The 56,444-nt window shown below is 69.7% G+C and carries 52 protein-coding genes and 1 other RNA gene (1 of these 53 running past the window's edge); 22 read left to right on the forward strand and 31 right to left on the reverse strand.

Features of this window, described 5'->3' with window-relative positions; all coding sequences use genetic code 11:
• Nucleotides 1–287: 287 nt before the first annotated feature.
• The 6 genes from KIP79_RS30705 to KIP79_RS30730 all read right to left on the reverse strand — a co-directional run bounded on the left by KIP79_RS30705 (nt 288) and on the right by KIP79_RS30730 (nt 6,456).
• Entirely contained in the window at nt 288–446 is a 159-nt protein-coding gene (locus KIP79_RS30705; RefSeq protein WP_214108445.1) for a hypothetical protein, read from the reverse strand.
• Nucleotides 447–462: 16 nt separating this feature from the next.
• Complete coding sequence (locus KIP79_RS30710) at nt 463–1,023, reverse strand: cupin domain-containing protein (protein WP_214108446.1); 561 nt, start codon at nt 1,021–1,023, stop codon at nt 463–465.
• A 135-nt stretch (nt 1,024–1,158) separates the two neighbouring features.
• Complete coding sequence (locus KIP79_RS30715) at nt 1,159–2,127, reverse strand: DUF6807 domain-containing protein (protein WP_214108447.1); 969 nt, start codon at nt 2,125–2,127, stop codon at nt 1,159–1,161.
• Entirely contained in the window at nt 2,111–3,151 is a 1,041-nt protein-coding gene (locus KIP79_RS30720) for a Gfo/Idh/MocA family protein (protein ID WP_214108448.1), read from the reverse strand. Before KIP79_RS30720 ends, KIP79_RS30715 begins: the two co-directional genes overlap by 17 nt.
• Before the next feature lie 71 nt (nt 3,152–3,222).
• A complete protein-coding gene (locus KIP79_RS30725; protein WP_308169974.1) occupies nt 3,223–4,524 on the reverse strand; it encodes a glycoside hydrolase family 30 protein in 1,302 nt (433 codons plus the stop codon).
• Nucleotides 4,525–4,734: 210 nt separating this feature from the next.
• Nucleotides 4,735–6,456: an alpha/beta hydrolase gene (locus KIP79_RS30730; RefSeq protein WP_214108450.1), complete on the reverse strand. Its 1,722-nt coding sequence runs from the start codon at nt 6,454–6,456 to the stop codon at nt 4,735–4,737.
• A 300-nt stretch (nt 6,457–6,756) separates the two neighbouring features.
• Between KIP79_RS30730 and KIP79_RS30735 the strand changes: the two genes are divergently transcribed.
• Genes KIP79_RS30735 through KIP79_RS30745 form a run of 3 tightly spaced genes read left to right on the forward strand, consistent with a single transcriptional unit; the run spans nt 6,757 to nt 9,912 of the window.
• Complete coding sequence (locus KIP79_RS30735) at nt 6,757–8,031, forward strand: extracellular solute-binding protein (RefSeq protein ID WP_308169975.1); 1,275 nt, start codon at nt 6,757–6,759, stop codon at nt 8,029–8,031.
• A 34-nt stretch (nt 8,032–8,065) separates the two neighbouring features.
• Nucleotides 8,066–9,064, forward strand: coding sequence for a carbohydrate ABC transporter permease (locus tag KIP79_RS30740; protein ID WP_214108452.1), 999 nt, complete (start codon nt 8,066–8,068; stop codon nt 9,062–9,064).
• Nucleotides 9,061–9,912 (forward strand): carbohydrate ABC transporter permease, encoded by an 852-nt coding sequence (locus KIP79_RS30745; RefSeq protein WP_214108453.1) that lies wholly within the window; start codon nt 9,061–9,063, stop codon nt 9,910–9,912. Before KIP79_RS30740 ends, KIP79_RS30745 begins: the two co-directional genes overlap by 4 nt.
• Here the strand turns inward: KIP79_RS30745 and KIP79_RS30750 are convergent.
• Entirely contained in the window at nt 9,887–10,921 is a 1,035-nt protein-coding gene (locus tag KIP79_RS30750; RefSeq protein ID WP_214108454.1) for a LacI family DNA-binding transcriptional regulator, read from the reverse strand. The two genes, KIP79_RS30745 and KIP79_RS30750, sit on opposite strands and share 26 nt — an antisense overlap.
• 172 nt (nt 10,922–11,093) lie before the next feature.
• On the opposite strand from KIP79_RS30750, the gene KIP79_RS30755 reads away from it, so the two are divergent.
• From KIP79_RS30755 to KIP79_RS49725, 3 genes are all read left to right on the forward strand, one after another.
• Entirely contained in the window at nt 11,094–12,473 is a 1,380-nt protein-coding gene (locus KIP79_RS30755) for a glycoside hydrolase family 5 protein (RefSeq protein WP_214108455.1), read from the forward strand.
• A gap of 75 nt (nt 12,474–12,548) precedes the next feature.
• Complete coding sequence (locus KIP79_RS30760) at nt 12,549–15,452, forward strand: endo-1,4-beta-xylanase (protein WP_214108456.1); 2,904 nt, start codon at nt 12,549–12,551, stop codon at nt 15,450–15,452.
• 78 nt (nt 15,453–15,530) lie between these two features.
• Entirely contained in the window at nt 15,531–17,081 is a 1,551-nt protein-coding gene (locus KIP79_RS49725) for a glycoside hydrolase family 43 protein (protein ID WP_214108457.1), read from the forward strand.
• On the opposite strand, the gene KIP79_RS30770 is transcribed toward KIP79_RS49725, so the two are convergent.
• The gene (locus tag KIP79_RS30770) at nt 17,066–18,901 is read right to left on the reverse strand and encodes an alpha/beta hydrolase family protein (protein ID WP_214108458.1); all 1,836 of its coding nucleotides are present in this window, start codon (nt 18,899–18,901) and stop codon (nt 17,066–17,068) included. The genes KIP79_RS49725 and KIP79_RS30770 overlap by 16 nt on opposite strands.
• 77 nt (nt 18,902–18,978) lie before the next feature.
• Between KIP79_RS30770 and KIP79_RS30775 the strand changes: the two genes are divergently transcribed.
• From KIP79_RS30775 to KIP79_RS30785, 3 genes are all read left to right on the forward strand, one after another.
• Nucleotides 18,979–20,196 (forward strand): metal-dependent hydrolase family protein, encoded by a 1,218-nt coding sequence (locus KIP79_RS30775; protein ID WP_214108459.1) that lies wholly within the window; start codon nt 18,979–18,981, stop codon nt 20,194–20,196.
• 76 nt (nt 20,197–20,272) lie between these two features.
• Nucleotides 20,273–21,202: a DMT family transporter gene (locus KIP79_RS30780; RefSeq protein WP_214108460.1), complete on the forward strand. Its 930-nt coding sequence runs from the start codon at nt 20,273–20,275 to the stop codon at nt 21,200–21,202.
• A gap of 161 nt (nt 21,203–21,363) precedes the next feature.
• Nucleotides 21,364–22,557 carry an NAD(P)/FAD-dependent oxidoreductase gene (locus KIP79_RS30785; RefSeq protein ID WP_214108461.1) on the forward strand — a complete coding sequence of 398 codons (1,194 nt, stop codon included), beginning with the start codon at nt 21,364–21,366 and terminating at the stop codon, nt 22,555–22,557.
• On the opposite strand, the gene KIP79_RS30790 is transcribed toward KIP79_RS30785, so the two are convergent.
• The 5 genes from KIP79_RS30790 to KIP79_RS30810 are packed head-to-tail and all read right to left on the reverse strand — an operon-like array spanning nt 22,517 to nt 28,153.
• Nucleotides 22,517–23,479, reverse strand: a complete 963-nt coding sequence (locus tag KIP79_RS30790) for a hypothetical protein (protein ID WP_214108462.1) — start codon at nt 23,477–23,479, stop codon at nt 22,517–22,519. The two genes, KIP79_RS30785 and KIP79_RS30790, sit on opposite strands and share 41 nt — an antisense overlap.
• Nucleotides 23,480–23,495: 16 nt before the next feature.
• Nucleotides 23,496–24,419, reverse strand: a complete 924-nt coding sequence (locus tag KIP79_RS30795) for an SCO2521 family protein (protein ID WP_214108463.1) — start codon at nt 24,417–24,419, stop codon at nt 23,496–23,498.
• 31 nt (nt 24,420–24,450) lie between these two features.
• Nucleotides 24,451–25,395: an SCO2522 family protein gene (locus KIP79_RS30800; protein ID WP_214108464.1), complete on the reverse strand. Its 945-nt coding sequence runs from the start codon at nt 25,393–25,395 to the stop codon at nt 24,451–24,453.
• Nucleotides 25,392–26,306, reverse strand: coding sequence for an SCO2523 family variant P-loop protein (locus tag KIP79_RS30805; protein WP_214108465.1), 915 nt, complete (start codon nt 26,304–26,306; stop codon nt 25,392–25,394). The genes KIP79_RS30800 and KIP79_RS30805 overlap by 4 nt, the downstream gene beginning before the upstream one ends.
• Nucleotides 26,307–26,308: 2 nt before the next feature.
• Nucleotides 26,309–28,153: an SCO2524 family protein gene (locus KIP79_RS30810; protein ID WP_214108466.1), complete on the reverse strand. Its 1,845-nt coding sequence runs from the start codon at nt 28,151–28,153 to the stop codon at nt 26,309–26,311.
• A gap of 297 nt (nt 28,154–28,450) precedes the next feature.
• Here KIP79_RS30810 and KIP79_RS30815 point away from each other — a divergent pair, with 297 nt between their 5' ends.
• Together KIP79_RS30815 and KIP79_RS30820 are read left to right on the forward strand one after the other, a co-directional pair.
• Nucleotides 28,451–29,392, forward strand: a complete 942-nt coding sequence (locus KIP79_RS30815) for a 2-hydroxyacid dehydrogenase (protein WP_214108467.1) — start codon at nt 28,451–28,453, stop codon at nt 29,390–29,392.
• Between the two features lie 116 nt (nt 29,393–29,508).
• Complete coding sequence (locus tag KIP79_RS30820) at nt 29,509–31,083, forward strand: thiamine pyrophosphate-binding protein (RefSeq protein ID WP_308169976.1); 1,575 nt, start codon at nt 29,509–29,511, stop codon at nt 31,081–31,083.
• An 8-nt stretch (nt 31,084–31,091) separates the two neighbouring features.
• Here the strand turns inward: KIP79_RS30820 and KIP79_RS30825 are convergent, their stop codons facing one another.
• The 6 genes from KIP79_RS30825 to KIP79_RS30850 form a co-directional block, all read right to left on the reverse strand.
• A complete protein-coding gene (locus KIP79_RS30825; protein ID WP_250214110.1) occupies nt 31,092–31,673 on the reverse strand; it encodes a TetR/AcrR family transcriptional regulator in 582 nt (193 codons plus the stop codon).
• Between the two features lie 32 nt (nt 31,674–31,705).
• Nucleotides 31,706–33,061 carry a sensor histidine kinase gene (locus KIP79_RS30830; protein ID WP_250214111.1) on the reverse strand — a complete coding sequence of 452 codons (1,356 nt, stop codon included), beginning with the start codon at nt 33,059–33,061 and terminating at the stop codon, nt 31,706–31,708.
• 101 nt (nt 33,062–33,162) lie between these two features.
• Entirely contained in the window at nt 33,163–34,266 is a 1,104-nt protein-coding gene (gene menC, locus KIP79_RS30835; protein ID WP_214108470.1) for an o-succinylbenzoate synthase, read from the reverse strand.
• The gene (locus KIP79_RS30840; RefSeq protein WP_214108471.1) at nt 34,263–35,084 is read right to left on the reverse strand and encodes a GNAT family N-acetyltransferase; all 822 of its coding nucleotides are present in this window, start codon (nt 35,082–35,084) and stop codon (nt 34,263–34,265) included. Before KIP79_RS30840 ends, menC begins: the two co-directional genes overlap by 4 nt.
• Nucleotides 35,081–36,211: a M20 family metallopeptidase gene (locus KIP79_RS30845; protein WP_214108472.1), complete on the reverse strand. Its 1,131-nt coding sequence runs from the start codon at nt 36,209–36,211 to the stop codon at nt 35,081–35,083. Before KIP79_RS30845 ends, KIP79_RS30840 begins: the two co-directional genes overlap by 4 nt.
• Nucleotides 36,208–37,245, reverse strand: a complete 1,038-nt coding sequence (locus KIP79_RS30850; RefSeq protein WP_214108473.1) for a dipeptidase — start codon at nt 37,243–37,245, stop codon at nt 36,208–36,210. Before KIP79_RS30850 ends, KIP79_RS30845 begins: the two co-directional genes overlap by 4 nt.
• Before the next feature lie 113 nt (nt 37,246–37,358).
• Between KIP79_RS30850 and KIP79_RS30855 the strand changes: the two genes are divergently transcribed.
• From KIP79_RS30855 to KIP79_RS30880, 6 genes are all read left to right on the forward strand, one after another.
• Nucleotides 37,359–38,195, forward strand: a complete 837-nt coding sequence (locus KIP79_RS30855) for a Nif3-like dinuclear metal center hexameric protein (protein ID WP_308169977.1) — start codon at nt 37,359–37,361, stop codon at nt 38,193–38,195.
• Entirely contained in the window at nt 38,192–38,932 is a 741-nt protein-coding gene (locus tag KIP79_RS30860; protein WP_214108474.1) for a zinc ribbon domain-containing protein, read from the forward strand. The genes KIP79_RS30855 and KIP79_RS30860 overlap by 4 nt, the downstream gene beginning before the upstream one ends.
• A complete protein-coding gene (locus tag KIP79_RS30865; protein ID WP_214108475.1) occupies nt 38,929–40,368 on the forward strand; it encodes a bifunctional RNase H/acid phosphatase in 1,440 nt (479 codons plus the stop codon). Before KIP79_RS30860 ends, KIP79_RS30865 begins: the two co-directional genes overlap by 4 nt.
• Nucleotides 40,369–40,544: 176 nt before the next feature.
• Nucleotides 40,545–40,935, forward strand: an RNA gene (gene rnpB, locus KIP79_RS30870) — RNase P RNA component class A.
• 295 nt (nt 40,936–41,230) lie between these two features.
• Nucleotides 41,231–41,515, forward strand: coding sequence for a hypothetical protein (locus tag KIP79_RS30875; RefSeq protein WP_214108476.1), 285 nt, complete (start codon nt 41,231–41,233; stop codon nt 41,513–41,515).
• 7 nt (nt 41,516–41,522) lie between these two features.
• A complete protein-coding gene (locus tag KIP79_RS30880; protein ID WP_214108477.1) occupies nt 41,523–41,885 on the forward strand; it encodes a hypothetical protein in 363 nt (120 codons plus the stop codon).
• Between the two features lie 920 nt (nt 41,886–42,805).
• Here the strand turns inward: KIP79_RS30880 and KIP79_RS30885 are convergent.
• The 4 genes from KIP79_RS30885 to KIP79_RS30900 form a co-directional block, all read right to left on the reverse strand.
• On the reverse strand, nt 42,806–43,288 hold the full coding sequence (locus KIP79_RS30885) for a flavin reductase family protein (protein WP_214108478.1): 483 nt from the start codon (nt 43,286–43,288) through the stop codon (nt 42,806–42,808).
• Complete coding sequence (locus tag KIP79_RS30890) at nt 43,285–44,508, reverse strand: styrene monooxygenase/indole monooxygenase family protein (RefSeq protein ID WP_214108479.1); 1,224 nt, start codon at nt 44,506–44,508, stop codon at nt 43,285–43,287. Before KIP79_RS30890 ends, KIP79_RS30885 begins: the two co-directional genes overlap by 4 nt.
• A gap of 102 nt (nt 44,509–44,610) precedes the next feature.
• A complete protein-coding gene (locus KIP79_RS30895) occupies nt 44,611–45,594 on the reverse strand; it encodes an AraC family transcriptional regulator (RefSeq protein ID WP_308169978.1) in 984 nt (327 codons plus the stop codon).
• A gap of 115 nt (nt 45,595–45,709) precedes the next feature.
• Nucleotides 45,710–46,348, reverse strand: a complete 639-nt coding sequence (locus KIP79_RS30900) for a TetR/AcrR family transcriptional regulator (RefSeq protein ID WP_214108481.1) — start codon at nt 46,346–46,348, stop codon at nt 45,710–45,712.
• Between the two features lie 78 nt (nt 46,349–46,426).
• On the opposite strand from KIP79_RS30900, the gene KIP79_RS30905 reads away from it, so the two are divergent.
• The 5 genes from KIP79_RS30905 to KIP79_RS48660 all read left to right on the forward strand — a co-directional run bounded on the left by KIP79_RS30905 (nt 46,427) and on the right by KIP79_RS48660 (nt 49,504).
• Nucleotides 46,427–46,918, forward strand: coding sequence for a cupin domain-containing protein (locus KIP79_RS30905; RefSeq protein ID WP_214108482.1), 492 nt, complete (start codon nt 46,427–46,429; stop codon nt 46,916–46,918).
• Nucleotides 46,915–47,925 (forward strand): NAD-dependent epimerase/dehydratase family protein, encoded by a 1,011-nt coding sequence (locus KIP79_RS30910; RefSeq protein WP_214108483.1) that lies wholly within the window; start codon nt 46,915–46,917, stop codon nt 47,923–47,925. Before KIP79_RS30905 ends, KIP79_RS30910 begins: the two co-directional genes overlap by 4 nt.
• A gap of 486 nt (nt 47,926–48,411) precedes the next feature.
• Complete coding sequence (locus KIP79_RS30915) at nt 48,412–48,765, forward strand: type II toxin-antitoxin system RelE/ParE family toxin (protein ID WP_214108484.1); 354 nt, start codon at nt 48,412–48,414, stop codon at nt 48,763–48,765.
• A 2-nt stretch (nt 48,766–48,767) separates the two neighbouring features.
• Nucleotides 48,768–49,115 carry a helix-turn-helix domain-containing protein gene (locus tag KIP79_RS30920; RefSeq protein WP_214108485.1) on the forward strand — a complete coding sequence of 116 codons (348 nt, stop codon included), beginning with the start codon at nt 48,768–48,770 and terminating at the stop codon, nt 49,113–49,115.
• Between the two features lie 260 nt (nt 49,116–49,375).
• The gene (locus KIP79_RS48660; protein ID WP_256447534.1) at nt 49,376–49,504 is read left to right on the forward strand and encodes a hypothetical protein; all 129 of its coding nucleotides are present in this window, start codon (nt 49,376–49,378) and stop codon (nt 49,502–49,504) included.
• Nucleotides 49,505–49,715: 211 nt separating this feature from the next.
• Here KIP79_RS48660 and KIP79_RS30925 read toward each other — a convergent pair whose 3' ends face one another.
• The 8 genes in view from KIP79_RS30925 to KIP79_RS30960 are tightly spaced (at most 56 nt apart) and all read right to left on the reverse strand, a layout consistent with a single transcriptional unit that may run on beyond the window.
• Nucleotides 49,716–50,408: an enoyl-CoA hydratase/isomerase family protein gene (locus tag KIP79_RS30925; RefSeq protein WP_214108486.1), complete on the reverse strand. Its 693-nt coding sequence runs from the start codon at nt 50,406–50,408 to the stop codon at nt 49,716–49,718.
• A 56-nt stretch (nt 50,409–50,464) separates the two neighbouring features.
• Nucleotides 50,465–51,361, reverse strand: a complete 897-nt coding sequence (locus KIP79_RS30930) for an NAD(P)-dependent oxidoreductase (RefSeq protein ID WP_214108487.1) — start codon at nt 51,359–51,361, stop codon at nt 50,465–50,467.
• Entirely contained in the window at nt 51,358–52,689 is a 1,332-nt protein-coding gene (locus tag KIP79_RS30935) for a M24 family metallopeptidase (RefSeq protein WP_214108488.1), read from the reverse strand. The genes KIP79_RS30930 and KIP79_RS30935 overlap by 4 nt, the downstream gene beginning before the upstream one ends.
• 32 nt (nt 52,690–52,721) lie before the next feature.
• Complete coding sequence (locus KIP79_RS30940) at nt 52,722–53,750, reverse strand: transketolase family protein (protein WP_214108489.1); 1,029 nt, start codon at nt 53,748–53,750, stop codon at nt 52,722–52,724.
• Complete coding sequence (locus KIP79_RS30945) at nt 53,747–54,538, reverse strand: transketolase (RefSeq protein ID WP_214108490.1); 792 nt, start codon at nt 54,536–54,538, stop codon at nt 53,747–53,749. The genes KIP79_RS30940 and KIP79_RS30945 overlap by 4 nt, the downstream gene beginning before the upstream one ends.
• 26 nt (nt 54,539–54,564) lie before the next feature.
• Nucleotides 54,565–54,891: a Dabb family protein gene (locus tag KIP79_RS30950; RefSeq protein ID WP_214108491.1), complete on the reverse strand. Its 327-nt coding sequence runs from the start codon at nt 54,889–54,891 to the stop codon at nt 54,565–54,567.
• Nucleotides 54,892–54,904: 13 nt separating this feature from the next.
• Nucleotides 54,905–55,462, reverse strand: coding sequence for a flavin reductase family protein (locus KIP79_RS30955; protein WP_250214112.1), 558 nt, complete (start codon nt 55,460–55,462; stop codon nt 54,905–54,907).
• Nucleotides 55,393–56,444: the 3' portion of a PucR family transcriptional regulator gene (locus tag KIP79_RS30960; RefSeq protein WP_214108493.1), read on the reverse strand. It continues 355 nt past the right edge of the window; the window shows 1,052 of its 1,407 coding nt (coding positions 356–1,407); its start codon lies beyond the right edge, outside the window; its stop codon occupies nt 55,393–55,395. The genes KIP79_RS30955 and KIP79_RS30960 overlap by 70 nt, the downstream gene beginning before the upstream one ends.

The following is a 56,444-nucleotide window of genomic DNA, read 5'->3' on the forward strand; positions in this document are numbered from 1 at the left end:
ACACGGTAATGGAGGGGGCGGGTGGGTGGGAGGACCAGGGCGAACCGAATGCCACGCATCGACGTGGAAGTCGGCCACTGCGGCGGAGCCGGGTCAGGCTGGAGGTCAGTAATGGGCCGGGGGTGGGGGGACCACGGTGAACCGAATGCCACGCATCGACGCGGTAGGTGGCTGCTTCGGCGGAGCCGGGCTGACCGGAGGTGGCGAAGTAGGGGCTGACCGGAGGTGGGAGTGTGGCGGCCATCGTTGGGGTCGGGGCTGTTGGGAGGGTGGGTTGTGGGGGCTGCTCAAGTTGTGGGATGACCAGGTTGTTTGTGGAAGGCAGGGCTGACGGTGGATGTTTCTGCCTGGCGGTTGGGGGGTGTGCCGTCGTCGCAGCTGACCGTGATGAGGGCGGCCAGGGCGGTGATCGCCCAGAGGGCCGCTTTGGTCGCTGTCCTGGTCATGGGGATTGGCTACCCGTTAGCGGGAGGGATAGGCCTGGAGATTTCCGCACATGCCGGGTTTGGGTTCTGGGGTGAGGCGGGTGACGGCTGCCTCGCGTAGATGGGTGGGGTCGCCGGAGCGGAGGGCGGTGAGGTGGGCGCCGGTGGTTAGGGCGGACTTTAGGGGGCCTTCGCGCCAGCGGTGTTCGAAGGTGTCGAGGCGGGGGGTGATGATCCGGGTGGCGCGGGTGAGGAAGTCGTCGAAGCCGCCCTCTTTTAAGGTGATAAATCCGGAGATGGCTAGGTCGCGGCGGGCGCGGACGTCGCCGGAGGCCGCCTCGGCGTACCGGACGGGGTCGTCCAGGACGGACGGTGGGAAGGTGAAGACGGCGTCGCCGGCCTCGGGCAGGCCGCTGTTCTGCATGAGAACGATGATCCGCAGGTCACCACCGTTGATCAGCCGGTGCACGGTGCCGGGAGTGAACCACACGACCACCCCGGGTTCCAGCGGAGTCTCCTGGAAGCCCGACCAGGTCAGGGTCTGCACACTGCCGGAACCGCCGATGACGACGTACGTCTCGGCACAGAGCGTGTGCATATGAGGCGAACCCCCACAAAGCCCATCCGCCGTAGGCCAGTCATAAACCGATAAATCCGAAATGCCTACACCGAACACAGATAGTCCTTCTCCGAAGTGCCTACACCGAATACGGATGGTCCTTCTCCGAAGTGCCTACATGGGACACGGATGCTCCTTCGCGTACGCCTCCAGCCGCGCCCGATCCCAAGCCCCGCACCCCACCACCACGCGATAACGCAACGAGAGCGTCCCCCCAGCCGGCAGCACCAACTCCTCGTCGAACGCGATCGACGGATTGACCGCCGCGAACGGCGTGTTCCGGACGAACCACAGCGTGGGTTGCGCGCTCATGAACAGCAGCGTGGACGACCGGTCCACCTCGTCATGGGCTCCCACATAGGCCAGCCAGTCCGACGGCCGCCCCATCATCGACGGCCCGTCGCCGTGCGAGGCGATCACCGTCCCGTGCTCGAAGGACCGCGGCCCGCGCCAGAACAGCCCGCAGTAGCCCGCCAGCGGCCGCCCGTTGGTGGTCGGGCTGCCGAAGACCAGATCGTCCCCGCGCACGTTGGTGAGGGCGGTGGCGAACTCCAGCGCCCAGGAGTCCTCCTCGACGTCCACCACGGCGAAGGACCGTGCCTCGTCCACCCAGTGCTCCCCGGATTGGGTGTGCCAGCTCAGCGCCTCACCCACCCGCCGCCCGCCGGACGAAGTCCGCTGCCCGGAGGTGACCAGCCCACGTCGCGACTCGTCCACCCGAAGCTCGCCGGTGTCGGTCCGCCCGGCCGGCGACTCGCCCACCCCGTGGTCCCCGGCCTCGGACTCCCGGTCGTCGTCGAAACTTTCATGCCGCATCGTGCCGTTGTTGGGGAGATCCACATAGCCCCCCTCGGCCCGCACATAACTCCCCCCACCCCAGAAGTTCTCCCCAGACAAATCCGACACGGTCATCGCCAAACCCTTGTGCCAACGATGATCGTGCGGCCGATAAGCGCTGACCACATCCCCAGCAAGCGTCCGAATCGGATGAAAATACGGCTTAGGCGACTCAAAAACCGGCATATCCGGCTGATACGCGTAGCGCAGGATCTCCACCCCGCGCTCTTCAAAGATCAGTTCCATGGCCCCCGTCCAGCCGATGATAAAAGGGATGATCGACGGTCAACTCACTCCGCGCCACCGGCCGCCCACTCACCGCCGCCGCGTACAACCCGGTGATCAGCTCCAGCGCCCTGCGCCCCTCCCGCCCGCTCATCGGCGGCGCCTCCCCGCGCTCGAACGCGTCCAGCACCTCCGCCAACTGCGCCTCATGCGAGGAGGGCACATCCTCAGAAGGCGGATCCCAGAGCGGCGAGGTGGAACTCCAGTCCGTGTTGCGGTAGCCATACAGATGACGTAACTCCACCGTCCCCCCGGTGAAGTCGAATCGCAGGTAACTCTCCTCCCGAGGCGAGAGCACGCTGTTGACCACCGAGACCATCGCCCCCGACTCGAAGCGCACCACCGCCATGGACACGTCCTCGGTCTCCACCCGCCGGTCCAGCGTCCCGGTCATCGCCCGGATCTCCGCCCAGTCCCCGAGCACCGAGAGCATCAGGTCCATCTGGTGAATGCCGTGCCCCATGGTCGGCCCACCCCCCTCGGTCGCCCACCGCCCCCGCCAGGGCACCTCGTAGTAGGCGTGGTCCCGGTACCAGGCCGTCACACAGAGCCCCACCAGCGGCCGCCCCAGCGAGGGCGCGAGGTCCCGCAGATGCCGCGCCCCCGACCCGAACCGATGCTGGGACACCACCGAGGCGTAGGCGTCCAGTTCGGCGGCGGCGATCAGGTCGTACTCGGCCAGACTCAGGCAGGCCGGTTTCTCGATCCACACCCAGGCCCCCGCCCGCAGGCACTCCACGGCCTGCGCCGCGTGCAGGTGCGGGGGCGTGCACAGATGCACCAGATTGGGCCGCTCCCCATCCAGCATGGCCGCCAGCGAGGTGTACGCCGCGGGGATGCCGTGCTCGGCGCAGAACGCTTTCACGCGCGCCTCGTCCACGTCCACCGCGGCCACAACCGAAGCCCGGTGCGCCTGCGCGCGGAGCGCGGGGACGTGGCACACGCCCGCGATGCCACCCGTCCCGACGATCGCCACCCGGATCATGAGAGTTACCCCCGAAAGGTGTAACCGGGAGGACGCCCACGCTCCCAGGGGCGCCCTCCCGGGGTCAACTGTTATTTCACGAGGACGGTGGTGAGGGAACGTGGCTGAAGGGTCAGGGATCGGTGCGGCCCGAAGCCGGGCAGTGCGGACGGCGCCAGCGAGTTTCCACCATCGGTCAGGTAGAGGGTGGCCTTGCCGGGCTTGGTCTTGAGCGTCGTGTTCACCGCCGTCGTCGCGGTGTTGAGGATCTCCACGACCTCCGAGCCGTCCTTGTTCCTGAACGCCGACACCTTCAGCGCCGGGTCGCTCGCCGAGATGCCCAGGCGCGCCGCCTCCGGCCGGATGAACCGGCTGTAGGCGGCCAGCGCCCACAGGCGCTTGGACACCGAGTAGGTCTGGTTGGGCACGTCCACCTGGAGCAGCGCCCTGGTCGCCCCGCGCGAGGCGCCGAACCAGTAGACGTAGGCGTTGGCGTTGCCCAGGACCAGCGCGTCGTGCACGGCCGAGGCGATGGTGAAGCCGTCCCAGCCGCTGCCGTCGTCCCAGTTGACGTTCCAGGTGTCGCCGTTGGGGTTCCACTCCGACATCCACACCGAGCGCCTGGTGGGCTGCGGCCCGTCCACGGGGCTGGCGTAGGTGTGGCCGGCGTACACGTCCACGTACCTGCGGGCCACCGGGTCGGCCTCCACTGCCGCCGTGTACGCCTTCTGCTCGGTCCAGCCGAAGGAGTCACAGCAGACCAGGTTGAGCCCGGCCTTCCTGGCGTACGGGCCCATCACCCTGACCATCTCGGCGGCCTGCGCGGGGGTGAACCGCATGGAGGCGTAGGTGGCCGTCCAGTCGGGCTCGTTGGTGAACCCGATGTCGGTGATCTTGATGCCCTCCTGCTTGTAGAACTTGGCGTACTGCACCAGGTACCGGGCGTAGGCCGCCCGCCAGTCCTGGCCGTCCGCGCAGGTCACGCCGGTCAGGCCGCAGAGGCTGCCGCCGTTGTTCTCCGACTCGTTGTCCTTCATGTAGTAGGGCGCGCTCCAGGCGTCGGCGTAGAACCGCTGCACGCCGTACCGCTTGGCCTCCTTGGCCAGCCAGACCTGGCTGCCGTCGTCGCCGTCCCAGCGGTAGTTCGGGGGCGCGTCGGGGCCGCCCGGGTCCTGCGGCTGGATGGACCACATCAGGTCGTACGGGCTGTCTGTGGCCGAGGAGCCGATGCCCAGGCGCAGGATGCTCAGCCCCGCGCCCTTCTCCTTGCTGAGCCAGAGATCGAGGATCTCCCGCTGCTGCTGCGGGGAGAGCTGGCGGATCAGCTCGTTCCGCCGGAACGCCTGCGAGAAGCCGAATCCGTCGATCTTCTGATGAATGTTTCGGTGTTCCACCTCAATCCGGGAAGCGCTTTCCGCCTGTGCCGGAACGAGCCCGGCCAAGGGAAAGGCCAACACCGGAACGAGTAGTGCCTTGTGACGTCGCGACATGCGGAAACCCGCTTTCCGAAAGTTTCACAAGATTACCGAGACTTTTCGTGTCACGTAACGTAGATGTTGCCCCGGAACGGCGTCAACCCATGGGTCCGCTCAAAGCACCCAGGCTCAAAGCACCCAGGCGTAGAGCCAGGTGACGAAGATGATGCCCAGACCGGCGGGCACGATGGAGACGGCCGGCGCCCGCAGCCGGAACGCGGCCACCACCGACAACGCCGCCGAGGCGACGGCGAGCAGGCCGTACCAGACCAGGGCCGGCGGCAGGCCGAAGGCCAGCGGCAGCGGATTGCCCGACATGCCGGACAGGCTCAGCGCGGCCAGTCCGCCGAACGCCAGCCCGGTCAGGCCCGCCAGCGCGGTCACCCAGCCCCCGCGCCGCACCGTCAGCACCCCGCCGGCCAACTGGAGCACCGAGGCGAGCAGGAACAGCCCCAGCGGCGCCAGCAGCCAGGGCGCGGCCTGGAGCGTGTACCCGGCGGTGGTCGGGTGCAGCGCCCCCGGCGCCATGATCGGGTACGGCGCACGCCCCGGATCGCAGGGCGCGGGCGCCTGAGGATCGTCCAGGAACGCCGTCACCGTACGGCGCCCGCAGTCGCTCCCCAGGAACACGCCGTGGCTCACCCCCGCGAACTCGGTGAAACGGGCGTTGGGCAGCGTTCCGGCGGCCTCCGCGGCGCTCTCCGGCGGGGTGGTGGGGTCGTACTGGCCGCCGAGCACCAGCACCGGCGCCTCGGTGGCCGAGTTGTCCGGACCGGCCGCGGACAGCTGCCACCGGTCGCAGACGGTGGCGTCCGTCGCCACGGTCAGCAGGCTGCGGTCGGCGAAGGTGTTGCGCGGCGCCTCGTCCTGGCACTGCACCGCGTAGTACTGCCCCAGCTCGTGGCTGACCAGCGCGGCGCCCGCCTCGTCCAGCAGCGGCTGGATCAGCGAGTAGTCGCCGTCCGCGATGCCGTCCACCACCACCGGCACCACGGGCAGCAGCGCGGTCTCGCGCATCGCCTCGCCGAGCAGGGTGATCACGTCGTTGCCGTCCAGGGTGACGGTCACCCGCCGCCCGGTGACCGGGTCGTGGGTCTCCAGCACGGCGGGCCGCCTGTTCAGGCGCTCGGTCATGGCGCGGAACCGGTCGCCGATGCCGAGCTTGTCCACCGCGCCGCGCAGCGCGGGCGCGGCCTGGTCGTACCAGGCGGCCTGTTCCGGGAGGTAGGAGTCGAGCACCACGGTCCGGGTGCCCGCCGGGTCCAGGGTGGCGGCCAGCAGCATGGAGCGGCTGGAGTAGCTGACCCCGAACAGGTTCCACTGCGGGTAGCCGAGCGCCCTGCGCAGGTCGCCCACGTCGGCGGCGATCTCGCGGGTCCGGTAGCCCTTCAGGTCGGCGGTGAGCCGGGCCCGGCAGACGTCGGCCGCCGCGGTGATGCCCTCGTCGCCCGGCCGGGTCAGCCCGGCCACGATGCCGGTGGCGATCTCCGGGCAGTGCAGCCGCGGCTCTGAGTAGCGCCCGCCGCGCTGCTCGATCACCACCACGTCCCGGCCCGGCGCCAGGTCGGCCAGAGCTCCGATCAATGGCAGCGAGGCAGAGCCGGGCCCGCCGCTGCTGTAGACCACCGGATCGGCCCGGGTCCCGTCGCCCTTGTGCACGGCGAAGGCGACCTTGATGGTGGAGGTGCCGAACACGTCCCTGCGCTCGGGCACGATCAGGAAGCCACAGGTGGTGCCCGCCGGTACGAGGGCGGGGCAGTCACGGCGCTCGACGGCGGCTTCGGTGGCGTGCGCCGGCGCCGCCAGGCCGAGTGACCCGAGTACCGACAGGGTCACGGTCAAGAGCGTCATCCACCCGCGCACTGCTCCGCCTCACTGCCCAATCCGTACTGATCGGAGATCTCCGGTCGACTCGGAGAATTCCGACGATCACCAGGCAGCCACCCTAGCGTTCCCGGCCGAGTAACAGCTCCACAACGACCGTTGATCCGGTCGTAAAGCCGATGTAACCTCCGTGCCATCGCTAGAAACTATCGGCTGAATATCGAAAGTTTCAAAGACCGACCCCGTGTGGCGTGGGTAGCCCCCCGCTGTCCCGCTGTCGCGATGAGACGGAAGGGATCCACAAATATGTCGTTCTCTCGACGCGGCGTGCTGTCAGTCGCAGCCGCCGCGCTCTTCCTTGCCGGTTGTGGCTCATCTGGGAGCGAGACGCCCCAGGGTGGCGGTGGAAGCGGCGCGGCGCAAGAGAAGGTCACCATCGAGTGGTGGCACATCCAGAACATCGAGCCGATGAAGCCGGTCTGGGACCAGCTGGCCAAGGACTACATGGCCGCGCACCCGAACGTCACGATCAACATCACGGCCCTGGAGAATGAAGCTTTCAAGGCCAAGATGACCACGGTCGCCCAGTCCGGCGAGTCGCCCGACATCTACCAGACCTGGGGCGGCGGCGTGCTCAAGCAGCAGGCCGACGCGGGCATCGCCAAGGACATCACCGCCGACGTCGCCTCCTGGATCGACACCATCACCCCCGCCGCGTCCGCCGCCTACAAGCTGGACGGCAAGGTCTACGGCATTCCGTACGACATCGGCATGGTCGGCTTCTGGTACAACAAGGCGCTGTTCGCCAAGGCCGGGATCGAGGGGACGCCGGCCACCTGGGGCGAGTTCATCGACGACGTCAAGAAGCTCAAGGCGGCGGGCATCACCCCGCTGTCGCTGGCCGGCAAGGCCAAGTGGCCCGGCCACTACTACTGGGCCTACCTGGCGATGCGGATCGGCGGCCTGCCCGCGCTGAAGGAGGCCTCGGTCTCCAAGTCCTTCGAGAACCCCGACTTCATCGCGGCCGGCCAGAAGCTCAAGGAGCTCTCCGACCTCCAGCCGTTCCAGAAGGGCTTCCTCGGCGCCCCGTACGACACCCCTGAGGGCCAGGCCGCGACCATGGGCAACGCCAAGGCCGCCATGGAGCTGATGGGCCAGTGGGCGCCCAACGTGCAGCGGGACACCTCCAAGGACCTCGGTGACGACCTCGGCTTCTTCCCGTTCCCCTCGGTCGAGGGCGGTAAGGGCGCCGGCACCGACGCGTTCGGCGGCGGCGGCGGCTTCGCGGTCGGCGGCGACGCGCCGCCGGAGGCGGTGGACTTCCTGAAGTTCATCACCTCCGCGGACAGCGTCCGCAAGACGGTCGGCACCGGCGTCATCCTCCCGGTCGTCAAGGGCGTCGAGGACGCGGTCACCGACCCGCGCGGCAAGATGGTGGCCGACTCGCTGGCCCAGGCGACCGACTTCCAGCTCTACCTCGACCAGGCCTACCCGCCGGCGGTCGGGGCGCAGGTCAACGACAGCGTGGCCGAGCTCATCGCGGGGACCAAGTCTCCGGAAGAGGTCGTGAAGGCCATCACCGAAGTGGCGCAGTCGGAGTAACGGCAGAGTGGCTACGACGAGAGGACCGGAGGGGATGACCTCCCCTCCGGCTCCGCCCCGAGTGCGGTCGCGTCACGCGACCGCGTCGTCGCCACGCGACCCGGCGGCGGCGGGCGAATCGCCCGCCGCTCGCCGGCGTCGCAACTGGGTGACGATCATCCTGTTCCTGCTACCCGCTATCGTGCTGTTCGGCCTGCTGGTTCTGGCGCCCATCGCGCTGGCCATGTACTCCAGTTTCTTCAAGTGGAACGGCTTCGGTCTCGTCCCGACGAACTTCATCGGGTTCGAGAACTTCACCCGGATGCTGAATGACAAGATCGTCATCGGCGACCTGTGGCGCGGCCTGAGCCTGATCGGGTTCTCCCTGCTCATCCAGCTGCCGCTGTCGCTGGCGATCGCGCTCCTGCTCAACCAGAAGATGCGCGGCCGCGCGGTCTACCGGCTGATCTTCTTCGCGCCGTACGTGCTGTCCGAAGTCATCACGGCCGTGCTGTTCACCATGATCCTCTCGCCGGGCCGCGGCCTGGCCAACGAACTGCTCGGGCTGATCGGAATCTCGGAGTCCACCTTCCTGTCCGAGCCCGACACGGTGATGTACGCGCTGTTCATCGTGATGACCTGGAAGTACTTCGGGTTCCACATGATCTTGTACTTGGCCGGCCGACAGTCCATCCCCAACGAACTGATCGAGGCGGCCCAGATCGACGGCGCGGGCGCATGGAAGACCTTCCGCCATGTCACGCTGCCGCTGCTCGGCCCCACCATCCGGATCACCATCTTCCTGTCGGTGATCTACACCGTCCAGCTGTTCGACCTGGTCTACGTGCTCACCGGCGGCGGCCCCGTGCACGCCTCGGAAACGCTGGGCGTGACCATGTACGAGTTCGGCTTCAGACGCTTCCAGGTGGGCTACGCCAGCGCCATCAGCGTGGTGATGTTCCTGCTCAGCCTCATCTTCGCGCTCGGCTACCAGCGATTCGTCATGCGCAGGGACACCGAGGGCGCCATCACCAACATGCGAGCCGCCCGATGAGCATGCACGCGCGGGACAAGCCCGCGGTTCAGGTCGCCAAGCCGATCGCCCTGCACACCGTGACCATCGTGATCGGCGCGTTCGTCCTGATCCCGATCCTGTACGGCGTGCTGGGCGGCTTCAAGACCAACCAGCAGCTGTCCACCAACCCGATTGGTCTGCCCGACCCCTGGGTGCCGTCCAACTACACCGACGTGCTGGCCTCGGGCAGCTTCTGGCTCCAGCTCTGGAACAGCGTGTTCATCGCGGTCGCCACGACCGTCATCACGGTCGGTGTCGCGGCGCTGGCGGCGTTCGTGTTCGCCAGGTTCGCCTTCCGCGGCCGGGAGCTGGTGTTCACGATCTTCGCGTCGGGCCTGATGTTCCCGTTCGCCGTGGCGATCCTCCCGCTCTTCATCCTGCTGCGCTTCTTCGGGCTGCTGAACAACCCGCTCGGGGTGATCCTGCCGCAGGCCGCGTTCGGCCTGGCGCTGACGATCATCATCCTGCGGCAGTTCTTCCGGTCCATCCCGGGGGAGATCGAGGAGGCGGCGATCCTGGACGGCTGCACCCCGTTCGGGTTCTTCTGGCGGATCCTGCTGCCGATGGCCCGGCCGGCCCTGGCCACCGTCTCGGTGCTGGCCATGGTCAGCAGCTGGAACAACTTCATGCTCCCGCTGGTGGTGTTCAACGACCCGGGTCTGTGGACCCTGCCGGTCGGCGTGCAGCAGTTCCAGGGGCAGTTCTCCGCCGACACGGCCAGGATCCTCGCCTACGTGGTACTCGCGATGGTGCCGGCGCTCGCCTTCTACTCGATCGCCGAGCGCCAGCTCATCGGCGGTCTCACAGCGGGTGCGACGAAAGGATAGGCGAGGGCGATGCCGTGCTTTCGCGGACCACCAGGTCGGTCGCCAGCTCCACCCGCCGGGCCTCGGTGGTCTCGCCGCGGCCCATCGCCAGCACCATCCGGGTGGCCAGGTCGGCCATCTCCTGGAGCGGCTGCCGCACGGTGGTGAGCGGGGGCCAGGCCGACCGGGCCAGCGGCAGGTCGTCGAAGCCGACCACGCTCAGGTCCTCGGGCACCTTCAGGCCGCGCTGGCGCGCGGCCTCGAAGACCCCGAAGGCCTGCATGTCGCTCCCGGCGAAGATCGCGGTGGGCGGGTCGGGCAGCGAGAGCAGCGCGTGACCCTGGTCGTGGCCGGAGTCCACCAGGAAGTCGCCGTGCCGGATCAGCTCCGGCGCGACCGGCACCCCGGCGGTCTCCAGGGCCGCCCGGTAGCCGTCGATGCGGGCCCGGCTGCAGAGCATGTCGCTGGGCCCGCCGATCATCCCGATCCGGCGGTGGCCGAGCTCCAGCAGGTGACGGGTGGCCGACAGGCCGCCGTGCCAGTTGGTGGCCCCCACCGAGGCGACACCGTGCGCCGGCTCGCCCTCCGGGTCGACCACCACGAACGGCATGGATCGGGCGCTCAGCTGGCCCTGCAGCCCGGCCGACAACCGCGAGGCGACGATGACGACGCCGTCGGTGCGCCGGGCGGCGATGCGCTCCAGCCAGTCCCGCCCTGGACCGGCATGGGTGTGCAGCACCGAGATGACCACACTGGCCTCGGCCTCGCGGGCGGCGGTCTCGGCGCCGCGCACGATCTCCATGGCCCAGGGGCTCTCGATCTCCGCGAACACCAGGTCGATCAGCCCCACCGGGCCGTCTCCCGGGCTGACCCGGCGCTGATATCCGTGCTTGTGGAGGAGACGCTCCACCCTCTGGCGGGTCTCCGGGGCGACTTCGGGACGGCCGTTGATGACCTTGGAGACGGTGGGGACGGAGACCCCGGCCTCCTCGGCGATCACGGCGATCGTCACTCGCCTTTTCGATGGCATGGAACGGATCATAGCCGAAAACTTTCGGCCTCGCTTCCCCAGGTCGGATCGGGGTCTGGAACCGCTCCCATCTGCTGTTGACGTGTTACCTGCTGGCTATCTATTCTGCCATTTGCGAAATATTCGGTTAATGTCCGAAACTTTCATAGACTTTTTCACCCCAGGAGCCTCGATGCCCGCGTTGCGCGTGACCGGATCCCACCTCACCGACCCGGCTGGACAGCCGGTACGACTCCGCGGCGTCGGCCTCGGCGGTTGGCTCAACATGGAAAATTTCATTACCGGCTACTCGGCCAACGAGTCCGCGATGCGTACCGCGGTCCGGGACGTGCTGGGCGATGAGCGGTATGAGGTGTTCTTCGACCGGCTGCTCACCTCGTTCTTCGACGCGGCCGACGCCGACCTGCTGCGCGACATGGGCACCAACTGCGTCCGCGTTCCGGTGAACTACCACCACTTCGAGTCCGACGAGCGGCCCTTCGAGATCATCGAGCAGGGCTTCCGGCACCTGGACCGGGTGATCGGGCTGCTGGCCGAGCGCGGCATCTACAGCGTGATCGACCTGCACGCGCTGCCCGGCGCGCAGAACCAGCACTGGCACTCCGACAACCCCACCCACGTGGCCGACTTCTGGCAGCACCGGCACTTCCAGGACCGCGCGGTGCACCTGTGGGAGGCGATGGCCGACCGGTACAAGGACAATCCCTGGGTGGCCGGCTACAACCCCATCAACGAGCCCGGCGACGTGCGCGGCCAGGTGATCGGCCCGTTCTACGACCGGCTGGTCAAGGCGATCCGCGCGGTCGACCCCGGCCACGTGCTCTTCCTGGACGGCAACACCTACTCCACCGACTTCTCCATCTTCCGCGAGGTGTACGAGAACACCGTCTTCGTCTGCCACGACTACGCCCTGGCCGGGTTCGCGCACGGGGGCCCCTACCCCGGCTACACCAGGGGCGAGTGGGTGGACCGGAGCACCCTGGAGGAGGCCTTCGAGCGGCGCACCGCGTTCCAGCGGGAGACCGGCACCCCGATCTGGGTGGGCGAGTTCGGGCCGGTCTACACGGGCAACCCGGAGATCGACGCGCAGCGCTACCAGGTGCTCAGGGACCAGCTGGAGATCTTCGAGGCCCACGCGGCCGGGTGGTCCATCTGGACGTACAAGGACGTCGGGCTCCAGGGGCTGGTGTCGGCGGGCGGGCCGTACATGGAGCGGTTCGGGGACTTCATCGCCAAGAAGAAGCGGCTGGGCGCGGACCGGTGGGGCTCCACCATGGAGGAGTCGGCCGACGACCTGGCGCCGCTGCACCGGCTGATGGACACCGAGTTCCCGTCCTGGGACCCCTACCCGTGGGGCGCCCGCTACCAGATCGACGATCTGCTCCGGCACATCCTGATCGCCCAGGCCCTGGTCCCCGAGTACGCCGAGCTGTTCCGCGGCTGCTCGGAAGAGGAACTTGTGGCGCTGGCCGACTCCTTCGCGCTGGCCAACTGCGGGCGGCGGCAGCCCCTGATCGACCTGCTCACCGAGAGCATCGCCGCCAATCCCTGATATCCCAACCTGACCTCTGGGAGCTCCCCCATGCGCACCCCCCGACCCTGGGTGTTCACTGCCTTCTTGGGCTTGATGGCACTGTTAGCCGGGCTGCTCACGCCGCCCGCGCTGGCGGCGCCCACCACCATCGCCACTTACACCTTCGAGAGCGGCACCCAGGGCTGGGCGCCGCGCGGTGGCGGGGTCTTGGTGGTCACCACCACCGACGCCTTCCACTCCGGGGCGCAGGCCCTCCAGGTCAGCGGCCGGTCGGCCAACTGGCAGGGCACCTCGATCACCCCGCCGTTCGAGAAGGGCATCACCTACAACGTCACCGCCTGGGCCAGGGCGCTGCCCGGCCAGCCGTCCTCCACGGTGGCGCTGACCATGGAGCGCACCCCGTCCGGGGGCAGCACCACCTACGAGCGCGTCGCCGCGGCCACGGTGACCGACGCCGGCTGGGTGGAGCTCACCGGGGCGTACTCCTACTCGGTGGACTCCACGCTCAACCTGTACTTCGAGAGCTCCGGGGACACCGTCGCGTTCTACCTGGACGACGTGGTGATCACGTCCGACTCCGACCCGGCCACCTCCGGCCTGGTCACCGACTTCGAGACCGGCACCGCCCAGGGCTGGGCGGCGCGCGGCTCCGCCACCCTCGCCGCCGCCACCGACGCGGCCCACACCGGCTCGTACGGCCTGTCGGCCACCAACCGGTCGGCCTCCTGGGACGGCCCGGCCCGCAACATCCTCGGCAAGATGGCCAAGGGCAACAAGTACGCCCTGGAGGTCTGGGTGCGCTCGGCCGCCGCGCAGAACCTGGGCCTGTCCATCGAGCGGCGGATCGGCGGCACCCCCAGCTACGAGCGCGTGGTCGCCCCGGTGGCGGTCACCCCCGGCGTGTGGACCAAGCTGTCGGGGACGTACACGCTCGCCCACGACCACGACTTCCTCAGCGTGTACGTCGAGTCCGACAGCGGCACCCTGCCCTTCGAACTGGACGACTTCTCGCTCACCTACATCCAGCCCAAGCCCATCCAGACCGACATCCCGTCGCTGAAGGACACCGTGCCGTTCGCCCTCGGCGCGGCCTTCTACCGGGGCGCCACGCTGGGCGAGCACGCCAAGCTGATCAAGAAGCACTACGGCAGCGTCACCCCGGGCAACGCGCTCAAGTGGGACGCCACCGAGCCCACCGAGGGCGACTTCACCTTCGCCGAAGGCGACGCCCTGGTGGACTTCGCCACCTCCAACGGCCTGGCGTTCCGCGGCCACACCCTGGTCTGGCACAGCCAGACCCCCGACTGGGTGTTCGCCGGGGCGACCAAGGAGATCCTGCTCCAGCGCATCGAGAACCACATCCGCGCCGTGATGGGCCGCTACAAGGGCCGGATCGGCACCTGGGACGTGGTCAACGAGGTCATCGACGAGAACCAGCCGGACGGCCTGCGCCGCTCGCCCTGGTTCAACATCGCCGGCCTGGACTACATCAGGACCGCCTTCCGGGTCGCCCGTGAGGTGGACCCGGACGCGACGCTGGTCTTCAACGACTACAACACCGAGTTCCCGCGCAAGCGCGAGGCCATGTTCAAGGTGGTCAAGCAGCTGCGGGCGGAGGGCGTGCCGATCGACGCGGTCGGCCACCAGCTGCACGTCAACATCGAGCAGGCGCCGGCCTCCTGGATCGAGGAGAGCATCCAGCGCTTCGCCCAGCTGGGCGTCAAGCAGCAGGTCACCGAGCTGGACGTGAGCGTCTACACCGACTTCGTGTCCAGCTACGCCACCGTCCCGGCCGAAGTGCTGGCCGAGCAGGGACACCGGTACAAGGAGATCTTCGACGTCTTCCGTCGGCAGGCGGCCAAGCTGGACTCGGTGACGATCTGGGGCGTGGCCGACGACGCCACCTGGCTCTCCTCGTTCCCGATCACCCGGCTCAACCCGCCCCTGCCGTTCGACGACGAGCTCCAGGCCAAGCCGGCCTTCTGGGGCATCGCCGACCCGGCCAAGCTGCCGCCGCTGACCCGCCGCCTGAACGCGCCCGCCGCGAACATCGAGGTGGACGGCAAGCGCGAGGTGGAGTGGGACTACCTGCCGGACGCCCCGATCGCCCGGTCCGGCAACCTGTCGGCCGGCGTCCAGGCCCGCAGCACCTCCGGCGGCCTGTACGTGCTGGCCGAGGTGACCGACCCGACCAACAACAGCGCCGACGCGGTCACCTTCACGGCGGGCGGCAAGTCGTACAAGGTCCAGCGGAACGGCTCGCACGCCTCGGGCTTCAAGGCGGACGCCAAGAAGACCGACACCGGCTACCGGGTGGAAGCCAAGCTCCCGTCCGGCTCGGCCACCGGCCTGACCGTCGCGGTGAAGGACGCGGGCGGGCCGGAGATCACCTGGAACGGCGTGGTCGCCGTGCTGCCCGCGATCAAGTCGACCTGCGCGCCGAAGGGCGTCCCCGTGATCGACGGGGTGGTCGACTCGGCCTGGAACAAGGCCGGCGAGATCACCACGGGCACCTGGGTGCAGAGCACCTCGGGGGCCACCGCCAAGGTGAAGGCGATGTGGAACAACGGCACCCTGTACGTCCTGGCCCGGGTCACCGATCCGGTGCTCAGCGAGGAGTCGCCCAACGCGTACGAGCAGGACTCGGTGGAGATCTTCGTGGACCCGGAGAACAACAAGACCAAGGGCTACGACGATGACGACGGCCAGTACCGGATCAGCTTCACCGGACGGCAGACCATCGGCGGCACCTTCGACGCCTTCGGGATCCGGGACAACCTGACCAGCGCCGTGAAGCGCACCGCCACCGGCTACGTCGTGGAGGCCGCGATCAAGCTGCCCACGGTCACCCTGGCCAAGGACAAGCTGCTCGGCTTCGACGTCCAGGTCAACGACGCCACGGGCGCCAGCCGTACGGCGGCCGTGACCTGGAACGACCCGACCGGGCAAAGTTACTTCAACACCTCTCGCTGGGGTGTTCTCCAATTAGCCAAGTAAAAGTGTTCAAATAAATACAGTTACCGGGCTCCGCCCCTTCCGCAGCGTCGCGGAGCCCGGTAATACGGGCGGAGGGTCGTGTTCCGTAATCCAGTGTTGCCGGGGTTCCATCCGGACCCGTCGGTCTGCCGGGTGGGGGAGGACTACTACCTGGTCACCTCCTCCTTCGAGTGGTTTCCCGGCGTGCCGATCTTCCACAGCACGGACCTGGTCAACTGGCGGCAGCTGGGGCACGTCCTCGACCGTCCCGGCCAGCTCGACCTGGACGGGGTACGTCCCTCCGCCGGCATCTTCGCGCCCACCATCCGCCACCACGACGGGGTGTTCTACATGATCACCACGTTGATGGAGGAGGCGGGCAACTTCCTGGTCACCGCCACCGACCCGGCCGGGCCGTGGAGCGACCCGGTCTGGTTCCCGGAGACCCGCGGCTTCGACCCGTCGCTCTTCTTCGACGACGACGGCCGGGCCTGGATGTGCGGCACCCGGGAGAAAGACGGCAAGCGCTACGACGGCGACACCGAGATCTGGCTCCGCGAACTCGACCTGGCCACCCTCAAGCTGGTCGGCGAGGAGCACGTGATCTGGGAGCCCGTGCAGCGCATGGGCATCTGGGCGGAGGGCCCGCACATCTACCTGGTGGACGGGCGCTACTACCTGCTCGCCTCGGAGGGCGGCACGGCCGAGGACCACGCCGTCATGGTGGCCAGGGCCGACCAGATCACCGGCCCTTACCTGCCGAACCCGCGCAATCCAATCCTCACGCACCGGCACCTGGGGTTGCGTTACCCCATCACAAGCACCGGGCATCCCGACCTGGTCCAGACACAGGATGGCGAGTGGTGGTCGGTGCTACTCGCCACCCGCCCGTACGGCGGCTCCGCCCATGGCCCTGCCACCATGGCGGCGGTACGCGCCGAGAGCGGGTACAACCTGGGCCGGGAGACCTTCCTCACCAGCGTGCGCTGGGAGGACGGCTGGCCTGTCTACGACATGGTCGGATTCGAGATGCCCGGCCCAGCCCTACCCGCCGTGCCCTGGCCGGCCGACCCGTCCTGCGACCACTTCGACGCCGCCGCGCTCGGTCCCGTCTGGAACCACCTGCGGACCCCGCGTGAGCCGTACTGGAGCCTGTCCGAGCAGGGCCTGACCCTGGCCCTGCGTCCCGAGTCGCCGACGGAGTGGGCCAACCCCAGCCTGGTCGCGCGGCGGCAGCAGCACCAGGACTTCGTGGCGTACACGGTGCTCCGCTTCGACCCGGCAGGGGCGGAGCAGGCCGGTCTCGCGCTGATCCAGAACGATCAGTTCCAGATCAGGCTCTTCCGGTCGGTCCGCGGCCTGGAACTGGTCCGCCGGGCCGGCGGCGAGGACACCGTGGTGGCCACCGCCGGGGTCGCGGGGGAGCGGGTCTTCCTCGGCGTGCAGGCCACCGGGCAGGACTACGCGTTCCGCTACGCGGTCGAGCCGGGGGAGTGGCGGGAGCTGGGCGAGCCGCTGGACGGGCGCATCCTCAGCTCCACCACCGCCGGCGGGTTCATCGGCGCCATGATCGCCCTGTACGCCACCTCCAACGGCACGCCGAGCGGGAACACGGCTACCTTCGGCTGGTTCGACTACCGGGGGCTCTGACCCAGGTAGCGCCGGAACCAGTCGATCATCCGCTCGCTCCGGTCGATGCGGCGGTCCAGCCTGGCGGTGTCGGTGAGCGAGTGGCTGGAGTCCGGGTAGAGCACGTACTCGACGGTACGGCCCTGCCGGCGCAGCGCCACGAACATCTGCTCGGCGTCCGAGGGTGGGCAGCGCAGATCCTGCTCGCCCTGGAGCAGCAACAAAGGTGTCCTGATATTTCCGACGTGTCGTAGCGGGGAGATCTGCCAGAGGCGGGCCACGCCCTCCGGCGTCCAGACCTCGCCCAGCCCGGAGTCCACGTCGTAGACGGCCCCCAGGTCGCAGGCCCCGAAGTCGGAGACCTGGTTGGTGACCCCGTTCTGGCTGACCGCCGCCGCGAACCGGCCGGAGGTGCCGATCAGCCAGTTGGTCAGGAAACCGCCGTAGGAGTTGCCGTAGCAGCCGAGCCGGGCGGGGTCGGCCCAGCCCCGGGCGATCAGGTCGTCCAGCACCGCGTGGCAGTCCGCCGCGTCCGGCTCACCCCAGTTCGCGCCGAGTGCCGCGCCGAAGGCGTACCCGCGGTGGAAGGAGCCCCGGATGTTCGGGCGTACCACCAGGAACCCGGCGGCGGCCAGCAGCAGCGCGTCGGTGTCCGGCGCCACCGGCCAGGCCCAGGCGGGCCCGCCGTGCAACTGGAGTACGGCCGGGAGCGGCTCCTCCGCCCACCCCGGCGGGGCCACCAGGAAGACCTGCACGTCGCCGATCTCCAGCTCCCGCTGTACCGGAGGCTTGAAGCCCGCCAACCAGGTTCCACCGGACCGCAGCAGCAGCTCACGTTCCGGGGCGAGCCGGTACAGATCCGGCCGCGCCGCCCCGCCGAAACTCGCGATCGCGCAGACCGTGCCGCCTCCGGCGGCCAGCGCGTGCACCACCGGATCCAGCGCCGGCGGGGTCAGCTCGGTCAGCTGCTCGCCGACCCGGTAGGCGATCTCCCGGCCGTTGTCGCAGACCACCGTGAACCGTTCATCGGAGGTGGGCGCCTGACCGGCGAACCGGTCCAGGTGGCCGGTGAGCGAGATCGCGGGCTGCCCCGGCCGGGTCAGCCAGAGCTGCTCGTTCTCGAAGTCGTCCGGCCGCCGGGAGGGCGGGGCGACACAGACCACGCCGCCGTCCGGGTCGTAGGAGAACCGCGACACGGGACCGTCCACCCAACTGGCCCTGGCGACCGGACCGCCCGCCAGCGGCACCTCGTAGACCTGCGGGTGGGGATCCAGGTCCGCATTTTCCCGGGGGTCGGCGATAAATCCCACTTTCGTGCCACAAGGGGCGGCGCGGAGGCAGGAGGCCCACCAGTCGCCCTCGGTCAGCCGGACCGGGGACGAACCCGGCCGGACCAGGTGCACGTGCGTCGGGTACAGGCGCAGTCCGTGCCCGTCCTCCCGCCAGTCCAGGCGGCGGATCACGCGGGCGGTGCCGTCGCCGTCCAGCACCGGAGAGCCCTCGTCCGCGGCGAGCACGGCGAACCCGCCGTCCAGCCAGGCGAACTCGGTGACCCCGCGCGGAAACGCGGTGACCCTGGTGGCCGGGCCGCCGGTGACGGGCCGGGTGTGCACCTGGTCCCGGTACAGGTACGCCAGCGTGGCCCCGTCCGGGGAGAACCGCGGGCTGGACGCCTCGGCGGCGATCATCCGGGCCCGTCCCCCGGCCGTCGGCACGGTCAGCAGCCGGTGCCGTTCCCGCCCCCGCACCACCCGCCGCTCCACCACGGCCGCCAGCGACCCGTCGGGCGCGACGTCCAACTCGGTCAGCAGCCGGTCACCGGCCAGGTCGCGCGGGCGCATGGTGGCAGGCTATTCAATCTCTATTGTCAAGGTAAAGAGCGGTGTGTTTGAGTTGCGGCTCAGGAAAGGGAGGTGCCATGGAAGCGGTGCGCTGTGCCCGGCTGGTGGACGTGGTGGCCGGGGAGGTGCGCCAGGACCAGGTGGTCCTGATCGATGGCGAACGGGTGGCCGAGGTGCGGCCCGCCGCCGCCTACCACGGCCCCGTGCTGGACCTCGGGGACGTCACCGTGACGCCGGGTCTGATCGACCTGCACACCCACCTGGTCGGGGTGGCGGCCTGCGGCGACTACGCCCAGGAGCTCAAGTACAGCGCCGCCCAGCAGGTCCTGGCGGGGGTCCCCAACGCCAGGGACACCCTCCTGGCCGGGTTCACCACCGTACGGGACCTGGGCACCTTCCGGGCCTTCCTGGACGTGGCCCTGCGGGACGCCGTCGACGCCGGGCACATCCTCGGGCCCCGGATGGCGGTCGCGGGGGCGTACGTCACCGTCAAGGGCGGCGGCGGCATGGTCACCGGCCTGGCCCCCGACATCGAGCTGCCCCGCGAGTTCCGGTTCGGCCAGACCTCCGGCGTGGACGACATCAGGGAACGGGTCCGCGAGATCGTCTTCCACGGCGCCGACCTGATCAAGGTGATCGCCACCGGCGCCGTACTGGCCAACGGCACCGTGCCCGGCGCCCCCGAGCTCACCGAGGCCCAACTCCGCGCCGCCGTCGAGGAGGCCGCCTGGTACGGCCGGCATGTGGCCGCCCACGCGCACGGCGCCGAGGGCATCAAACGGGCCATCCTGGCCGGCGTGCGCTCCATCGAGCACGCCTGCTTCCTCGACGACGAGGGCATCCAGCTCATGCTGGACCACGGCACCTACCTCTCCGCCGACATCTGGTGGGCCGACTGGATCACCGAGGTCGGCCCCTCCCAGGGGTACGACGCCGAACAACTCCGCAAGAACGACGAGACCGCCGAAGCTCAGCGCATCGCCTTCGCCAAGGCCGTCCAGGCGGGGGTCCTCATCGGCTTCGGCACCGACGCCGGAGGCTTCCCCCACGGTCTCCAGGCCCGCCAGCTCGCCACCATGGTCGAGTACGGCATGACCCCCCTCGACGCCATCCGCGCCGCCACCCTGACCAGCGCGGAGTGCATGGGCTGGGAGGACAGAGTGGGCTCCCTCACCCCAGGCCGCTACGCCGACCTCATCGCCATCCCCGGCCCCCTAGACATCCTGAAATTTCAGGACGTGTGCTTCGTAATGAAGGGCGGAACCGTGGTCAAGCACCTCCCGGCCCGTCCGTGACCGCCTTCATAGGTGCGTCCGTGAGTGCGTTCGTGATCTCGCCCGTAACCTCTGACCCCGCCCGTGAGCTCTCCCCATGAGCCGTAGCTACCTGGCGGGCATCGCCGCCCTGGTCGGCGTCACCGCCATCTGGGGTTCCACGTTCCCGCTGACCAAGGACCTCCTGCTCCGCCTCCCGGTCGCCGACCTGTTCGCCGTACGGTTCGCGCTGGCGGCGGCCACCCTGCTCGCCCTCCGCCCCCGCGCCCTGCGCGGCCTGCCCCGGCGCACCTGGCTGACCGGGGTGGCCCTCGGCCTGGTCTACGGGGCCGCCCTGCTGGTGCAGACCTTCGCCCTGATCGAGCTGCCCTCATCGGTCTCGGGATTCGTGACCGGCTCGTACCTGGTGATGACACCGCTGCTGGCCCTGCTCTGGACCCGGGTGGCCCCCTCCCGCCGCACCTGGTCCGCGGTGGCCCTGGCCACCGCCGGAATGGCGGCTTTCACCCTGCTCAGCGGCCCAGGCGGCGCAGGCGCGATCGCGGCGGGCCCGGTGCTGCTCACGCTGTTCTCCGCACTCCTGTACGCGCTGCACATCGTGGCCCTCGGCCGCTGGTCCATCCCGGCCGAGGCGTACCCCCTGTCAGTGATCCAGATCCTCACCCTGACCGCCATCACCGGCCTGTCCGCCACCCCCGGCGGCATCGCCCTGCCCACCTCGCCCGGCGACTGGGCCGGGGTGCTCTACCTGGCCACCATCGCCGGAGCGCTCACCTTCCTGGCCCAGACCTGGGCCCAGGCCCACGTTCCCCCCACCGCCGCCGCCGTCCTCATCTCCGCCGAACCCCTCTGGGCCACCGCCTTCGCCGCGACCCTGTACGCCGAGCCCGTCACCTGGCCGGTCCTGATCGGCGGCGCCTGCGTCATCACCGCCATGATCCTGGTCGCCTGGCCGGGCCGGGAGACCCCCGGCCGACCCCCCGAGGAGCCCGCGTCGACCGGCGCCGGAACCCGCACTCGCTCTTGATCTACTCGAGACCCCGGGGAGGTGATGAAGTGGCCGCTGAGGGCGCTGTTTCGCGGTAATGTCTGGCCGCGTGGCGCGTCCATGCGGCCCTGTTTTCCGCTGTGTACCTGGAAGCGGGCTGCGCTTAGTCTGAACTCATCCGGCAATGCATGGAGTCTCCAGTGCCCGAGATTTTCGATGTCGCCGTCGTCGGCGGTGGGGTGATCGGCAGCGCGGTCGCCTACGACCTCAGCGCCGCAGGGCAGAGTGTGATCCTGTTCGACGCGGCCGAGGACCTCGGTCTTGCCGCCTCGGACGCGGCCATGGGCGGCATCCTCACCCAGACCGAGATGGCCTGCCTCGGCCCGCTGAGCACCGTCATCCGCCGCAGCCGCGACATCTACGAGCCGTGGCTCGACAGGCTCCAGCACGCCACCGGCCAGGAGGTGCACGTCCTGGAGGGCGGCGACATCCAGGTCGCCCTGGACCGCCAGGAGATGGACCGGCTGCACACCGAGATGGCGCCGAAGTGGCTGCAGGCGCCCTTCGAGGTGCGCGAGCTCACCGCCGCCGAGGCCAGGGAGCTGGAGCCGCTGCTCAGCGACCAGGTGGTGGGCGGCTTCCTGCTCCGTGAGGAACTGGCACTGGACCCGCGCGAGCTGATGGTCGCGCTCCGCGGCGCGCTGGCCCGCTCCACCGCCGAGGTCCGGGTCGCCACCCGGGTCGCCCACGTCCGGTCCGGCCCCGGACACGCCGAAGTCGAACTGAGCGACGGCTCCGTCATCGAGGCCGGGACCGTGGTGGTCGCCGCGGGACACCAGAGCGGCAGGCTGCTGCCCGCGCTGGCCGATCTGATCTTCCCCATCAAGGGCGAGGCGTTCGACCTGCGCCCGCCGGGCTACACCACCTACCCGCTCAACCACCACGTGTTCGCCGAGATCACCTATGGCGACGAGCGGGGGTATCCGTACCTGGTGCCGCGCCACGACGGCCGCGTGGCGGCCGGGGTGACCTACGAGGAGCACGTCCACGACGACGCGCCCACCCCGAAGGGCCGGGACTCGATCCGCGCCTGGACGAGCACGCTCATGCCGGCCACGGCCGACTGGCCGTTGGAGCGGCACTGGGCGGGCCTGCGTCCCGCCTCCCCCGACCACATCCCGGTCATCGGTTACCTGGACGAGCACCGGCGGCTGCTGGCCGCCACCGGCCACTCCGGCCTCGGGGTGACGCTGGCACCGGTCACCGCCGAGATGGTCGCCGGCCTGGTGCTCGGGAGCACCGGGGCGGAGAGGCTGGAGGAGCGGCTGTACATCTGCCGCCCCGGCCGCACGTTCAACTCGGCGGAGCTGACGCCAGCGCCCACAGTTCGTTGAACCGGTCGCTGCGCCGGCGTACCCGCGGCTGCTCCAGGATCAGCAGGGTACGGACGAACGTGTGGGTGATCAGCTCGCCCACCGCCTGGGTGCTGGACGGCATGATCTCGTAGCTGACCACGCCGTCGAAGACGATGAAGTCGTCCACGCCCAGGGCCGTGCTGAGCCGGTCCGCGGTGAGCACCCGGACGTGCACGCCCGCCTCGCTGTGCATCCGGATGATCTCCCGGAACGTATCCGACTTCAGCCGTTTCGGGTCATCCACGTAGAAGATACGGCGGATGGCCACCCCGGCTCTGACCCGCTCCCGCTGGATCTCCAGGTACCGCTGGCCCGCATCGGTGGTCCAGAATCCGCCGGTGAACTCGCCGGGACCCTGGTCCACCACCGCCAGGCTGAGCGCGTCGATGCTGCTCTCCGCGTTCCTGGCCAGCCCGAGCAGCCAGTCCCGGTCCTCGCCCTCGTAGGTGACGTCGCCCTCGCCCAGCTCGCGCAGGAGAATCGAGATCCGTTCGACCTCGCTCTGCGCGAACTTCTGCACCAGGGTGGGCATGTCCCCGTCCACCCTGGTGGCGTTCCGCACCAGCTGGGTCACCAGGTCGATCTGCACCGCGGACTGCTCGACCAGGGCGAACAGCTCGGATGCCTCGTCGATCCGGGCCAGCCCGTCGCGCAGCTCGCGCCGGATGGCGTCATTCTGCTTCTCCAGCGCGATCAGATGCTGCACCACGAACGCCACCGAGGCGGTGAACAGGGAGATGAGGATGCTGAACGCCTTCTGATCTTCCAGGCTGTCGCTCTGGAACAACTCCGCCAGCCCCCATGCCGCGAGGCCGAAGAAGAAGCTGATCAGGATCTTTATCAGCGAGGGGTTGAGGATGTCGACGTCGAACCTGGGCTTCTGCGGCTTCTGCTCGGGCATGAGTCATCCATCCGTCTCAAACGGGATTTGTCTCGCGCAGGAGTAAGGCCAGCGTGTTGACCGCGAACTGGTCGCGGACCCGCTCGACCAGGGACTGCCACTGCCGGGTGAAGCCGGGAGCCAGCTCCAGGCTCTCCCACAGCGGGGCAAGCGACGGGTGGATCCGCGCGCCGGGCATCCACAGGTGCAACAGTGCGTCCACGGCGGGAGCGAGCCGGGCCGACACCTCGGCCCTGGGGGCCGCGCCGATGCGCGCCCGCTCCACGATGACCAGCAGCGTGGTCAGCAGCCAGTCGTGCAGCGCCAGATCCTCACACAGGTCCAGGACGGCGGTGCTGAACTCGCCCTCATAGGTGATCCGGACCCGCCGCTCCACGCCCTCGCCGAGCACGAAGCGCACCCCCGGCTCGCCGGAGGCGGCGACCCAGCGCAGCCGGGTCTGCGTGCTGCGGAACGGCGAGGCGCGGTCCAGCGACTCGGCGGCCTGGACCGTGTCCATCAGCCGGTCGCTGATGGAACCGACGTCCAGGTGCTCTCCGGGGAGGCCGAACGCCAGGAACCCGTCGGCCAGATCCGCCGCCGCGGCCTTGCCCAGCACCTCGATCACGCCCGGTCTGGCCAGGTAGTGCGACCACGGCAGCCGGTGGCCGGTCTCGGCCTTGGTCACCCGTACGTACGAGGAGCTCTGCACCACCCGGCCGCCGGTGATCGAGCACCGGGAGACCACCGTGCCGACGCCGCGGATCTTGGCCTGGGCGGCCGACGGGAGCAGGCAGTCCACGCCGGTGAGCAGGTCGGGGGAGAGGGCATGCAGGATCGGCCGCCGGGAGATCCGCACCCGCTCGCCGGCCAGCAGCCCGAGCACCGACGACAGGTCGCTCTCCGGGACCTCGGCCGAGTTCTGCAGCAGACCCGTCCGGACTTCCCCCATGATCAGCATGTCGCCTCCGGGCGTCCGCGGCTCAGAGCAATCAGAGAAAGACGTAGGAGACGCGGTCGACGAGCTGCTCCGCCAGTCGCAACCTTTCGTCGGCGCTGCGCTCCTGGACCTGGCCGAGCACCTCCGGATCCACCGACACCTGGCTGAGAATGGTCCGCACCGCCAGCTCCACCTGGAGGAACCGGGTGGAGAGGACCGACATGGTGGTGTAGGCGCTGAACGGCGTGGCCGCCGGATTCAGCCGCACCACGGGCGGCAGCTCGTCCCAGTCCGCCGGAAAGGCGTCTCCGGCGGACACCGGCTGGACCGGCAGTTCCCCCTCGTTGCGCAGCAGCCCGAGCCGGAGCAGCTGCCACACCGACGCCAGGAACGGGCACGACCAGACCCGGCCGTCCGGCCCGTCCTTCCACAGCTCGACGTCCACGAAGATGGAGTGCCCGCGCTTGGCGTTCTGGCTCGGCGGCTCCCAGCGCAGCGGGCCGCGCATCGCCTGCCCCGATCTGGGCATGGGGGACCGGACGCCGTTGGCCAGCCACCCGGTCTCGCTGGTGGAACGCCGCCAGCCCCGGGTGTCCGGCGGCGGGTCGGGAACCAGCCGGTCCGCCACCAGCTTGGCCAGCGGAACCCCGTCGGCCGACACACAGGCCGACTCTCTGGCCAGGTAGTCGATGGTCAGGCCGTTGTCGTCGGCGGCCTTCCTGATCATCGGCACCACCTCGGCCGGGGTGCTGAACCGGCCGAAGCAGTCGTCGATCAGGAAACAGGTGCTGACCCTGGCCCGGCCGCCGGGCACCCGGGCCCGCCAGTCCCGCCTGACCGTCTCCAGCCAGGGGGTGACCAGGGCGAACTGCTCACGGAGCCGGTCCGCCCCGAGTTGGTAATCCTCCAGGTACAGGTGTCCGACCTCGACCGAGACGTGGGACAGCGGCGCTGACTTGATCTGGCGTTCCGCCGTCACCTCGCTGAAGGTCGTCACAAGCCCTCCCAGGCGGCGTCATCGACGATCTTCTTGGCCAGCTCGTCGAAGGCCACCACGGTCTCCACGTTGGCGATCATGGTGCCCTGCACGTCCTCGTCGGTGATCAGTTGCTCCCGCCACTGGAGCACCGGGTCCAGCGGAACCTTGCCCAGCATCGAGGTGCGCCCGACGCCGTGCCGGGAGGCCAGTTCGCGCAGCTCCCGGTCGAACTCGCTCAGCCAGGTCTTCTGGGTGTCCCGCAGGCCGTCCAGTTCGGCCGCGCCCGGGTCCAGCACGGCGGTGCGGACGAACCGGATGCGGTCCGCCAGCAAGGCCCGGTGGTGGCCGTGCGCCTCGCCCGCGTCCAGCAGGCCGTGGGTGCCGGTGACCAGGCCGTCGGCGGCGAGGATGTGCTGCCTGGTCCAGCGGTGGAAGACCAGCCAGCGACAGGGGATCTTGGGCAGCCGCGCGGTGGCGGCCAGCGCCAGCAGCGCCGCGTGCGAACGCCCGGCGCTCAGGTCGACCATGACCAGGTCGAACTGCTCCTGCAGCTTGGCGAACAGGCGGACGCAGCGTTCCACCATCTCGCCCTCGAAGGTGGGGAACTCAGCGCCGCCCTCGTCGCCGGGGAAGAGCACCATCTGCCCGGCTCCAGGCGGCTTGCTGCGCAGCGCGTCCCGGTCCGACTCGACCCACACGTCGATCCGGGTGGGCTCGGCGATCTCGCCTTCCAGGTAGCGGTGCAGGCCGCCCTTGAGGGTCCCGCGCGCGGCGCCGGACACCCGGAAGATGGCGCCGACCGTGGGCGAGCCGAAGTCGAAGTCCAGATAGCAGACGTCCTGGCCCTGCAGCGCCCGCCGGTAGACGATGTTGCTGCTGGTCACCGAGCGCCCGGTGCCACCCTTGTCGGAGATGGCGAACACCAGCATCGTTACATCGCCTCCGAGGCGTTCTCGCGGGCCGCCGCGAGCCGGTCGAGTTCCAGCAGCGCCTCGTTGATCAGCGCCAGCGCGCTGGCCGGGCGCTCACTCATGATCGCTCGGGCCCGGGTGAGCCCGGCCGCCACCGTGGTGATGCTGGACTGCGCCCGCTGGCCGGGCTGGCGGGGCCGGATCACCTGCTCGCGGTTGAGCAGGTGCTCGGCCTCGGCGAGCAGCTCGCCGGTCAGGTCCACCAGCTGCTGGCTGCGCAGCGGCGACTCGCGCGAGGTCAGGGCGATGGTGACCAGGAACTCCACGACGCGCTCGGTGAAGTACCAGGAGACCTCGGACTGGGACTCGCTCACCTCGGCGTAGACGTTGGAGGCGTCGTCCCAGAGGCCCTTCAGCGGCAGCCGGAAGAAACGGCGCTCCTCGATGTGGTCCCAGATCTGGTCGGCCAGGCTGTGCAGGCGCTCCCTGGTCCGGGTGCTCTGGGCGATCGAGGCCACCCAGATGGTCCGCTTCAGCAACGTGATCGCGAAGTCGGACACCTGCCAGACCAGCTGGGGCCCGAGCTCCTCGCTGCCGACCAGAGTGACCTTGACCCCGGGATGGTGCAGCGCGACCGCACTGCGGTCGGTCGCCACCGGGCGGCGGGTGATCCGGGCGCTCTTGGCCAGCTCCTCCAGCACCCCGGCCACCCGCCCGAGGTCCACGTCGCCGGCCCGGGAGCGGACCAGGTACTGCACCACCATGGCGGTGACGCCCAGGCTGTAGTAGTCGGACTCCTTGCCGTCCGTGGTCCGCCAGGGGATGTCCTCCAGCGGCCAGCGACCCTTGCCGAAGGTGGCGATGGTCCGCCAGTAGTTCTGGGTGATGTCCCAGCGGCGCTGCAGCGCGTTGGCCAGCTGCTGCTGATCGTCGTTGAGCAGACCGAGCACGCGGGTTCGTTCCGACCACAGGTCCACCAGGCCGACCAGCGCGTTCACGGTGAAGTAGAGGAAGGGATTCTCGGGGGCGACGCCCTTGGGCTGGATGCCCACCTGCAGGTCGGTCACCACCTCCGGCGCGTTCTGCACGATGCCCCAGGCCCAGCCGCACTCGAAGAGCAGGTTGGGGTTGTCCAGCTCCACCTGGGCGCCGGAGCCGATGGTCAGGTCGCGCAGGCCCGCCCGGACCTCCGAGAGGCTCTTCTGGAGTTCTTCCTGGATGCGGCGCTCATGCACCTTGGTCTGGTTGGCGGTCCTGAGCAGGGCCTTGCCCTGCGAGGAGCCCGGTTCGAACACGTTGACGGTGAAGCTGCGGAGCAGGCCGACCATGGCGGCCGACAGCCGGTTGCTGGCCCGGACCTCCAGGTCGCTGATCTTCTGGTGCAGCTCCTCCCGCCTGACGCTGGACCGGAACACCTTGAGGAAACCGAGTGTGCCGAGCATCAGCGTGATGCTCATCGAGTAGGAGTCGACCACGTCGAGGGCGCGCTGCTGTGGCGTGATCTCCTCGCCGGACTCCAGCGACAGGAAGTAGCTGCCGCCGGCGAAGATCGGGCGGCCGTCGGTGTCGGTGTAGGAGACCAGGTACTGGTCGATCAGGGCGAGCAGCCGTTTGGGGATCTCCACGCTGTCGCCCAGCTGGGTCAGCGAGTCCAGCACGTCGTCGGAGGTGGCGTCCGGGGTGTCCAGCCGGAACTCGGGGAGCTCGGAGGCCGGGTACATGAAGCAGAGCAACTGCTCGGCGTCGGAGATGGAGTTGGAGCCGTGCCGGCCGCCCCAGTGCCAGTCCTTGTTCTTGTCCCGCAGCGAGGCCCGGACGGCGGCACTCCAGATCTCCAGGAGTTGCTGGCGTGGTTGCAGTTTCACGCGGCCCCCTTGTACGAAGGCGCCGAAGCCTCCGGCGACAGTTTTCACATTTTGTCGATATGGGTGCGGCATTGCCCCGCAATCAATGCGCACCAACAACGAGCTTAGCCCTATATCGCGGATTGTGGGGGGAGCGGTAAATAGGTGATGGGACGCGCCCGGCGTAGTCCGCCGACCAGCCACAGCTCGGTACACTCGGTTCCGGGCGTATCCTTATGCCGGAGTCGGCGGCAGCCCAGCCTAAAACCGACATAGTTCTCGCGAAAGTACATTATGGGTGAAACGGGGAAGATTCTTGTGACCGGCACAGGAATCGACCAGACCCTGCTCCGTCCTCTGGTGGCGGCCGGAAACAACGTCGTCGTCCGGCCGGAACTGCTCACGCCCGCCGAACTGCAGAACGAGCTCCGCGACGCGGTGGCGTACCTGCACGGAGGCGAGGAGTACGCCGGTGGCGAGGCGCTGAGCACGGCGACCCGGCTGAAGGTGGTCGCCTTCATGGGGATCGGCTACGAGAGCTTCGTGGACGTGGACGCGGCCAAGGAGCTGGGCCTGCGGGTCACCTGGATCCCCGACCGCAGCCCCGACTCGGTCGCCGTCTTCACGCTCGGTCAGATCATCAACGCCGCCCTGCGCATCCGCTCCTGGCTGGATCTGCCCCAGCCGCCGAGGTGGTCGGAGGCCGAGCCGATGCCCAGCGAGCTGCGCGCGCGCCGGATCGGCATCGTCGGGCTCGGCTCGATCGGCACCCGGGTGGCCGAACTGCTCTACCCCGTGGGTTGTGAGATCTCCTATTTCAGCCGAAACCGCAAGGTGGCCGAGGGCAAACTCGGGCTGACCTATCGGACGTTGCCCGACCTGGCGGCCTGGTGCGACATTCTCGTCATCACGCTCCCGGAGAACCGGGACACGGTGAATATGATCGATTCCTCGGTTTTCGCGCTGATGCGAAAGGGCTCCGTTCTCGTCAATACCGCCAGGGCCGCGGTGGTCGAACCCGTCGCGCTGGAGAACGCGCTCCGGGACGGCACCATCAGCGTGGCCGTCATTGACGGTCACTACCGTGACGAATCCGTTAACGAGCGGCTCCGGTGCGGTTTCGCCGACCAGCTGCTCTGGACGCCGCACATCGCGGCGCACACCCGGCAGTCGATGGCGGCGATGGTGAATCAGGCGGTGCGCTCGGTGGTCCGGGCCCTGGAGGGCACGCCGGATGAGAATATAGCGGTCGGACAATAGCTGTAATTTCGGTTTACCAAAACTGAAATGACCCTGTCACGCCACGGTTGACAAAATATACGATGTCCGGGAGCGAGCCACATTATTTCCTGAGCGCTATCCGGATGGGGGTGGACGTGACGGCGACGGGGGCGAGTGTGCTCGTCGAGGCCCTGGCCCGCCACGGGGTGGATCTCGTCTTCGGCATACCGGGCACCCACAACGTGCCCATCTACCAGGAGCTCGCCGCCCGCGGCGTGCGGCTGATCACCCCCCGCCACGAGCAGGGCGCGGGATACGCCGCCGACGGGTACGCGCGAAGCACCGGCCGCCCCGGCGTGGTGCTGACCACCACCGGCCCCGGCGCGGTGAACGCGGCCACCGCGCTGGCCCAGGCCTACTCCAACTCCATCCCGATGCTGCTGATCTCGCCCGGCCTGCCCACCGACCATCCCCGGCAGGGGCGCGGCTACCTGCACGAGAGCAAGGACCAGTCGGCCGCGCTGCACGCGCTCTGCGCCTGGAGTCACCGGGTCGGCTCCACCCGGGAGATCCCGGCCGCCGTGGCCAGGGCGTTCGGCTCGTTCGCCGAGGGGCGGCCCAGGCCCGTGCACATCGAGATCCCCTACGACCTGCTGGACGCCCCGGCGGAGGTCCGGGTGATGGAGCCGTACCGGATCGTCTCCCGGCCGGCGGATCCGGGTGCGCTGGACGCGGCGGCGCGGTTGCTGGCCGGGGCGCGGCGGCCCGGATTCGTGCTGGGCGGCGGCGTGCAGCGCCCGCCGGGGCAGCCGGTGGGGGCGCTGGCGGTCACCCTGGCGGAGCGGCTGGGGGCGCGGATCGTGACCACCGTGAACGGCAAGGGCGCGGTGCCGGAGAGCCATCCGCTCGTGCTCGGCGCGATGCTGCACCTGGCCGGTGCCCGGGACTGGCTGGCCGGATGCGACGTGGTGCTCGCGGTGGGCACCGAACTCGGCTCCGCCGAGCTGTGGGTGGACGACTTCGCGCTCGGCGGGCGGCTGATCCGGGTGGACGTGGACCCCGGCCAGATGTACGGCGACCACGTGGCCGACGTGCCCGTGGTGGCCGACGCCGAGCTCGCGCTGCGCGGCCTGCTGGACCGAGTGACCCCCCGCGCGGCCCCTCCCGCCCCGGCCCCCGACCTGGCCGGGGAACTGAGGGACCTGACCCGGCGCTGGGAGGGCACCCTGGAGGCGCTGGGCCGGGCATTGCCCCCGGACGCCGTGGTGGTGGGCGACAACTCGATGGTGGTCTACCACGGCGCGCTGCTCGGCCTGCCGTTCGACCCGCCCGCCCGTTTCCTCTTCCCCTCCGGATTCGGCACGCTCGGATACGCGCTGCCCGCCGCCATCGGCGCCAAGCTGGCCGCGCCCGGCAGCCCCACCGTGGTGCTGACCGGTGACGGCGCCCTCCAGTTCTGCCTCCAGGATCTGGCCACGGCGGTCGAGCTGGAGCTCACCCTGCCCATCGTGGTCTCCGACAACGGCGGTTTCGGAGAGATCCGGGATGAGATGTCCCGCCGTCCGATGGCACCCGTCGCCGTCGAGCTGCCCGGCCCCGACCTGCTGGCCCTGGCCGCCGCGTACGGCGCGGGCGGCTGCCGTGCCGACACCCCGGAGGAGCTCTTCAAGGCCCTGGTCGCCGCCCTGAACAGCCCGCTGCCGACGCTGATCGTGGTCGCCGAGCGCTGACCAGGGCCTCAGAGCAGCTGGTCGGGTTCCAGGCCGAGTTCGGTGGCGGCCGCCGTGCGTACCAACTCGAACAACCGGGCCCGGGTGAGCATGCGCCGGTGCACGGTCACCTGTACGGTCAACCCGTCGATCAGGGACATCAGCCGCCAGGCCGCGCCCTCCGGATCCGGGCATTTGAACACGCCCTCCTGTGCGCCCGCGCGCAGGATCGCGCCGAGGGCGTCCTTCCAGCGCAGGTCGAGGCGGCGGGAGACCTCCTCCATGGCCTGGTTGCGCATGGATTCCGCCCAGGCGTCGATCCAGAGCGCCCAGGACTTGGACTTCCCGGCCACCGAGTACAGCTTGAGCATGGCCCGCAGCTTCTCCAGCGGGCCGCCGGCCGACTCCAGCAGGCTGGTCAGGTTGTCCAGGTCCCGCTCCGCCGCGTACGCGAAGGCCTGGGCGAACAGGTTCTCCTTGGTGTCGAAGTGGTAGAAGAGCAGCGCCTGGCTGACCCCGGCGGCCTGGGCGATGTCCACCGTGCGGGTGTGGCCGAACCCCTGTGCCGCGATCACCTCGCAGGCCACGCGGAGCAGGTCCTCCCGGCGCATGCGGCTAATTCCCCGTCCCACATCGGAAAACCCTAGCGCGCGGCCGGGATTCGCAACACGAATCGGGCGCCGGCGGCGCTCACCGCGGGGTCGCTGTCCTCGATGGTGAGGGTGCCGTCGTGGGTCTCCGCGATCTGGCGGGCGATGGCCAGGCCCAGGCCGGTGCCGCCGGAGTCGCGGTTGCGGGCCGCGTCCAGCCGGGTGAAACGCTGGAACACCAGCTCCCGTTTGTCGGGCGGGACCCCGGAGCCGTCGTCCAGCACCTCCAGCACCGCGGTGTCGCTCTCGCGGGCGACCCGGACCACGATCCGCGAGACCGCGTGCCGCTCGGCGTTGTCCACCAGGTTGGTGAGCACGCGGGCCAGCCGCAGCCGATCGCCGTGCACCACCACGCCGTTCGCCAGCTCCTGCACCACCTCCACCCGGCGGCGCCGCCGCCCCAGCTCGGTGGCGGCCAGCCGCCCCAGGTCGATCGGGTCGGTGCGGCCGGCCGCCCCCGCGTCCAGCCTGGCGATCTGCAGCAGGTCGGTGACCAGGGCCTGCAGGCGGTCCAGGCTGACCAGCAGGGCCGCCCCCGTGGTGGGCCAGTCGGCGTCCTGCGGGTGCAGCATCGCGCCCTCCACCTCGGCCCGCATCGCGGTCAGCGGGCTGCGCAGGTCGTGCGAGGCGTCGGAGGCGAACCGGCGCTGCTGCTCGACCGCCTCCTCCAGCCGGTCCAGGGTCTGGTTGGCGGTCTCGGCCATGCGCCGGATCTCGTCGTGGAACTTGGGCACCGGAACCCGGTGCCCAAGATCGGTGGCGGTGATGGCGCTCAGCTCGGCGCTGATCGCGTCGACCGGGGCGAGCGTGCGGCTCACCGTCAGGTACGTGCCGACCGCGGTGACACCCAGCACCAGGGCGGTGCCGGTGAGCAGTATGCCGACCAGGATGGAGTTGACGTACCAGGGGACATCGCCGTCGGCGGCGTAGATGATGTAGTCGCCGTCCGGCTGGTAGACCCGGAAGGCCACGATGAGCATGCAGGCGTCGAAGACGGGACTGTCGCAGACCACCTTGTCGGCGCGCACGCTGTCGCTGGCGGGCTGGAAGGTGGTCATGGGCGGGGCGCCCGCCAGGTTCGGGGTGGACGCCCCCACGGTCCTGTCGGGTTTGATCACCTGGATGCCGGCGATGGTCTGGTAGGGCAGCTTGGCCGTGAGGTCGTTCCTTTTCAGCACGTGCAGGGTTTTGAGCGCGGCCCGGACCACTTGTTCGGTGTTGTAGTGATAGGCGAGGTCGCGCACGCCGATCAGCGCGGTCACGCAGACGGCGATGCACATCAGCGCCATCACGGCGGTGGCGATCAGCGTCAGACGAGCCCGCACCGACCAGGTGTGCCAAGCGCTCAACCTCTCCCCCCGACCCAACCAGGTGATCACAATTGGTGGCAGGTCGGCCACTACGGGGAGTCAAGAATCGGCAAACGTCCCGATCTGCGGGAAGAAGCGCGCTAGCTGGGCAGCCACTCCACCGAAGTGGTGATCGCGTCCAGCACGTCGCCGATGGGCTCCACCCCGATGCCGGGGCCGGTGGGCACGTCCAGATGGCCGTCCCGCAGCTCGAACGGCGGGGTGATGTCGGTGGCGTAGTACCGCCGGGACGCCGAGGTGTCGCCCGGCAGCGTGAAGCCGGGCAGCGCCGCCAGCGCCACGTTGGCCGCCCGGCCGATGCCGGTCTCCAGCATGCCGCCGCACCAGACCGCGATGCCGTGGGCCCGGCACACGTCGTGGATGCGCCGCGCCTCCAGGTAACCGCCCACCCGGCCCGGCTTGATGTTCACGATCGAGCAGGCGCCCAGCGAGATTGCGGCGGCGGCGTGCGCGGCGGACTCGATCGACTCGTCCAGGCAGATGGGGGTCTTCAGCCGCCGGGCCAGCGTGGCGTGCTGCACCAGGTCGTCGTCGGCCAGCGGCTGCTCGATCAGCAGCAGGCCGAACGCGTCCAGCCTGGCCAGCTGCTGGGCGTCGGACAGCCGGTAGGCGGCGTTGGCGTCCACCTGGAGCAGGATGTCGCCGAAGCGCTCCCGCACCGCGCGCACCGGCTCCACGTCCCAGCCGGGCTCGATCTTGAGCTTGATCCGCTGGTAGCCCTCGGCCAGGTAGCCGTCCACCGCGCCGAGCAGCTCAGGGATGGAATCCATGATCCCCACCGAGACGCCGCACGGCACCCGGTCGGCGGCCGCCCCCAGGAACGCCGCCAGCGACTCACCGGCCGCCTTGAGCTGGGCGTCCAGCACGGCCGTCTCCAGCGCGGCCTTGGCCATCCGGTGGCCCTTGAAGGGTTCCAGGACCCGGCCCACCGCGTAGCCGTCCACGTGCGGGCGGGCGGTCAGGGCGGGCACCATGAACCTGCGCATCACGTCCGCGGCGCCGTCGGCGTACTCGGAGGAGTAGAGCGGCTCGGCCATCGCCACGCACTCGGCCCAGCCCTCCGCCTCCGGCGTCACCACCCGGACCAGCAGCACCTCCCGGGCGTGCTCGGTCCCGAACGAGGTACGGAACGGAGCCACCAGCGGCATCGCGATGCGCCGCAGCTCCACCCCCGTGATCTTCATAATCGCTCCACCACGTAGCCCCCGCGCGCGAACCCGGTCACGGTCGCGCCTTCCTCGAGCAGGCCCCCCAGCACCTCCCGTACGGCCATGCGCCAGGCCTTGGCCGTGCCGGGATCGGAGCGGCGGAGCCCTTCGATGTCCTCTGGCAATTCCACCAGAACCACCCGTCCCGTGGTGACCGCGGGCACCGGTTTGCCGGCCACCGCCGACAGGGCCCGGGCCGTGCCCGGGGGGATCGCCGGCTCCGGCCGTACCCCTGAGGCGGCCGCCGCCACCTGCGGCGCGGTCAGGCGCCAGACGGCGAGCACCCGGTCCGACTCGTCGCCGGCGTTCACCTCGTCGGCCATCGGGCCGTAGAACTCGGGCAGGTACTCCTCCGGCCGGGCGCCCAGCTTGGCCAGGTTGAAGTAGGCGTTGCGGCGGACCAGCGGGTCGAAGGTCCAGGCCACCCGGTCCAGGCCACGGTCGAGCGCCCAGGCGCGCTGGTGCAGCTTGAGGGCGAACCCCGCCCCCCTGCGGACCGCGCCGGTGACGTGCGAGTGCAGCGCCTGGCCGGCCGGGGCGGCCAGGAACGCCACCGAGGCGCCGACCAGCCGCTCCCCGTCGTACGCCCCGGCCACGTAGTTGCCGGAGTGGGACAGCGCGCACATCATCTCCACGCTGACGGGGGTGTCCGCCGGCTCGAAGTGCCAGATGTCGTCGAAGAGCTGGAGCACTCGGTGAAAGTCCGCGACCTCGGTCAGCTCGCGCAACTCGATCCCGCACGTCTGGGCCGCCCGCTCCGCCTGCTCCTGCGGTTGCGCCGTGGCCTGGCTCATGACCGCCTCCCTGGGACTCCGGACTCCGCCAGGACCGAGCTGATCAACGCGGCCAGCAGCCGCGCCCGCTCCGGCATCCAGTCCACCAGAACATGTTCGTCCGCGGCGTGCGCGCCTCCCCCCACCGCCCCCAGGCCGTCCAGGGTCGGGCAGCCCACCCCGGCGGTGAAGTTGCCGTCCGAGCCGCCTCCTACGGCCACCCCGGTCAGCGGCGTCAGGCCCAGCTCGGCGGCCAGCCGTACCGCCCGGTCGAACAGGTCGGCCGAGGCGGCGGCGTCGAACGGGGGCCGGTTGGGGCCGCCGAGCAGTTCCAGGGTCACTCCGGCCGCCCGCGGGGTCAGCGAGCGCATCAGCTCGTCCACCCGCAGCTGCGCCGCCAGGTCGGGCACCCGCACGTCCACCGCCACCCGCCCCTCCGCCGGCACCGTGTTGGTGCTGGTCCCGGCCGCGGCCAGGGTGGGCGTGACGGAGAGCAGCCCGGCCCGGGAGGAGGAGTCCACCCGGCTGGCGATCTCGGCGATGGCCAGGATCTGGTGGGCCAGCTCGACGCCCGCGTTGACGCCCTTCTCCGGTTCCAGGCCGGCATGCGCGGCCCGGCCGTGCACCAGCAGCTCGTACCGCGAAACGCCTTTCCTGGCGAGCTTGAGCGCGCCGCCCGGGGCGGCGGCCTCCATCACGAAGGTGGCGGCCAGGCCGCGCGCGGTCTGCTCGATCAGCGGCTGCGAGGTGGGCGAGCCGAGCTCCTCGTCGCCCACCACCAGCACCGTCACCCCGTCGAAGGAGGGCAGCGCGGCCAGCGCGTGGAAGGTCTGCACCAGCCCGGCCTTCATGTCGAACACGCCCGGCCCCCTGGCCACCCCGTCCCGGAGCGACCAGGGGATCTCGCGGAGCGTGCCGACCGGCCAGACCGTGTCGTGGTGGCCGAGCAGCAGCACCCGCGGCGTGCCGAAGGACCACCGCAGGTGCGGCACCCCGCCGATCTCCAGCAGCTCCGGTTCGGCCCCCAGCCGCCGCCGCCCGACCGCCGCCACCACCTTGGCGCTGCGGTCCAGCGCCTCGCGGTCGCTGGAGAAGGACTCGCAGCAGACCAGTTCCTCCAGGTCCGCCAGCATCTCGGCCAGGTTCACCGGGCCACCCCCAGTTCGGACCGCAGCAGCCGGAGCAGGTTGCCGCCCATGATCTTCTTGATCTCGTCCTCGGCGAAACCGTGCTTGAGCAGCGCCTCGGTGACCAGCGGCAGGCCGCGCGGGCCGTCCAGGCCGGGGATGGCGGCCATCGTGTCCAGGCCGCTGTAGGAGACCTCCTCGCAGCACGGCGGGGTCAGGTCCCGCATGACCTCCCGGATGAAGTCGGGGCCCAGGCCCACGTGGTCGATGCCGGCCACGCCCGCCACGTGCTCGATGTGGTCCACCAGGTGGTCGATGGTGACGTCCTGCGCGGACTCGGTGAGGAAGGCGGCCAGGAAGTTCACGCAGACCACGCCGCCGGTGGCGGCGATACCCCGGAGCTGGTCGTCGGTGAGGTTGCGGTGGTGGTCGCGGAGGGCGCGGGCCGAGGAGTGGGTGGCCAGCACCGGGCGGGTGGCCAGCTCCAGCACGTGCCCCACGCCGGCGGCGCCGAGGTGGGAGACGTCGAACAGCATGCCGAGCGACTCCATGACGCCCAGCGCCGCCACGCCGTGGCCGGTCAGCCGGGAACCGGTGGCGTCCTCGCCGCTGCCGTCGGCCAGCGCGGTCCGGCCCCAGTGCGCGATCGAGGCGATCCGCACGCCCAGCCGGAACAGGGTGGGGATCAGCTCCACGCTCGCGTCCAGGCCGGGCATGCTCTCCAGGGCCAGGACCAGGGCGATCCGGTCCTCGGCCAGGGCCTGGTCGATCGCGGGGCCGTCGGCGCAGAGCCGTACCGCGTCCTGGTTGCCCTCGGCCAGCACGTGGGCGCACTCGATCATGCGCAGCGTCTGGCGGAGCGCGCCCTCGGGGCGGTACTGATCGTCCACGAAGACCGGAAGCACCTGGAGGCGCACGCCGCCCTCGGTCAGCTGGGGCAGCCACCGTTCCCGGAAGAAGGAGGCCCAGGCTTGTGGCGGGCGCGCGGACACGGCCATCAGCAGGTCGTTGTGCGCGTCCGCGACGACCGTCTCGCGATGCAGGTCAGCGGGCATCGGAACTCCTTCACGGGGATCGTCTACCGGACGTTACTCCGCCGGACCCGCGCCCGGCGACGGCGGACGCCGTGCGGCGCCGGTAGGCCCGCATTCCCGGTACCCTCCCATCCGTGACGGAGACCACACTCGCGACGGTGATCGAGACGCTGGAGCGTGCCTACGACCCGGCCCATGCCGAACCCTGGGACGCGGTCGGCCTGGTCTGCGGGGATCCGGAGCAGCCCGTGACCCGCGTGCTGTTCGCGGTCGACCCGGTGGCGGCGGTCGTGGACGAGGCACTGGACTGGGGGGCCGACCTGATCGTCACCCACCACCCGCTCTACCTGAAGGGCACCACCACGGTCGCGGCGCACACCACCAAAGGCCGGGTGATCCACCGCCTGATCAAGGGCGACTGCGCCCTCTACACCGCGCACACCAACGCCGACGTGGCCGACCCCGGGGTCTCCGACGCGCTGGCCCGCGCCGTCGGCCTCACCTCCCCGCTCCGCCCGCTGGCGCCGCTGCCCGCCGCCCCCCGGCTCGGCCTCGGCCGCATCGGCACCCTGCCGGTCTCCATGAGCCTGGCCAAGTTCGCCGCCCTGGCCGCCCAGGGCCTGCCCCGCACGGCCGGCGGCCTGCGCGTGGCCGGCGACCTGGACCGCCTGGTCAAGACCGTCGCGGTCAGCGGCGGCGCCGGCGACTCCCTGCTCGGTACGGCCAGGGCCGCCGGCGTGGACGTCTTCCTCACCGCCGACCTGCGCCACCACCCGGCCAGCGAGTACGTGGAGAGCGGCGGCCCCGCACTGATCGACGCGGCGCACTGGGCGACCGAGTGGCCCTGGCTGGCCGAGGCGGCCGAGCGACTGACGTCCGCCCTGGCGGCGAAGGGTATAACTGTTGAAGTGCGTGTCTCGGACACGGTCACGGACGCTTGGACCACAACAGCACAGCGAGGACTGGGATGAAGGCTGCACCGGAAGCACAGAAGCGTCTCCTCGACCTGGCTGAGCAGGACGCGGCCCTCGACCGGCTGAAGCACCGCCGCCGCACCCTGCCGGAGCTGGCCGGGATCGAGGAGCAGTCCAAGAAGCTCGCCCAGGTCGCCACTCAGATCATCACCGCCGAGACCGAGGCCGCCGACCTGGGCAGGGACCAGGCCAAGGCCGAATCCGACGTGGACGCGGTGCGCCTGCGCGCCGAACGCGACCGCAAGCGCCTGGACTCCGGGCAGGTCTCCTCGCCCAAGGACCTGGCCAGCCTGCAGTCCGAGATCGCCTCCCTGCAGCGCCGCCAGGGTGACCTGGAGGAGGTCGTCCTGGAGATCATGGAGCGCCGGGAGGCGGCCGACACCAAGGTCGCCGACCTGCGGGCCGAGCGGGAGGAGTTGACCGCCGCGCTCGCGGTGGCCGAGACCCGCCGCGACGAGGCCTTCACCGAGATCGACAAGGAGAGCGCCGAGGTCGCCGACCGCCGCACCGCTCTCGCCGCCGAACTTCCCGCCGACCTGTTCGCCCTCTACGGGAAACTCCGCGAGTCCTCCGGCGTCGGGGCCGCCATGCTGCAGGGCGGGCGCTGCCTGGGCTGCCGGACCACGCTTTCCATCGCCGACCTTAACCAGATCAGGGCCGCCGCGCCCGACGAGGTCGTCCGCTGCGAGGAGTGCCGCCGCATCCTCGTCCGCACCGCCGAGTCGGGGCTGTGAGCGGCTCCTACGTCATCGAGGCCGACGGCGGCTCCCGGGGCAACCCCGGGCCCGCCGGATACGGCGCGGTGGTCAGAACGCCGTCCGGGGAGGTGCTCGCCGAGGCGGCCGAGTCGATCGGTGTGGCGACCAACAACGTCGCCGAGTACCGGGGGTTGATCGCGGGCCTGCGGGCCGTGCTCGACCTCGGGGGTGAGGGCAGCGCCGTCGAGGCGCGGATGGACTCCAAGCTGGTCATCGAGCAGATGGCCGGTCGCTGGAAGGTCAAGAACGAGGGGCTGCGGCCGCTCGCTCTGGAGGCGGGGGCGCTGGCCCGCCGCCTGCGCGTCACCTGGAAGTGGATCCCCCGCGAACGCAACACCCACGCCGACCGCCTCGCCAACGAGGCCATGGACGCCGCCGCCCGCGGCGAAACCTGGCATTCCACCAGCTTCTCCACCTCGGGTTCACACGTGACCACGGCGTTCACGACCTCCACCACCAGCAGCGCGTCATCCGCCGAATCGGCCACTCGTGAGCCGTTCACCGACTCGGGCGCGTCCGCCACTCCGAGCGGTTCGGGCGCGTCCGCCACTCCGAGCGGTTCGGGCGCGTCCGCCACTCCGAGCGGTTCGGGCGCGTCCGCCACTCCGAGCGGTTCGGCGGCGGGGGACACCACGGCCTTCGGCGACCTGGGATCAGTCGGCTCGGAGCCGGCCGGGACAGCCACGGCCGAGCGCCCGGCCGCCACTGAGCGTGCTGCCGCCACTGAGCGTCCTTCCGCCACCGAGGGCCCGGCCGTCGCCGGACGGGGTGGGCTTGGCTGGGGCCGGGCCACCCGGGTCGCCACCTCACTGCTGCTCCTCCGCCACGGGCAGACGGCCTTCTCCATCGAACGGCGTTTCTCCGGGGTGGGCGATCCGCCGCTGACCCCGGCCGGGGAGGCCCAGGCCGAGGCGGTGGCGGTACGCCTGGCGCGTGAGCCGTACCGGATCGACGCGATCGTCAGTTCACCGCTCACCCGCGCCCGCCAGACCGCGGACGCCGTAGCCGCCCGCGCCGGCCTCCCCGTCGAAATCGACAAGGAACTCCGCGAAACCGACTTCGGAGCCTGGGAAGGGCTCACCTTCGCCGAGATCCAGCAGCGCTGGCCGGACGAACTGGCCGCCTGGCTGGCCGACCCCGCCATCGCCCCACCCGGCGGCGAAAGCTTCGCCGTCACCGGCCGCCGCGTTGCGCACGCCCGCGACCGCATCCTCGCCACCCACCCAGGCCAGACCATCCTGGTCGTCTCCCACGTAACCCCCATCAAGCTCCTGATCCGGTACGTGCTGAACGCGCCCCCCGAGGCCCTCTACCGCATGCACCTGGACCTGGCCTGCCTGTCCACGATCGACTACTACGCCGACGGCCCGGCCGTCATGCGCACCTTCAACGACACCGCCCACCTACGCTGACCAGGCCTCCTCCTCGGACAGGGTCCATGGCGTCCACCCGATACGCCGCCCCTGGGGGTCTACGCTTGCCCATCACCAATTTCCCGTCAGCCACCGTCCGTGAAATTCGACCGGAACCCCCTTGGCGGCGTGCCTGGCGATCACTCAGCACCCACTACGCTGGGATACACGGCGGACGAGCCGGCCGGACGGCCGCGTCGGAGCCCCTCACCGGGCTCCGCCGAGGAAGGTCCGGGCTCCACAGGGCAGGGTGGTCGGTAACACCGACCCGGGGCGACCCGCGGGACAGTGCCACAGAAAACAAACCGCCCCCCTAACCAGGGGGTAAGGGTGAAACGGTGGTGTAAGAGACCACCAGCGCCCACGGTGACGTGGGCGGCTAGGTAAACCCCACCCGGAGCAAGGTCAAGAAGGATTGCCCCCGGGCATTCCGCGCGCGACATTCGAGGGCGGCCCGCCCGACGCCGCGCGGGTAGACCGCTTGAGACCACGAGCAATCGTGGCCCTAGATGGATGGCCGTCAGGTCCAACGACCTACAAAACCCGGCCTACAGGCCGACTCGTCCGCCCTTGATGCTTCCGAGCTGGCTGTTTGAGCTTTCATGACTTCATACGTAAGCGCCAGGCCAGCACGGCGTGGATCGCGAGGCGTCTCGCCTCGGCTTGAAGGTGCGGCGCTCACGGTGGCCCTACATCTGCTCGGCTGTCTGATCGTGGCTTTCCTTCAGTCCTGCTCCTTGGCTTGGGATTCCGTCCTGATCGCCTCTTCGGGCGTGGAATCGAGCGTAAGTTCGGTTTGTGGACCGTGCAGGCCGTTCCCTGCAGGTGAGGTACCTAGGTACTATGACCTCAGGAGGAAGCTATGACGATGCCCCACCCGGCCAAGCGGCAATCACCACTGAAAGTCGACCCGGCAACCGATGAGCTGATCTCCCAGGGAGCCCACTTCCTCGGGATGACCAAGAAAGACCTGGTCGCAACCGCTGTCCGTGTTTACCTGGATCAGCAGCGCGAACAGATTCGTCGCGGGATGCTCGAGTCGATGAAGGTCCTGGACGGCTCACTGTCCTCCAGTGTCTCCCTGCTAACCGGCCTCTCACCCGAGCGCATCAATGAACTCGGCGGCACTGGCGAATGGGAGGATTGACAACCCCGTGCACCGCGTCCGTCCTACACTGCGCGTCCTCCGCGATGATCTGAAGCTGTCCTTCCCGTCAGCACAGATCCCTTTGGACACGATGAGTCACCCTCTTCTGGACAAGGCTTCTGACCAGTTCACCGACCCTGGTGCCGCGCAGGAGCGCATTCGCGTCATCGATGATGTGGTGCTGTTCAAGGTAAAGGTGCAGCGCTGGCGGGGAGCCGTGTGGATCGATGACCCCGAGGCCGAGGTCTCTACATGGTTGGTCGCCGCAGGCACCCGCGAGGACGGCTCCAGCGATGACTTCTACGCCGCTCTGGGAACCGCCGGCGAAACGGCCCGTGCCCGTTACAACACCGAGCACAACCAAGCCTGACCACCAGCACCTACAGCGGCCACCTTCTGCCCACCCGCGACGACCATGACCGCTACCAGCTCGAAGCGGTCACCAGATTCGCTCTGCGTCTGAACTCCACCATTCGTGATCTCGCGCGTGGTTCCCTCCGCGACGGCCACGAACATGCCACTGACTTCCCCGGTTTCCGACTCGGCATCCTGATCCGCGCTGACAGCGGGAATGAAACCTACGCGGCGATCCGTATCACCGGCTCGGTTCCGGCCAACCTGACCGCAATGATCCTTGGTCGGGTTCCAGGTTGCGAGGCGGACGGCTGGTTCCCCGAGTACGCGCTACCGGAGCGCGATCTCTTGCCCGCCGAACAGGTTTGGTCCAACATCATGGATCCCAAGGGCGCCGCCGAACTCCTCGAAGAACCCTGACCGCCCAGGTACGGCGAGCCCTACAGCTCAGGCCGCACCTCCTGAGGCCGTGGACACACTGGCGAGTCAGATCAGGGCTCCGCAGGGCAGGGTGGTCGGTAATACCGACCCGGGGCGACCCGCGGGACAGTGCCACAGAAAACAAATTGAGACCGCGAGCAATCGTGGCCCTAGATGGATGGCCGTCAGGTCCAACGACCTACAAAACCCGGCCTACAGGCCGACTCGTCCGCCTTCCAAGTCTCTGAACTGCATAGATGTGCCCTCCTGGCAAGATACAACAGCCGGGAGGGCACAATCAGGGCACATCCTTAGTGACGCAGAGTGGCGGCGAACGCCGTGTCCGGTGCGTTCCGTGCTCGCTCGGTAGCGGTACGTTGCGGATCGAGGTCCTCGTCTTGGGCGTCGCCAGCGTGGGATGCCGGTCGATCGGCACGACTTGTTGGTTTATGGGTCATGCGGTCTGGATACGGGACTCGTTCACAGCGACCTGCACCGGGTCTTAAGCGCGGCTGGTTACGCGGCCCCCGCTGATGTCATCTCGGGCCAGAACTCCCGGTAGCGGCCGGAGTGGAAGACGAGCGGCTCCCCCTCGGCCCGCTGGTAGCTCTCCACCGCCCCGATGAAGATGTGGTGGTCGCCGCCGTTGTGGACGCGCTCCGTACGGCAGACGAAACTGGCCAGCGTCCCGGCGAGTATCGGCAGGGGAGTGCCGAGCAGTTCCACCCCGGCGAACTTGTCGGTCGAGGGCGTGGCGAAGCGCCTGGACAGGTGGTCCTGGTCGGCGGCCAGGACGTTGACGGCGAACCGCCCGGCCCGCAGGAAGAGCGGCGCGCTGGGCGCCCGGTTTGACAGGCACCAGAGCACCAGCGGCGGATCGAGCGAGACCGAAGTGAAGGAGTTGACGGTCACGCCGGCCCGCTCCCCGTCGTCGGTCACCGTCGTGATCACCGCCACCCCGGTCGCGAACTGCCCGAAGGCCTCACGGAGCAATCTCATGCCGCGACCCTGCCCAGGTAGGCCTCGGCTCGGCCGGCGTCCATGAACCAGTCGGCGTAGTCGGCCGGGTCGTCGAAGCCGTTGACGAATCGGGAGGCGATCTCCGGATGTTGTCCGGCGGCGCCCAGGAGCGCCAGGTGGTGGGGTTCGGCCGGCGCCAGCAGGGCGTTGGTCCAGTTCGTGACGTGCTGGGCCTGCGTCCAGAAGAGGTCGAAGGTCCGCCGCATCCAGTCCGCGTCGAACGGCTGCGCGCCCCGCTCCACGATGGCCCGCAGGTAGGTGGCGGCGCACTTGGCGGCGTTGTTGCTGCCCTGCCCGGTGATCGGGTCGTTGAGTACCACGACGTCGGCGACGCCGAGCACCGGTGCGCCGGAGGGCAGAACGGCGACAGGACGGCGAACCGTGGGGGCGAAGCGGCCGGTCAGGACCGCGTTGGCGTCGGTGAGCTCGATCCCGGCGCAGCGCTCGGCCTCCCACGGGAAGAAGGTTTCCAGGATCTGGCGGCTGCGCGCCAGATGCTCGGCGGGGCCGCGCACGTCGCCCCAGCAGTCCATGGGACCGCCTGGCACGCCCTCGAACACCATGATCTCGCAGGGGCCGGTGTGCGTGAGCGCGGGGAAGACGAAGTACTCGCCCACACCGGGGAGCAGATTGAAGCAGACCGCCGAGTGATCGGGGCGGGGGGCGAGACCGTTGACGTAGGTGACCGCCAGCGCGCGCTGCGGAGCGGCGTACGGGGAGCGTGCGGGGTCCCGCTCGAAGAGCGAGGCGATCTCGCCCTTCCCCGCGGCGACGAGGACCAGGTCGTACCGGGCGGCATAGCTCTCCAGGTCCTCCGGGGTGACGTCGTGCAGGACGAGCTTGCCGCCGAGCCGTTCGAACTCGCCCAGCCAGGCCGGCATCTTCAGCCGCTGGTCGACCGAGCGGGCCGGGACGTCCAGCCGCGCCGCCCAGTCGAGTGCTTTGCCGCCCTCCGGGCTCGGAACCGTGAGCGCGATGCCCTCGATGGGCGGGCAGAGGTCGGCCCACCAGTCCAGGCCGAGCTCACGCTCATGGGCCTGCGCGGTGCCGAACATGGCCTGGCCGGACATCACCCGGCCGTCGCGGATCGCCTCGGGGGTGCGGTTGGAGACCACGGTGACGTCGTAGCCGTGCTGGAGCAGGCCGATGGCCAGGTGGAGGCCGGCCTGGCCGGCGCCGACGATGAGGATGTCGCGCATGGTGGTGTGTTCCTTCGGTGTCAGGAGTGGAGGTTGCTTTCGGCGCCTGACAAGAAAGGTACGGCCGGCGCGTCCGCCCGAGCCATCCGCTGAGCGCGGATCTCATCCACCTGACGCCGAACCCCTGCGCAACGTCTCCGACGGCGGCAGCCCGTACCTCTCGCGGTACTGGGCGGCGAAACGTCCCTGGTGCAGGAAGCCCCATCGGGCGGCCACCGTGGTCACCGTGGCCCTGGCGGGATCGGCCATCCTGAGCTCGTCGTGCACCCGCGCCAGCCGTACCTGCCTGAGGTAGGCCATCGGGGTCAGGCCGAGATGCGCGCGGAAACCCTCCTGGAGAGAGCGGCTGCTGACCGCGACGGCGCCGGCGATGTCGGAGGTGGTGAGCGGGAGATGCGCGTGCCCTTCGGTGAACTCCATCGCCCGGCGCACGACCTTCGGCAGCGCGGCCGGCCTGGGCGCCGTCAGCCGCTCCAGGTAGTTGGAGGGCTGCATGGTCAGCAGCAGGGTGATCAGGGCGTTCTCCAGGTGCGCGATGGCCAGCGGATGGCCGGTCAGCCCGTCGTCGCGTTCGGCCTCTCTGACGAGCAGGTCGGCCATGTCCCGCCAGGACCGGGTCCAGCCCGTCGTCAGGTCCACGCCGAGGTCGAAGACGACCGGACCGTTGAGCTGTTCGCCGAGCATCTGCTCCAGTGAGCGCTCGATAGCGGTGCGCTCGAACTTGATCAACAACTGGGGGCAGCCGGCGGCCCAGCGCATGTCGAGGTGGCGGGTCGGCGAGGGCAGCGCGGCCAGCGACGGGGTGGAGACGATCTCCTTGTCGCCGGCGCGGATCAAGCTGCGGCCGGTGAGCGGGATCATGACCAGGAAGAATGTGTCGAGGTCGCCTGGTTCGATGTGCACGTCGGCCCCGTAGTCGAGGTAACTGACGCGGACCGAGCCGAGCTGGACGGAGTTGAACCGGGCTGACAGCAGATCCGCATCCCCGGCCAGGTCCAGCCGATGTGGGCAGAACACCTTGGCAACCTCGCCACGGACCTCGTCGAGGTCGGAGCTGGCGAAGACGGCACGATTGCTGAGGAGCACACCAGATGATCGCTGTTCTCGACCCCGGTGTTCCATGCAAAAGGACGCACAAGAGACCCTGCACCGCGTCAAAACGCGGCCACGATGGCCGGCGTTCGTGGCGAGGTCTTGGCCGTTAGGCCGGGTGGTCCGCGAAGAGCATGGTGGAAGCGGTCTGGCGGCACCAGTCGCGCCATTGCTGGGGTGTCCATCCGTACTCGCCGACGAGGGTCTGGTAGCTGGCAGGTCCCATGAGCATGAGCAGGATGTCGGTGGCCTGCTGTCGAGTCAGTCCAGGCTGTAGTGGTGCCTTCGCGGAGAGATGGTCGATGAACTGGGTCCAGGACTCCCGGCGTAGGTGTTCGTTGTGGGCGCGGATGCGGGCGGGTTCCGGGTCGTGGGAGGCTGCCTTGACGTAGTCGTCCAGGGGGGCGGTGCGGGCCAGCACGGCTGCGACGGCGTCGATGAGGATGCGCAGCGCTTCGTCGAGTTCCGGGGCGGCCATCATGGCCGCATACCAGGGCTGGTGCTCCGGTGGTGCGTCGGCGTCGCCGATGACCGCTCGTTCGTAGACGTTCTGCAGCAGTTCGGCCTTGGTCCGGAACGTGAAGTACAGGGTTTGTACGGCGACGCCTGCCTCCGCGGCGATGTCGGCCATCGTCGTCGCCGGGTAGCCCCGCTGGGTGAACAGCCGGTAGGCGGCATCGATCATCCGCGCCCTGGTCTGCGCCACCTTTTCCTGACGTTGTTGCCGTCCGGTCTTGACCTCGCCCATCTCCCGGCAAACAATACTGGACAACTCACTAGTGGCATCACTAGTGGAACCACTAGCGAAATATTTGGGAGGTTGACGATGAGTGTTGCGGCGGTGATCTCCGCCGGCGAGGGCGACGCGGTTCCCGCGCTCGGCATGGCGATGAAGGTGCGCCAACGCCACCTCGATGGGCTGTTCGTCGTGGAGGCGGTGATCGACCCTGATGTGATGATCTTTCCGCACACTCACTCCCGGGAGGACGAGTGTTCGTACCTGCTCTCCGGTGAACTGACGTACCTGATCGGCGACGACGTGCGGGTGGCGGTCGAGGGGTCTTACGTGGTGCGGCCGCGTGGCATGCGGCACGCCTTCTGGAACGCGACCGGAACGCCGGCGCGAATCATCGAGATGCACACGCCCGCTACCTTCGATGGCTTCTACGACCGGGTGGGCGCCATCCTCACCGGGTACGGTCTGGACACGGCCCAAGGACGAGCGGCGTTCGACGAGTTGAGCACCGAGTACGGCCTCGTCCAGCACTGGGACCTGATCCCCGAGCTGAACGACCGGTACGGGATTGGCCGACGATGAGCACGATCTTCGTCACCGGCGGGTCCGGGTTCATCGGCGCCGCGCTGCTCCCCGCGCTGAGCGCCGCCGGCCACCGCACCATCGCGCTGGCCCGCAGCGACCAGGCGGCCGACCGTTTCACCGCACTCGGCGCCACCCCGGTACGTGCCGACCTGTCCGGCCAGGACGCCCTGGCACACGCCCTGGCCGGCTGTGACGCGGTGATCCACGCTGCCGCGCGGATGCACGGCGGACGTCCCGCCGACTTCCACCGCGACAACGTCGCCGGCACCCGCAACCTGCTGGCCGCCGCACGATCCGCCGGGGTAAGCCGGTTCGTCCACCTTGGCGCGGCCGGCTGCCTCGTCGGCGGCCGTCATCCGATCCTCGACGCTGACGAGTCATGGTCACTGCACCAGCCCCGCTACTCGCCGTACCTGACCACCAAGACGATCAGCGACCAGGAGGTGCGCCGCGCCAACGCCACCGGTTTCACCACATGCGTGATCCGTCCCGGCTGGGTGTGGGGCGACGGTGACCCGATGTTCGAACAGATCGCCGCCGCCGCACTCGACGGCAAAATGGTGCTCATCGACGGTGGCCGGCACCCCGTTGTCACCTCACACCGGGACAACACCATCCGCGGCGTCCTCGCCGCCCTCGACCACGGCGCCGGAGGCGAGGCCTACTACGTGTTCGACGACGAGACCAGCACCATCGGCGAGTTCCTTACCGCGCTGCTGCGCACTCGGGAACTGCCGCCCCCGGTCCGCAGCATCCCGTACCCTCTGGCGCGGGCCGCGGCGAACGCCATGGAGTTCACCCATCGGCTTCTGCGTCGGCCCGGTGAGCCCCCGATCACCCGCCTGCTCGTCGAATTCAACGGCCGCCCCTTCGTCATCACCGATCGCAAGGCCCGCATCGAACTCGGCTACCGTCCCCTCACCACCCGCGCCGAAGGCCTCGCCCGCATGCGCGCCGTCGAACCATCACCCCAGGTCAGGGCGGACACGCCTCATGACGTCTGACACACGGGAGGAAACGACTGCGAAGCGCTGGCTCGCCATTCAGATCCGCGCCGATGACGGAATCGAAACCTACGCGGAGGTCCGCATCACCGGCTAGGCTCCTGCCGACCTGACCGCGATGATCCTGGGCCGGTTCCCGCACAGAGTCAGGTCAGCCGGGGGAGCAGCGAGCCATGCCTGATCGCGAGCCGACGATCCCGTCAACTCCGTCGCTTGTGATCAAGCTGACTGGCTGTGAACCTGCCTTCTGTTCGCAAGACCCCAGGTCATGGGCTCGTGGAATTTGAACCCGGCCCACGGGCTGACTCGTCCGCCTTTGTACCTTCTGGTCAGGGACTCCTTTGATCGCTAACTTGCTGAGTTGGCGCCCCGCTGTCTGCGCGATCACCGAGTGGAGTTGTTCAATCTCATCCCGATGGGCTGGCAGTAGCTTGCTGTCAAAGTTAAGGCTAGCCTTGAATTCGGGAGGACCTCGTGGCGTAGACGGTGAAGGTCACAGACGAGTACGCCGCCTGGTTCGGCACGCTCATCAAGGAGGATCTCGACTCGGCGGTTCAAGTCGCTCAAGCGGTAGCCGCGCTTCGCGAGGAGGGGCCGACGCTGGGCAGGCCGCTCGTCGACCGGCTCAAGGGCAGCTCCCTGCACCACCTCAAGGAACTGCGTCCGGGATCACGTGGGCGTTCGGAGATCAGGATCATCTTCGCCTTCGATCCCACCCGGGCGGCGCTGCTGTTGCTTGGTGGTGACAAGGCGGGGAACTGGGAACGGTGGTACAAGGAAAACATCCCCCTGGCCATCCAGCTCTACATTGACTACACCAGCGACGAAGAAGCGGAGTGAACATGCCGAAGAGGACGCCGAGGGACTGGGCCGACCTTGAGCGGGAGCTACACGAGGCCGGTGTCTCCCCTTCCGTGATCGAGGAAGGCGCAAGGAGGCTTCTCGCCGAAGCACGCGGTCATCAGCTTGCCGAGGCACGCAAGCACCTTGGGCTGGGACAAAAGGACGTCGCGACCATCATGGGTGTGAGCGTTTCCCGTGTCTCCCAGATCGAGCACGGTGAGGTCGCGTCTCTTGAGGTCATCGCCCGCTACGTGGAGGCGCTCGGAGCCCGCCTGGAGCTGGTCGTTGACTTCGGCGACCGAACGGTGCGCTTGCCGGTCAGCGAGAAGTCGCTGGATGCCGCCTGAGCGCTGGACGACCTGGGCAAGATCGTCGTGCAAAGCGGCTCAGAAATTTGACCAAGGCAGCTGACTTCGTCCTTGAGCCCGCCATGTCCCCTGGGTATCTGACGCATCTCCCGAATCGAGACCGCCATCTTCGCTCCAGCTGACGAGGCGAAGGAGGGCACATTGAGGGCATATCGCGCTGGAAGGCGTAGGCATACGATGACCAGCAATGTTGACTTTTCCGCAGTTCAGAAGCCCTTCTTTTTGCAAGATCCCAGATCATGGGCTCGCGGACTTTGAACCCGGCCCTACAAGCTGACTCGTCCGCCTTCAGCGCTTCTGAGGTGGCCGTCTTCGAAGGCGTCAACGACATCGGCGCCGCCGACACCACTGCGGTGGCCCAGTCGTAGGTCGCGGCTGACCTGATCGCGGCGTACGAGCAGATCATCCTGCGGGCGCATGCGCAGGGCATCTGCGTCTATGGTGCGACATCGACCGCCAGAGGCGATAGCCGACTCCGTACCGGCCAGGTTGTTCCAGCGCAGACCCCTGCCGCCGGGCTATGGCTTCAACCAACCACCCGGACGCCCGCCTGGGAGGGCGGGCGTCCGCTACGGCCGTTTATCGTCCGAACATCTCGACGAACGCTTCGGCGCCCTCCCGTAGGGCGTCGTCGATGGGCTGCCCTTTGCCTCGGTAGAACAATCGTCGGCCCACCAGGGCAGCTGCCCCGCCGGCCATTGACAGTTGGGCGTAGTGGGTGACGCGTTCGCGCAACCGCTCGCGGGGGACGACTTCGTCGATGATGCCGAGTTCGAGTGCTCGCGCTGCCGTGAAGGGCTGGCCCGTGAGGGCGTTTGTGATCGCTGCTTTTTCCGGGACCCGGCGGGCGGCGGCGACCTGCGCGATCATGGGCCAAGTACCGAGCGCCGCCTCTATGGTGCCGAGTCTGCTGCCTTCGACCGCGATCACGATATCGGCGGCGCACACGAGTCCGAAGCCGCCAGCGAGTGCGTCGCCGTTGACGGCGGCGAGGATCGGGGTGCGTGACCGGGGGAACTGGCCGAACAGGTCGACCGCCGCCGCCGCGAACGCCTTGGCGGTGCCGGTCTCGCGCAGTTTCGGCCCGTCTGCGCCGCCGCAGAAGTACTCGCCCTCCCCGGTGATGACGATGGCGCCGGTGCCGGCGTCCTCGTCTAACTCGACCAGAGTGCGATACAGGCGTGCCGTGAGGTCGGCGTCAAGGAGGTTCTTGGGCGGCCTGCGCAGCGTGACCCAGGCTACGCGGCCCTCTCGCCGCAGGTCGATCGGCATGGTTGTTCCGTTCATATGTTCCTCCGGTCTTCGGCGCTGGGTGTCGGGAGCCGTGGTCATCGTGCGACCTCGGTCAGGCCGGCCCCGGCGGATTGCAGCGCGTCCAGGGCCAGCAGGTCCGCTTCGGCGAGTCCGTGCCCGATGGTCGATGTGATCAACTGCTGAACCGCGGCGGCGAGCGGCATCGGCACCGCCAGATCACGGGCGGCGCCGAGTCCCAGGTCGAAGTCCTTGCGGAGCATCTCCATGGTGAACGTCGGCTCCCAGTCCCGGGTCGCCACCGCTTCGGCGCGGGTCCTGACCCAGGGAGAACCCAGGACCGTGCCGCCGAGGAACTCCAGGAAGGCGGCACGGTCGGTGCCGGCCTTCTCCGCCAGGGAGGTGACCTCCAGCAGCGCCTGAACCAGCACACCCAGGTAGAGGTTGTGGCACAGCTTCACCAGCCGGCTCTGCTCCCCCTCTCCGGCATGCACGACGGTCCCGGCGAGGACCGACAGCCACGGCCGGACGAACTCGTGTGTCGCGGCGGGGCCGGAGGTCACGATGCAGGCCGCGCCGGCCGCGACGACAGCCGGATTGCCGCTGACCGGCGCGGCGAGGAAGCCGCTTCCCGCCGCGCGGGCGGCCTCCCGTACGGCGCTGGAGGTCTCCACCGACACGGTCGAGCAGTCGACGAGGACGCCGGGACTCCGGGGCCCGGTGAGCACCCCTCCCGGGCCGTACGTCACGGCTACCAGGTCGGCCGGGCCGCCTACCGTGACGAACACGATGTCGCAGGCGCCGATCTCGGTCAGCGTGGCGGCCACGGCCGCCCCGCGTTCGGCCAGCGGGCCGGTGCGGGCGGCGGTGCGGTTCCATACGATCACTTCGTGGCCGGCGTCGAGGAGCCGGGCCGCGAGAGCGGTCCCCATCCGGCCGGTTCCGAGCCACCCCAGCCGCAGGCCGGTCGTCATCGGCCGGCCTCGTTCGCCGCGGTCGCGGGAAGGTCGACGCCGGCCCAGTAGCGGGTCCCCGCCACGTACAGCTGGTCGGCGGGGAAACGGGTGAGCAGGCGGCAGCCGTCCGCGGTGACCACCAGTTCCTCCTCGATCCGGGCGGCGGCGGAGCCGTCGGGAGTGGGCCAGTAGGTCTCGATCGCGAACACCATTCCCTCGACGAGCTCGATGGGGTGCTCCAGCGAGTGGTAGCGGCTCATCAGCGGCCGCTCCCACAGCCCGAGTCCGATCCCGTGGCAGTACTGCAGCCCGAAGGCTTCTTCTTCGGTGGCGAAACCGAACTCCCCGGCAGCCGGGAAGTGCCGGACGATGTCGGCGGAGCTCGCGCCCGGCCTGACTTCGGCGATGGCGTTGTCCATGTATTCGCGTGCCCGCTTGTAGGCGTCGCGCTGTGCGGGGTTGGCGCTGCCGACGTTCAGAGTGCGGTAGTAGCAGGTTCGGTAGCCGTTGTAGGAGTGGATGATGTCGAAGTACGCGGTGTCGCCGGGCCGGATGAAGCGGTCGGAGAAGACATGCGGGTGGGGGCTGCACCGCTCGCCGGAAATGGAGTTCACGGCCTCCACCTCCTCGGAGCCGTTCTCGTAGAGGAACCGGCTGACGAGCGCGACGCAGTCGTTCTCGCGGATGCCCGGCCGCAGGGCGCGGTAGAGCTCGTCGTACGCGCCGTCGACGAGGGCCGCCGAGTGGTCGAGCAGGGCGATCTCGTCGGCGGTCTTCACCGACCGGGCGTCGAGCATCAGGCTGTTGCCGTCCTCGACCCGCAGGCCCTCGCGTTCGAGCGCCCGCAGCACCGGCAGCTCCACGACGTCCACGCCGACCGGTTCATCCGCCAGCCCGTGCTCGCGCAGCAGGTTCGCCAGCCGGCGTGCGTTACCGGCCTCGATCCCCACGTTCTCCGGGACCGCGCCGCGCCACGTCGACAGACCGGCTCGCCAGTTGTCCTTCCCGAACCAGGGCGCGAACATCTGGTGGGTCCGCGCCGCCGAACCGATGTCCCACAGGATGGGGTCCTGTCCCCGCATGAGCAGAGCGCACCGGAAGAACTTGTCCCGGGCCCAGTTGCCGATGTGGGTCGCGGTCACGTACCGGATGTTGTTCATGTCGAACAGGATCAGCGCGCCGAGGTGGGACCTTTCGAGTTCGGCGCGGGCCTTGGCCAGCCGCTCGGCGCGCAGTCGGTCGAAGTCGACGCGTCGCTCCCAGTCGACTCCGCTGACCGCGCCCGGCGAGGCGACGGGAGCGGGTCCGTCGGTGGCCCGGTAGAAGGTGGGCAGGGTGGTGGACATGGGGGCGTCCTTCCGTTTGGATGCGGCGGGTCTCATACCGGGGAGTACTCACCGGGCGCCGCCGGCGCCGCGGTGGCGGCAGGGGGCGGGCCGGGGCGGCCGAGCAGGGCCCAGACGGCGTCGACCACCGATCGCGTCGACAGGCCGTACTTGTCGAACAGGTAGGCGGCGTCGAGCGAGCCCTCGGCGAAGACGTCGCGGATCCCCACCCGGCGCAGCGGCCGGCCGATCCCCGCTTCGGCCAGCGTTTCGGCGACCGCCGAGCCCAGGCCGCCGACCACCGAGTGGTTCTCCACGGTCACCACGGCCCGGCACTCCGCGGTGACGGCGCGGACGGTGCGCTCGTCGAGCGGTTTGACGACCGGGACATGGACCACCGACGCGGCGACGCCGTACTCCCCGAGCACCTCCGCCGCGGCGAGCACCGGGGCGAGCATCATGCCGGAGGTCAGCAGGGCGACATCCGCGCCCTCGGCCAGCACGTAGGCCCGGTCCAGCCGGAGGCGATGGTCGCCGGGGAAGATGACGGGGATCTCGCCGCGCTTGAGCCGTACGTACACCGGACCGGGCACCTCGGCGATCGCCTCGGCGACCTGGTCCGCCTCGACGGCGTCGGCGACGTCCACCACGGTCATGCCAGGGAGCGCGCGCATCAGGGCGACGTCGTCGATGGCCTGGTGGCTAGGCCCGCCAGGGGTGGAGACCCCCGGCATGAATCCGATGATGCGCACCGGGAGCCGCGGATAGGCGATCGCGTTGGCGATCTGGTCGTAGGGGCGTCGCGTCGCGAACACGCCGAAGGTGTGCACGAAGGGCTGGTGCCCCGACCGGGCGAGCGCTCCCGCCAAGCCCATCATGTGCGCCTCGGCCATCCCGGCGTGCACGAACCGCTCCGGCAGTCGATCACGGAACAGGTCGATCTCGCACTGGCGGGTGAGATCGCCGCTGAGGCACAGGATGTCCGTACGGCGCTCGGCGAGGCGCAGCAGTGCCCTGCCGTACGGCTTGAGCACCGTCGGATAGGGCGGGCGCCGGACCACCAGAGTCTCGGGTGTGGTCATCGAAGGGACTCCAGTTCCTCGGTCAGCTCCGCCACGGCGGCTTCGGCCAGCTCCGGCGGGAGCTTGATGAAATGTCCGTCCGCGTCGGGTGGCAGGCACCGCAGGCCGTGCACGGTCGACGTCCGGCAGACCAGCACCGACGGACGCGTGGTGTCGCGGCCGGCCTGGTCCAACGCCTCGGCGACGGCCGCCACATCGTGGCCGTCAAGATCGACTGCGTGCCACCCGAACGCGCGCCACTTGTCGGCTATCGGCTCGATGGTGGTGATCGAGTCGACCGGCCCGTCCACCTGCGAGTTGTTGGCGTCGAGCAGGACGGTGAGCCGGTCGAGGCGGTGGTGGCCGGCGAACATGGCCGCTTCCCACACCTGCCCCTCCTGCAGTTCTCCGTCGCTCACGAGCGCGAAGACACGGCCGTCGCGGCCGCGCATCCGGTCCGACAGGGCGAAGCCGGCCGCCGCCGACAGGCCCTGGCCGAGCGAGCCGCAGGTGTAGTCGAGGACCGGCGACCGCTCGGTGCCGATGGCCTCCACCACCGCGCCGTTTCTGCCGTAGGTCGCCAGGACGTCGTCGTCGATGAGGCCGAGCTCACCGGCGGCGGCGAAGGGAGCGATCACGTAGTGCCCGGGGCTGCAGACCAGACGGTCGACGCCGAACCGCAGGACGGTGAACACGGCCGCCACCTGCTCGGCGGCCGACAGCGCCTGGCCCAGATAGCCGAAGCCCTGGGGCGCGACCATCTGAACCGCCCGCAGCCGGATGGCCGTCGCGAGCCTTCGTGGATCCATGCTGGTCATGGGTTTCTTCCGATCGGTCAGGCGGCCGGACGGCCGGTGATGCGCTCGCCGATGCCGTAGTCGATCGCGAAGCGTTTCTGGCAGAGCTCGTCCAGCCGGCTGAGCAGGCGTTGGTGCGCCGGGTGCACCCAGTAGGCCGTCAGCCCTTCGGGGCCGGTCAGCCTGGCCAGGCAGGCGTGGGTGTAGCCCTCGGCGAGTCCGGAGGCGTTGGTGTTCTCGCCCCAGGTGAACTCGATCAGCTCCGGCAGGGTTCCCCTGACTCCCTCGCCGAAGGCCTGCAACTCTTCGGCGAGGGCGGCGACGTGCTCAGGAAAGGGTTTGAAGATCACGTAGTGCTCAAGCATGGTGTTCCTTCCGTCAAGAGGCGAGAGCGCCGAACGCACCGCGGTAGAAGAGCAGCGGCCCGTCCGTTCCGCCCGCCGCGAGATCGACGACGCGGCCGAGGACGATGAAGTGGTCACCCGCCTCGTGCACCGAATGCACTTCGCACTCGACGTGTGCCAGCGCGGACTCCAGGATGGGAGCCCCCGTCCGGCCGGGCCGCCAGGGGACGCCCTCGAACTTGGGACCGCCCGATTTCGCGAACTTCAGGCTGACGGCGTGCTGGGCGGAGTTGAGAATGTTGGCGCAGAAGACACCGCCGCGGGCGATGCGGGGCCAGGAGGTCGACGTACGTTGGGGGCAGACCAGGACCAGCGGCGGCTCCAGCGAGGCGCTCACCAGGGACTGCACGGTCATACCGACCGGTTCGCCGTCGTCGATGCCGGTGATCACGGCGACGCCGGTGCAGAAGTGCCCGAGCACCGACTTCATCGTTCGCACGTCGACGGTGGGGGCGAGTTCGATTATCCCGTCCGGATGTCCGGGTCGGGGAACGCCGGAGGCCGGCCCGGGATCGGCTGTGACCATCTCCATCTTTCTTCCTCATCGATCTGGTTGTCCAAGACGACCTCGCCGAGTACCGCGACGGTCCGCAGCGCCACCTGCAGTTCCACCCTCGGCAGGGCGGAGAGCTCCTTGCCGAGCAAGGTCTCGATCTTTTTGACCCGGTAGACGACGGTGTTGCGGTGGGTGTGCAGGTGGCGGGCCGTCTGCGCGACGCTGCGCTGGACTTCGAGATACTCCGCGAGCGTTTCGCGCAGTTCGCTCGCCCGGGGGCTGTCCTCGGCCAGCGGGCCGAGCATGCGCTGCACGAAGGAGCGGGCCAGCTCAAGATCACCGGTGAGGAGCGCGACGAGCTCCACATCCGCGTAGTCGCACAACCAGTCCAGGCGCGGCCCGGCGAGCGCGGCGACCCGTGCCGCGAGCAGGGCGCGTCCGTGACTGCTGCGGAACCCGGCCACGCCACGCGCCCGTCCGCCGAGCGCCATCCGCGCCCGCCGCGCGGGCAGCGGCGACTCCGCCAGGGAACGCAGCCCCTTGTAGACATTGCCGCCGCGGTCGGCGTGCCAGATGTGCACGGTGGAGGGACCGGTCCACCTCCGCAGCGAGGTGGCCCCGCCCAACCGGCGATCCAGCCGGTCGAGCGCGGCCTCGAGTTCGTCCTCGGCGCCGGCCTGGGCGTACGGCGCGTCGAGCCAGACCACCGACGCGACGTGCGCTCCGTCGAGCTGGTAGCCGAGCGCCGCCGAGACCTGGTTGGCGTCGACAACGGAACCCGAGAGGACGTTGTCGATCAGCTCGGCCCGGAGCGCCGCGGTGGAGCGGGACCAGCGCTGGGCCTCCAGGGAGTAACGCGCCACGATGTTCGCGCTGAACAGGTCGAAGCAACGGAACAGCAGTTCGTTCGCTGCCTGGGCGTCGGTGACCGGGAGGCCGCGGAGCTCGATCTCGGCGAGCACGCCACGGGTGATGATCTCCTGGCAGAGGTGGATCCCCCGGAGGACCGAGCCGAGCG

The sequence above is a fragment of the Acrocarpospora catenulata genome, from assembly GCF_018476525.1.
GTDB classification, from domain to species: Bacteria; Actinomycetota; Actinomycetes; order Streptosporangiales; family Streptosporangiaceae; genus Acrocarpospora; species Acrocarpospora catenulata.

Excerpts from the sequence above, each read along its gene's own strand:
- KIP79_RS30945 (WP_214108490.1), bottom strand. The coding sequence starts at position 54,538 with ATGGATCCACGAAGGCTCGCGACGGCCATCCGGCTGCGGGCGGTTCAG.
- KIP79_RS30890 (WP_214108479.1), bottom strand. The coding sequence starts at position 44,508 with ATGCGCGACATCCTCATCGTCGGCGCCGGCCAGGCCGGCCTCCACCTG.
- KIP79_RS30775 (WP_214108459.1), top strand. The coding sequence starts at position 18,979 with ATGGAAGCGGTGCGCTGTGCCCGGCTGGTGGACGTGGTGGCCGGGGAG.
- KIP79_RS30925 (WP_214108486.1), bottom strand. The coding sequence starts at position 50,408 with ATGCCGATCGACCTGCGGCGAGAGGGCCGCGTAGCCTGGGTCACGCTG.
- KIP79_RS30720 (WP_214108448.1), bottom strand. The coding sequence starts at position 3,151 with ATGATCCGGGTGGCGATCGTCGGGACGGGTGGCATCGCGGGCGTGTGC.
- KIP79_RS30790 (WP_214108462.1), bottom strand. The coding sequence starts at position 23,479 with ATGCCCGAGCAGAAGCCGCAGAAGCCCAGGTTCGACGTCGACATCCTC.
- KIP79_RS30885 (WP_214108478.1), bottom strand. The coding sequence starts at position 43,288 with ATGAGATTGCTCCGTGAGGCCTTCGGGCAGTTCGCGACCGGGGTGGCG.
- KIP79_RS30705 (WP_214108445.1), bottom strand. The coding sequence starts at position 446 with ATGACCAGGACAGCGACCAAAGCGGCCCTCTGGGCGATCACCGCCCTG.
- KIP79_RS30715 (WP_214108447.1), bottom strand. The coding sequence starts at position 2,127 with ATGGAACTGATCTTTGAAGAGCGCGGGGTGGAGATCCTGCGCTACGCG.
- KIP79_RS30910 (WP_214108483.1), top strand. The coding sequence starts at position 46,915 with ATGAGCACGATCTTCGTCACCGGCGGGTCCGGGTTCATCGGCGCCGCG.
- KIP79_RS30900 (WP_214108481.1), bottom strand. The coding sequence starts at position 46,348 with ATGGGCGAGGTCAAGACCGGACGGCAACAACGTCAGGAAAAGGTGGCG.
- KIP79_RS30955 (WP_250214112.1), bottom strand. The coding sequence starts at position 55,462 with ATGGAGATGGTCACAGCCGATCCCGGGCCGGCCTCCGGCGTTCCCCGA.
- KIP79_RS30840 (WP_214108471.1), bottom strand. The coding sequence starts at position 35,084 with ATGAGCCAGGCCACGGCGCAACCGCAGGAGCAGGCGGAGCGGGCGGCC.
- KIP79_RS30770 (WP_214108458.1), bottom strand. The coding sequence starts at position 18,901 with ATGCGCCCGCGCGACCTGGCCGGTGACCGGCTGCTGACCGAGTTGGAC.
- KIP79_RS30710 (WP_214108446.1), bottom strand. The coding sequence starts at position 1,023 with ATGCACACGCTCTGTGCCGAGACGTACGTCGTCATCGGCGGTTCCGGC.
- KIP79_RS30805 (WP_214108465.1), bottom strand. The coding sequence starts at position 26,306 with ATGCTGGTGTTCGCCATCTCCGACAAGGGTGGCACCGGGCGCTCGGTG.
- KIP79_RS30825 (WP_250214110.1), bottom strand. The coding sequence starts at position 31,673 with ATGCGCCGGGAGGACCTGCTCCGCGTGGCCTGCGAGGTGATCGCGGCA.
- KIP79_RS30780 (WP_214108460.1), top strand. The coding sequence starts at position 20,273 with ATGAGCCGTAGCTACCTGGCGGGCATCGCCGCCCTGGTCGGCGTCACC.
- KIP79_RS30860 (WP_214108474.1), top strand. The coding sequence starts at position 38,192 with ATGAAGGCTGCACCGGAAGCACAGAAGCGTCTCCTCGACCTGGCTGAG.
- KIP79_RS30920 (WP_214108485.1), top strand. The coding sequence starts at position 48,768 with ATGCCGAAGAGGACGCCGAGGGACTGGGCCGACCTTGAGCGGGAGCTA.
- KIP79_RS30755 (WP_214108455.1), top strand. The coding sequence starts at position 11,094 with ATGCCCGCGTTGCGCGTGACCGGATCCCACCTCACCGACCCGGCTGGA.
- KIP79_RS30930 (WP_214108487.1), bottom strand. The coding sequence starts at position 51,361 with ATGACGACCGGCCTGCGGCTGGGGTGGCTCGGAACCGGCCGGATGGGG.
- KIP79_RS30795 (WP_214108463.1), bottom strand. The coding sequence starts at position 24,419 with ATGCTGATCATGGGGGAAGTCCGGACGGGTCTGCTGCAGAACTCGGCC.
- KIP79_RS30950 (WP_214108491.1), bottom strand. The coding sequence starts at position 54,891 with ATGCTTGAGCACTACGTGATCTTCAAACCCTTTCCTGAGCACGTCGCC.
- KIP79_RS30875 (WP_214108476.1), top strand. The coding sequence starts at position 41,231 with ATGACGATGCCCCACCCGGCCAAGCGGCAATCACCACTGAAAGTCGAC.
- KIP79_RS30905 (WP_214108482.1), top strand. The coding sequence starts at position 46,427 with ATGAGTGTTGCGGCGGTGATCTCCGCCGGCGAGGGCGACGCGGTTCCC.
- KIP79_RS30935 (WP_214108488.1), bottom strand. The coding sequence starts at position 52,689 with ATGTCCACCACCCTGCCCACCTTCTACCGGGCCACCGACGGACCCGCT.
- KIP79_RS30750 (WP_214108454.1), bottom strand. The coding sequence starts at position 10,921 with ATGCCATCGAAAAGGCGAGTGACGATCGCCGTGATCGCCGAGGAGGCC.
- KIP79_RS30730 (WP_214108450.1), bottom strand. The coding sequence starts at position 6,456 with ATGACGCTCTTGACCGTGACCCTGTCGGTACTCGGGTCACTCGGCCTG.
- KIP79_RS30740 (WP_214108452.1), top strand. The coding sequence starts at position 8,066 with ATGACCTCCCCTCCGGCTCCGCCCCGAGTGCGGTCGCGTCACGCGACC.
- KIP79_RS30745 (WP_214108453.1), top strand. The coding sequence starts at position 9,061 with ATGAGCATGCACGCGCGGGACAAGCCCGCGGTTCAGGTCGCCAAGCCG.
- KIP79_RS30940 (WP_214108489.1), bottom strand. The coding sequence starts at position 53,750 with ATGACCACACCCGAGACTCTGGTGGTCCGGCGCCCGCCCTATCCGACG.
- KIP79_RS30760 (WP_214108456.1), top strand. The coding sequence starts at position 12,549 with ATGGCACTGTTAGCCGGGCTGCTCACGCCGCCCGCGCTGGCGGCGCCC.
- KIP79_RS30850 (WP_214108473.1), bottom strand. The coding sequence starts at position 37,245 with ATGCCCGCTGACCTGCATCGCGAGACGGTCGTCGCGGACGCGCACAAC.
- menC (WP_214108470.1), bottom strand. The coding sequence starts at position 34,266 with ATGAAGATCACGGGGGTGGAGCTGCGGCGCATCGCGATGCCGCTGGTG.
- KIP79_RS48660 (WP_256447534.1), top strand. The coding sequence starts at position 49,376 with ATGGGCTCGCGGACTTTGAACCCGGCCCTACAAGCTGACTCGTCCGCC.